This is a genomic window from Nocardioides panacihumi, assembly GCF_039530925.1.
Taxonomy (GTDB): domain Bacteria; phylum Actinomycetota; class Actinomycetes; order Propionibacteriales; family Nocardioidaceae; genus Nocardioides; species Nocardioides panacihumi.
Genome location: NZ_BAAAPB010000002.1, coordinates 600494 through 654309, shown reverse-complemented (window position 1 = coordinate 654309; position 53816 = coordinate 600494). Strand labels below are relative to the sequence as shown.

Annotated in this window: 60 protein-coding genes and 2 tRNA genes (1 of these 62 cut by a window edge); 34 read left to right on the top strand and 28 right to left on the bottom strand. The window is 71.5% G+C overall.

All coding sequences use genetic code 11. From position 1 onward, the window contains the following. The 6 genes in view from ABD205_RS12330 to ABD205_RS12305 are tightly spaced (each overlapping or abutting the next) and all read right to left on the bottom strand, a layout consistent with a single transcriptional unit that may run on beyond the window. On the bottom strand, nucleotides 1-64 hold the 5' end (the start) of the coding sequence (locus ABD205_RS12330; RefSeq protein ID WP_344045132.1) for a nucleoside hydrolase. The gene continues 935 nt to the left of window position 1, outside the view; only the first 64 of its 999 coding nucleotides appear in the window; it begins with the start codon at nucleotides 62-64; its stop codon lies beyond the left edge, outside the window. Beyond that, entirely contained in the window at nucleotides 61-969 is a 909-nt protein-coding gene (locus ABD205_RS12325; RefSeq protein ID WP_344045131.1) for a hypothetical protein, read from the bottom strand. The genes ABD205_RS12330 and ABD205_RS12325 overlap by 4 nt, the downstream gene beginning before the upstream one ends. Continuing rightward, nucleotides 966-1532, bottom strand: coding sequence for a hypothetical protein (locus tag ABD205_RS12320; RefSeq protein ID WP_344045130.1), 567 nt, complete (start codon nucleotides 1530-1532; stop codon nucleotides 966-968). The genes ABD205_RS12325 and ABD205_RS12320 overlap by 4 nt, the downstream gene beginning before the upstream one ends. Then, nucleotides 1529-2392: an ABC transporter ATP-binding protein gene (locus ABD205_RS12315; RefSeq protein WP_344045129.1), complete on the bottom strand. Its 864-nt coding sequence runs from the start codon at nucleotides 2390-2392 to the stop codon at nucleotides 1529-1531. Before ABD205_RS12315 ends, ABD205_RS12320 begins: the two co-directional genes overlap by 4 nt. After that, nucleotides 2389-3204: a cupin domain-containing protein gene (locus ABD205_RS12310; RefSeq protein ID WP_344045128.1), complete on the bottom strand. Its 816-nt coding sequence runs from the start codon at nucleotides 3202-3204 to the stop codon at nucleotides 2389-2391. Before ABD205_RS12310 ends, ABD205_RS12315 begins: the two co-directional genes overlap by 4 nt. After that, nucleotides 3201-3755: an RNA polymerase sigma factor gene (locus tag ABD205_RS12305; RefSeq protein WP_344045127.1), complete on the bottom strand. Its 555-nt coding sequence runs from the start codon at nucleotides 3753-3755 to the stop codon at nucleotides 3201-3203. Before ABD205_RS12305 ends, ABD205_RS12310 begins: the two co-directional genes overlap by 4 nt. A 118-nt stretch (nucleotides 3756-3873) precedes the next feature. Between ABD205_RS12305 and ABD205_RS12300 the strand changes: the two genes are divergently transcribed. Next, nucleotides 3874-5268, top strand: a complete 1395-nt coding sequence (locus tag ABD205_RS12300) for an amidase (protein ID WP_344045126.1) — start codon at nucleotides 3874-3876, stop codon at nucleotides 5266-5268. Between the two features lie 9 nt (nucleotides 5269-5277). Here ABD205_RS12300 and ABD205_RS12295 read toward each other — a convergent pair whose 3' ends face one another. Genes ABD205_RS12295 through ABD205_RS12285 form a run of 3 tightly spaced genes read right to left on the bottom strand, consistent with a single transcriptional unit; the run spans nucleotide 5278 to nucleotide 7182 of the window. Then, on the bottom strand, nucleotides 5278-5889 hold the full coding sequence (locus ABD205_RS12295; protein ID WP_344045125.1) for an energy-coupling factor transporter transmembrane component T family protein: 612 nt from the start codon (nucleotides 5887-5889) through the stop codon (nucleotides 5278-5280). Next, the gene (locus tag ABD205_RS12290; RefSeq protein ID WP_344045124.1) at nucleotides 5886-6584 is read right to left on the bottom strand and encodes an energy-coupling factor ABC transporter ATP-binding protein; all 699 of its coding nucleotides are present in this window, start codon (nucleotides 6582-6584) and stop codon (nucleotides 5886-5888) included. The genes ABD205_RS12295 and ABD205_RS12290 overlap by 4 nt, the downstream gene beginning before the upstream one ends. Further along, complete coding sequence (locus tag ABD205_RS12285; RefSeq protein ID WP_344045123.1) at nucleotides 6577-7182, bottom strand: biotin transporter BioY; 606 nt, start codon at nucleotides 7180-7182, stop codon at nucleotides 6577-6579. The genes ABD205_RS12290 and ABD205_RS12285 overlap by 8 nt, the downstream gene beginning before the upstream one ends. 105 nt (nucleotides 7183-7287) lie before the next feature. Here ABD205_RS12285 and ABD205_RS12280 point away from each other — a divergent pair, with 105 nt between their 5' ends. Then, nucleotides 7288-7845: a TetR/AcrR family transcriptional regulator C-terminal domain-containing protein gene (locus tag ABD205_RS12280; protein WP_344045122.1), complete on the top strand. Its 558-nt coding sequence runs from the start codon at nucleotides 7288-7290 to the stop codon at nucleotides 7843-7845. 35 nt (nucleotides 7846-7880) lie between these two features. Here ABD205_RS12280 and ABD205_RS12275 read toward each other — a convergent pair whose 3' ends face one another. Further along, nucleotides 7881-8798 (bottom strand): 3-methyladenine DNA glycosylase, encoded by a 918-nt coding sequence (locus ABD205_RS12275; RefSeq protein WP_344045121.1) that lies wholly within the window; start codon nucleotides 8796-8798, stop codon nucleotides 7881-7883. 32 nt (nucleotides 8799-8830) lie between these two features. Between ABD205_RS12275 and ABD205_RS12270 the strand changes: the two genes are divergently transcribed. The 5 genes from ABD205_RS12270 (at nucleotide 8831) to ABD205_RS12250 (ending at nucleotide 12393) form a co-directional block, all read left to right on the top strand. Beyond that, a complete protein-coding gene (locus tag ABD205_RS12270; RefSeq protein WP_344045120.1) occupies nucleotides 8831-9655 on the top strand; it encodes a fumarylacetoacetate hydrolase family protein in 825 nt (274 codons plus the stop codon). Nucleotides 9656-9662: 7 nt separating this feature from the next. Next, the gene (gene gltX / locus ABD205_RS12265) at nucleotides 9663-11138 is read left to right on the top strand and encodes a glutamate--tRNA ligase (protein ID WP_344045119.1); all 1476 of its coding nucleotides are present in this window, start codon (nucleotides 9663-9665) and stop codon (nucleotides 11136-11138) included. A gap of 11 nt (nucleotides 11139-11149) precedes the next feature. Further along, the gene (locus ABD205_RS12260; RefSeq protein ID WP_344045118.1) at nucleotides 11150-12112 is read left to right on the top strand and encodes a CPBP family intramembrane glutamic endopeptidase; all 963 of its coding nucleotides are present in this window, start codon (nucleotides 11150-11152) and stop codon (nucleotides 12110-12112) included. Nucleotides 12113-12167: 55 nt separating this feature from the next. Continuing rightward, a tRNA-Gln gene (locus ABD205_RS12255) sits at nucleotides 12168-12239 on the top strand. A gap of 78 nt (nucleotides 12240-12317) precedes the next feature. Next, nucleotides 12318-12393 (top strand) — tRNA-Glu (locus ABD205_RS12250). A gap of 82 nt (nucleotides 12394-12475) precedes the next feature. Here ABD205_RS12250 and ygiD read toward each other — a convergent pair. Together ygiD and ABD205_RS12240 are read right to left on the bottom strand one after the other, a co-directional pair. Continuing rightward, on the bottom strand, nucleotides 12476-13357 hold the full coding sequence (ygiD, locus tag ABD205_RS12245; RefSeq protein WP_344045117.1) for a 4,5-DOPA-extradiol-dioxygenase: 882 nt from the start codon (nucleotides 13355-13357) through the stop codon (nucleotides 12476-12478). 117 nt (nucleotides 13358-13474) lie between these two features. After that, nucleotides 13475-15094: a Na+/H+ antiporter gene (locus ABD205_RS12240; protein ID WP_344045116.1), complete on the bottom strand. Its 1620-nt coding sequence runs from the start codon at nucleotides 15092-15094 to the stop codon at nucleotides 13475-13477. A gap of 115 nt (nucleotides 15095-15209) precedes the next feature. Between ABD205_RS12240 and ABD205_RS12235 the strand changes: the two genes are divergently transcribed. After that, nucleotides 15210-16100, top strand: coding sequence for a dioxygenase family protein (locus ABD205_RS12235; RefSeq protein WP_344045115.1), 891 nt, complete (start codon nucleotides 15210-15212; stop codon nucleotides 16098-16100). A gap of 52 nt (nucleotides 16101-16152) precedes the next feature. On the opposite strand, the gene ABD205_RS12230 is transcribed toward ABD205_RS12235, so the two are convergent. After that, nucleotides 16153-16737 (bottom strand): hypothetical protein, encoded by a 585-nt coding sequence (locus ABD205_RS12230; RefSeq protein WP_344045114.1) that lies wholly within the window; start codon nucleotides 16735-16737, stop codon nucleotides 16153-16155. A gap of 225 nt (nucleotides 16738-16962) precedes the next feature. Between ABD205_RS12230 and ABD205_RS12225 the strand changes: the two genes are divergently transcribed. Both ABD205_RS12225 and ABD205_RS12220 read left to right on the top strand, forming a co-directional pair. Then, nucleotides 16963-17565, top strand: coding sequence for a DUF1326 domain-containing protein (locus tag ABD205_RS12225; protein WP_344045113.1), 603 nt, complete (start codon nucleotides 16963-16965; stop codon nucleotides 17563-17565). A 6-nt stretch (nucleotides 17566-17571) separates the two neighbouring features. Beyond that, entirely contained in the window at nucleotides 17572-18381 is an 810-nt protein-coding gene (locus ABD205_RS12220; RefSeq protein ID WP_344045112.1) for a DUF2182 domain-containing protein, read from the top strand. A gap of 19 nt (nucleotides 18382-18400) precedes the next feature. On the opposite strand, the gene ABD205_RS12215 is transcribed toward ABD205_RS12220, so the two are convergent. After that, nucleotides 18401-19807, bottom strand: coding sequence for a HAMP domain-containing sensor histidine kinase (locus tag ABD205_RS12215; protein WP_344045111.1), 1407 nt, complete (start codon nucleotides 19805-19807; stop codon nucleotides 18401-18403). Beyond that, on the bottom strand, nucleotides 19804-20475 hold the full coding sequence (locus ABD205_RS12210; RefSeq protein ID WP_344045110.1) for a response regulator transcription factor: 672 nt from the start codon (nucleotides 20473-20475) through the stop codon (nucleotides 19804-19806). Before ABD205_RS12210 ends, ABD205_RS12215 begins: the two co-directional genes overlap by 4 nt. A gap of 78 nt (nucleotides 20476-20553) precedes the next feature. Here ABD205_RS12210 and ABD205_RS12205 point away from each other — a divergent pair, with 78 nt between their 5' ends. From ABD205_RS12205 to ABD205_RS12180, 6 genes are all read left to right on the top strand, one after another. Then, nucleotides 20554-21675 carry a LolA family protein gene (locus ABD205_RS12205; RefSeq protein ID WP_344045109.1) on the top strand — a complete coding sequence of 374 codons (1122 nt, stop codon included), beginning with the start codon at nucleotides 20554-20556 and terminating at the stop codon, nucleotides 21673-21675. Between the two features lie 67 nt (nucleotides 21676-21742). After that, nucleotides 21743-22678 carry an ABC transporter ATP-binding protein gene (locus tag ABD205_RS12200; protein ID WP_344045108.1) on the top strand — a complete coding sequence of 312 codons (936 nt, stop codon included), beginning with the start codon at nucleotides 21743-21745 and terminating at the stop codon, nucleotides 22676-22678. Continuing rightward, entirely contained in the window at nucleotides 22665-23528 is an 864-nt protein-coding gene (locus ABD205_RS12195; RefSeq protein WP_344045107.1) for an ABC transporter permease, read from the top strand. The genes ABD205_RS12200 and ABD205_RS12195 overlap by 14 nt, the downstream gene beginning before the upstream one ends. Nucleotides 23529-23568: 40 nt before the next feature. Next, nucleotides 23569-24024 (top strand): LapA family protein, encoded by a 456-nt coding sequence (locus tag ABD205_RS12190; RefSeq protein ID WP_344045106.1) that lies wholly within the window; start codon nucleotides 23569-23571, stop codon nucleotides 24022-24024. Nucleotides 24025-24146: 122 nt separating this feature from the next. Then, a complete protein-coding gene (locus ABD205_RS12185) occupies nucleotides 24147-24755 on the top strand; it encodes a hypothetical protein (protein ID WP_344045105.1) in 609 nt (202 codons plus the stop codon). A gap of 76 nt (nucleotides 24756-24831) precedes the next feature. Continuing rightward, the gene (locus tag ABD205_RS12180) at nucleotides 24832-25305 is read left to right on the top strand and encodes an SRPBCC family protein (protein ID WP_344045104.1); all 474 of its coding nucleotides are present in this window, start codon (nucleotides 24832-24834) and stop codon (nucleotides 25303-25305) included. A gap of 66 nt (nucleotides 25306-25371) precedes the next feature. On the opposite strand, the gene ABD205_RS12175 is transcribed toward ABD205_RS12180, so the two are convergent. Continuing rightward, nucleotides 25372-25590: a hypothetical protein gene (locus ABD205_RS12175; RefSeq protein WP_344045103.1), complete on the bottom strand. Its 219-nt coding sequence runs from the start codon at nucleotides 25588-25590 to the stop codon at nucleotides 25372-25374. A gap of 101 nt (nucleotides 25591-25691) precedes the next feature. Here ABD205_RS12175 and ABD205_RS12170 point away from each other — a divergent pair, with 101 nt between their 5' ends. Further along, nucleotides 25692-26783 carry an acyltransferase family protein gene (locus tag ABD205_RS12170; protein ID WP_344045102.1) on the top strand — a complete coding sequence of 364 codons (1092 nt, stop codon included), beginning with the start codon at nucleotides 25692-25694 and terminating at the stop codon, nucleotides 26781-26783. Between the two features lie 24 nt (nucleotides 26784-26807). On the opposite strand, the gene ABD205_RS12165 is transcribed toward ABD205_RS12170, so the two are convergent. From ABD205_RS12165 to ABD205_RS12155, 3 genes are all read right to left on the bottom strand, one after another. Continuing rightward, nucleotides 26808-28049 (bottom strand): DUF222 domain-containing protein, encoded by a 1242-nt coding sequence (locus ABD205_RS12165; RefSeq protein WP_344045101.1) that lies wholly within the window; start codon nucleotides 28047-28049, stop codon nucleotides 26808-26810. Between the two features lie 345 nt (nucleotides 28050-28394). Beyond that, nucleotides 28395-28835, bottom strand: a complete 441-nt coding sequence (locus tag ABD205_RS12160; RefSeq protein ID WP_344045100.1) for an META domain-containing protein — start codon at nucleotides 28833-28835, stop codon at nucleotides 28395-28397. A gap of 884 nt (nucleotides 28836-29719) precedes the next feature. Beyond that, complete coding sequence (locus ABD205_RS12155) at nucleotides 29720-30355, bottom strand: hypothetical protein (protein ID WP_344045099.1); 636 nt, start codon at nucleotides 30353-30355, stop codon at nucleotides 29720-29722. Nucleotides 30356-30716: 361 nt separating this feature from the next. Here ABD205_RS12155 and ABD205_RS12150 point away from each other — a divergent pair, with 361 nt between their 5' ends. From ABD205_RS12150 to ABD205_RS12125, 6 genes are all read left to right on the top strand, one after another. Further along, entirely contained in the window at nucleotides 30717-31442 is a 726-nt protein-coding gene (locus ABD205_RS12150) for a phosphatase PAP2 family protein (RefSeq protein WP_344045098.1), read from the top strand. A gap of 317 nt (nucleotides 31443-31759) precedes the next feature. Further along, nucleotides 31760-33442 carry an ABC1 kinase family protein gene (locus ABD205_RS12145; RefSeq protein ID WP_344045097.1) on the top strand — a complete coding sequence of 561 codons (1683 nt, stop codon included), beginning with the start codon at nucleotides 31760-31762 and terminating at the stop codon, nucleotides 33440-33442. Nucleotides 33443-33506: 64 nt separating this feature from the next. Continuing rightward, nucleotides 33507-34340, top strand: a complete 834-nt coding sequence (locus ABD205_RS12140; RefSeq protein WP_344045096.1) for an arylamine N-acetyltransferase family protein — start codon at nucleotides 33507-33509, stop codon at nucleotides 34338-34340. A gap of 63 nt (nucleotides 34341-34403) precedes the next feature. Continuing rightward, nucleotides 34404-34970: a dihydrofolate reductase family protein gene (locus tag ABD205_RS12135; protein ID WP_344045095.1), complete on the top strand. Its 567-nt coding sequence runs from the start codon at nucleotides 34404-34406 to the stop codon at nucleotides 34968-34970. Between the two features lie 132 nt (nucleotides 34971-35102). Next, on the top strand, nucleotides 35103-35420 hold the full coding sequence (locus ABD205_RS12130) for an ArsR/SmtB family transcription factor (RefSeq protein WP_344045094.1): 318 nt from the start codon (nucleotides 35103-35105) through the stop codon (nucleotides 35418-35420). Beyond that, nucleotides 35417-35941: an SRPBCC domain-containing protein gene (locus tag ABD205_RS12125; RefSeq protein ID WP_344045093.1), complete on the top strand. Its 525-nt coding sequence runs from the start codon at nucleotides 35417-35419 to the stop codon at nucleotides 35939-35941. The genes ABD205_RS12130 and ABD205_RS12125 overlap by 4 nt, the downstream gene beginning before the upstream one ends. 86 nt (nucleotides 35942-36027) lie before the next feature. On the opposite strand, the gene ABD205_RS12120 is transcribed toward ABD205_RS12125, so the two are convergent. From ABD205_RS12120 to ABD205_RS12110, 3 genes are all read right to left on the bottom strand, one after another. Continuing rightward, nucleotides 36028-36393: a hypothetical protein gene (locus ABD205_RS12120; RefSeq protein WP_344045092.1), complete on the bottom strand. Its 366-nt coding sequence runs from the start codon at nucleotides 36391-36393 to the stop codon at nucleotides 36028-36030. A 46-nt stretch (nucleotides 36394-36439) separates the two neighbouring features. Continuing rightward, entirely contained in the window at nucleotides 36440-36832 is a 393-nt protein-coding gene (locus ABD205_RS12115) for a hypothetical protein (protein WP_344045091.1), read from the bottom strand. Between the two features lie 84 nt (nucleotides 36833-36916). Continuing rightward, nucleotides 36917-38095: an LCP family protein gene (locus ABD205_RS12110; protein ID WP_344045090.1), complete on the bottom strand. Its 1179-nt coding sequence runs from the start codon at nucleotides 38093-38095 to the stop codon at nucleotides 36917-36919. Nucleotides 38096-38209: 114 nt separating this feature from the next. Between ABD205_RS12110 and ABD205_RS12105 the strand changes: the two genes are divergently transcribed. Genes ABD205_RS12105 through ABD205_RS12095 form a run of 3 tightly spaced genes read left to right on the top strand, consistent with a single transcriptional unit; the run spans nucleotide 38210 to nucleotide 40794 of the window. Beyond that, on the top strand, nucleotides 38210-39727 hold the full coding sequence (locus tag ABD205_RS12105; protein ID WP_344045089.1) for an AlkA N-terminal domain-containing protein: 1518 nt from the start codon (nucleotides 38210-38212) through the stop codon (nucleotides 39725-39727). Continuing rightward, complete coding sequence (locus ABD205_RS12100) at nucleotides 39727-40221, top strand: methylated-DNA--[protein]-cysteine S-methyltransferase (protein ID WP_344045088.1); 495 nt, start codon at nucleotides 39727-39729, stop codon at nucleotides 40219-40221. Before ABD205_RS12105 ends, ABD205_RS12100 begins: the two co-directional genes overlap by 1 nt. Before the next feature lie 33 nt (nucleotides 40222-40254). Further along, the gene (locus ABD205_RS12095; protein WP_344045087.1) at nucleotides 40255-40794 is read left to right on the top strand and encodes an NUDIX domain-containing protein; all 540 of its coding nucleotides are present in this window, start codon (nucleotides 40255-40257) and stop codon (nucleotides 40792-40794) included. A 184-nt stretch (nucleotides 40795-40978) separates the two neighbouring features. On the opposite strand, the gene ABD205_RS12090 is transcribed toward ABD205_RS12095, so the two are convergent. After that, a complete protein-coding gene (locus tag ABD205_RS12090) occupies nucleotides 40979-41698 on the bottom strand; it encodes an IclR family transcriptional regulator (RefSeq protein WP_344045086.1) in 720 nt (239 codons plus the stop codon). 98 nt (nucleotides 41699-41796) lie between these two features. Here ABD205_RS12090 and leuC point away from each other — a divergent pair, with 98 nt between their 5' ends. From leuC to ABD205_RS22630, 3 genes are all read left to right on the top strand, one after another. After that, the gene (gene leuC, locus ABD205_RS12085; protein WP_344045085.1) at nucleotides 41797-43215 is read left to right on the top strand and encodes a 3-isopropylmalate dehydratase large subunit; all 1419 of its coding nucleotides are present in this window, start codon (nucleotides 41797-41799) and stop codon (nucleotides 43213-43215) included. A gap of 64 nt (nucleotides 43216-43279) precedes the next feature. Continuing rightward, entirely contained in the window at nucleotides 43280-43885 is a 606-nt protein-coding gene (gene leuD / locus ABD205_RS12080) for a 3-isopropylmalate dehydratase small subunit (RefSeq protein ID WP_344045084.1), read from the top strand. Nucleotides 43886-44075: 190 nt separating this feature from the next. Next, nucleotides 44076-44759, top strand: coding sequence for an HU family DNA-binding protein (locus ABD205_RS22630; RefSeq protein ID WP_425572904.1), 684 nt, complete (start codon nucleotides 44076-44078; stop codon nucleotides 44757-44759). A 16-nt stretch (nucleotides 44760-44775) separates the two neighbouring features. Here ABD205_RS22630 and cofC read toward each other — a convergent pair whose 3' ends face one another. Next, nucleotides 44776-45402 carry a 2-phospho-L-lactate guanylyltransferase gene (gene cofC, locus ABD205_RS12070; RefSeq protein ID WP_344045083.1) on the bottom strand — a complete coding sequence of 209 codons (627 nt, stop codon included), beginning with the start codon at nucleotides 45400-45402 and terminating at the stop codon, nucleotides 44776-44778. Nucleotides 45403-45468: 66 nt separating this feature from the next. Between cofC and ABD205_RS12065 the strand changes: the two genes are divergently transcribed. Both ABD205_RS12065 and ABD205_RS12060 read left to right on the top strand, forming a co-directional pair. Next, nucleotides 45469-46227 carry a lysophospholipid acyltransferase family protein gene (locus ABD205_RS12065; RefSeq protein WP_344045082.1) on the top strand — a complete coding sequence of 253 codons (759 nt, stop codon included), beginning with the start codon at nucleotides 45469-45471 and terminating at the stop codon, nucleotides 46225-46227. Then, the gene (locus tag ABD205_RS12060; protein WP_344045081.1) at nucleotides 46224-47228 is read left to right on the top strand and encodes an NAD(P)H-dependent glycerol-3-phosphate dehydrogenase; all 1005 of its coding nucleotides are present in this window, start codon (nucleotides 46224-46226) and stop codon (nucleotides 47226-47228) included. Before ABD205_RS12065 ends, ABD205_RS12060 begins: the two co-directional genes overlap by 4 nt. Before the next feature lie 110 nt (nucleotides 47229-47338). On the opposite strand, the gene ABD205_RS12055 is transcribed toward ABD205_RS12060, so the two are convergent. Beyond that, complete coding sequence (locus ABD205_RS12055) at nucleotides 47339-48424, bottom strand: trans-sulfuration enzyme family protein (protein WP_344045080.1); 1086 nt, start codon at nucleotides 48422-48424, stop codon at nucleotides 47339-47341. Between the two features lie 63 nt (nucleotides 48425-48487). On the opposite strand from ABD205_RS12055, the gene ABD205_RS12050 reads away from it, so the two are divergent. Together ABD205_RS12050 and ABD205_RS12045 are read left to right on the top strand one after the other, a co-directional pair. Next, a complete protein-coding gene (locus ABD205_RS12050) occupies nucleotides 48488-49858 on the top strand; it encodes a UDP-N-acetylmuramoyl-tripeptide--D-alanyl-D-alanine ligase (protein ID WP_344045079.1) in 1371 nt (456 codons plus the stop codon). A gap of 11 nt (nucleotides 49859-49869) precedes the next feature. Further along, the gene (locus ABD205_RS12045; RefSeq protein ID WP_344045078.1) at nucleotides 49870-50949 is read left to right on the top strand and encodes a D-alanine--D-alanine ligase family protein; all 1080 of its coding nucleotides are present in this window, start codon (nucleotides 49870-49872) and stop codon (nucleotides 50947-50949) included. Nucleotides 50950-50968: 19 nt separating this feature from the next. Here the strand turns inward: ABD205_RS12045 and ABD205_RS12040 are convergent, their stop codons facing one another. Genes ABD205_RS12040 through ABD205_RS12030 form a run of 3 tightly spaced genes read right to left on the bottom strand, consistent with a single transcriptional unit; the run spans nucleotide 50969 to nucleotide 52676 of the window. Next, nucleotides 50969-51919, bottom strand: coding sequence for a D-alanine--D-alanine ligase family protein (locus ABD205_RS12040; RefSeq protein ID WP_344045077.1), 951 nt, complete (start codon nucleotides 51917-51919; stop codon nucleotides 50969-50971). A gap of 26 nt (nucleotides 51920-51945) precedes the next feature. Next, a complete protein-coding gene (locus tag ABD205_RS12035; RefSeq protein WP_344045076.1) occupies nucleotides 51946-52437 on the bottom strand; it encodes a DUF3515 domain-containing protein in 492 nt (163 codons plus the stop codon). A gap of 2 nt (nucleotides 52438-52439) precedes the next feature. Then, nucleotides 52440-52676, bottom strand: a complete 237-nt coding sequence (locus tag ABD205_RS12030; protein WP_344045075.1) for an Lrp/AsnC family transcriptional regulator — start codon at nucleotides 52674-52676, stop codon at nucleotides 52440-52442. Nucleotides 52677-52803: 127 nt separating this feature from the next. On the opposite strand from ABD205_RS12030, the gene ABD205_RS12025 reads away from it, so the two are divergent. Then, on the top strand, nucleotides 52804-53745 hold the full coding sequence (locus tag ABD205_RS12025; RefSeq protein ID WP_425572901.1) for a thiamine-phosphate kinase: 942 nt from the start codon (nucleotides 52804-52806) through the stop codon (nucleotides 53743-53745). The last annotated feature ends 71 nt before the right edge of the window (nucleotides 53746-53816 follow it).

The window sequence follows — 53816 nt, the reverse complement described above, 5'->3', positions numbered from 1 at the left end:
ACGCGGACGCGCACCCGCACGCCAGGAGTGCGACCGCCGTCGCGAACGCCGCCAGCGCCCTCATGAGGGGTACACCACGAACTGCGCGACGATCGCGATGACCGCGACCCCGGCCCCGCCGATGGCGAGCCGCCGGCGGACCGGTGACGGGAAGGCGAGCGCGACGACCATGACGGCGAGCGCGACCAGCCACAGGTCGTGCCACCAGGCCAAGGACGGTGAGACGACCAGTCGCTCCCAGTGCGCCTGGTACTGGCCGGGCACCGACAGCAGCCAGGCGGCCGGCAGACGGTTGGGGTCGACGTCCGGACCGAGGTCGACGTAGACCGGCTGCGACTGGAAGACGGAGAACGGAGCCAGCCACGAGGCCTGGTAGAGCCAGTACGCCGCCGTCACGGCGTACCACCCGAGGAACAGCGTCAGGACCGCGGTGGCGCGGTGCCGGAAGCGACGTCCCGCCGCCGCCCCCGTCGCCACGGCCAGGAGCCCGGTCGCCATCGGCTGCAGGATCTCGGGGGCGGTCGGGTACGCGTGCAGCGTGCGGCCTGGCTCGTCGCCCAGGTCGAGACCCCCGTTCGACCAGACGTAGGCGACGAGCCAGGCGATCGAGAGGGCGGTCAGCCCGAGGAGCGGTACGGCGGCCAGGAGCCGCGACACGCCCCGACTGACCTCGCCGACGGGAGTGCCGGGCGCGAGCCCCGCCCGCTCGCGGTGGAAGGCCAGTGCCACGAGGATCGCGGTGGCGAGGTGGAGACCGCTCGACGGGTAGAACCCGCTGAGGTACTGCTCGCCGTGCCACTCGGTGTCACGGGTGAAGCTCCACGCCAGGAAGCCGGTCACCAGCACACCGAGCACCAGCCAGGGGCTGCGCAGCATCCGCCGGGCCTCCTGCCAGGTGAGCGCGAGCAGCAGCGGGGCGGGACGGCTGCGACCGGCCGCGCGGCCGACGCTCACGACGTCCGTGGTCATCGGCTCCTCCCGGTGGTGACGGCGGTCCCCAGCGCGAGTACGGCGGCGACGGTGACCTGCCACGGATGCGTCCACCACCAGGCCGTGGCGTCACCGAGCGCGCCGAGCCGGTCCTGGAGGGCGAGGCCCACCATCACCCAGCACACGGGCACCGCCGAGGCGACCAGCACGCGACGTTCCGGCAGCCAGCTGGCGACGGCCAGGCCGGTCAGGCCCAGGGCGATGGTGGCGGCCCCGGCACCGGGTCCGGGGGTCAGCCTCGCGACCCCCAGCGTCACCGGCACGACCACCAGGGCGACGAGTGCCGCCCGGAGCAGCCGGCGCGCCGGCACGGAGGTCGGCAGCGGGCGGAGAAGCTCGTCGGCGGGGTCGCGCAGGGTGGCCGTCGCGGCGGCCGCGAGCGTGCCCGCGACGACGATCGGCAGCACGGTCGTGCGCGCTGAGAGCGAGCCGGCCGCCCAGGCGGCCAGCAGGCCGGTCGCCGCGACGGCGACGACCGGCGACCAGGGCATCGCCTGGGCGGTCGGACGCAGCGTCAGGCGCGCGACGAGCAGCCCACTCATCGTCCGGACCTCACGGCGAGGAAGTAGCCGTCGTCGAGCGTGGCGGGGCTGGGGGCGACACCGGCGGGCAGGTCCCCGAGGTTGCGGAAGGCGCCGTCCGCCGTCATCCACGAGCGGGTCGCCCGGGGATCCGCGATCGGGCTCTCCCAGACGCGGCCCTCGGCGAGGCCGCGCAGCTCGGCCGGCGTACCTTCGAAGCGCACCGAGCCCGCGGTCACCACGACGACCCGCTGGCAGAGGGCGGCGACCTCGGCCGTGTTGTGGGTCGAGAGCACGACGGTGCCGCGCGTCGCGGTGTCCGCGAGGAGCGAGCGGAGCTCGAGGCGCTGCTCGGGATCGAGCCCGGTGGCGGGCTCGTCGAGGACGAGCAGGTCGGGGGAGCCGAGGAGGGCCGCGGCCAGGGCGACGCGCTGACGCATGCCGCCCGACAGCGCCCGGATCCTGCTGTTGCGACGGTCGCCGAGCCCGACCAGGTCGAGCACGCGCGTGCACTCCTGGGCACGGCGGTCGCGGTCGGTGTGCTCCTTGAGGACGGCGACGTAGTCGACGAGCTCCAGCGCGGTGAACGAGCCGTAGAGCGCCGGTGCCTGTGGCAGGTAGCCCAGGCGACGGCGGAGCTCGAGCCGCTCGTCCGGCCGGGCCGGGTCGAGACCGAGGAGCCGCAGGCTCCCGGCGTCGGGCGCCAGCACCGTCGCCAGCATCCGCAACAGGGTCGTCTTGCCCGCGCCGTTGGGGCCGAGCAGTCCGACGACGCCGCCGTCGAGGGCCAGGTCGATGCCGTCCACCGCGGTGGTGCGGCCGAAGCGCTTGGTCAGGGCCGACAGCTCCACGGAGCGAGCGGCGATGTGGAGCTGGGTCACAGGAACCTCCGGTAGGACAGGCGCTCGCGGCGCCCGACGAAGAGGGCGATGGCGAGGACCGCGACGAGGAGCGAGAGCAGCTGGGTGGGCGCGCCGGCGACCGCCGACGCGACCAGGGCGGTGCCCTCGCGGAAGGCAGCAACGGAGACACCGAGGGCCCAGGACGAGCCGAGCGCGGCCGTGACGAGCGTGGGGTCGAGCCTCGTCGTGCCGGACACGAGGACGAGCGCGGACAGGGCCAGGCCCGGCAGCAGCCACGCGACCGCACCGGTCGCCGGGATCCCGAGCGCCAGGGCACCGCACACGCCAACGGGGACGGAGACGGCCGCGACGAGCAGCGCGCGGCGGGTGACGAGGCGGATGCCGGCCAGCGGCACGGCGAGCGCGAGCTCGCCGGCGGGGTCGGTCTCGCGGCGGTAGCACAGGGCGACGGCCACCATCGGGGCGAGCGGCGCGCCCGCCAGGAGGGCCGCCTCGACGCTGCGGCCGGAGGCCGACGCCACGACGAGTGGCACGGCGATCAGCAGGACGATGGCGAGCATGAGCGCGGCGAGCAGCGGCCGGCTCGAGACGCCGAGGCGGAGCACGGTGCCCTGGTGCAGGTGGGCGCCGCGTGCGTCGATGCGGTCGTCGATCAGCTGCCAGCGGCGCTGCGAGTCGGCGACCGTGCCCTCGGCGGACATGCTCGCCAGGGCGCGTCGGCACTCGGCGCACTTGAGCAGATGGGTGTCGAGCGAGGCCGCGACGGCAGGGGTCGCGCTTCCGCCGCGATACGTGAGCAGATCCTCGTCGGAGGCGTGCCAGGCGGTCACAGCAGTGCTCCTCTCAGCTCGGCGCGGGCGCGGCTCATCCGGCTCTTCACGGTGCCGTTCGGGATCCCGAGGAGCGCGGCGGCCTCGCGGGTCGAGAGACCGTCGAGGACGGTCGCCTGCACGACGGCGCGCAGCTCGGGGGAGAGGCGCTGGAAGGCGGCGCCGACGTCGCTGTTCTCGATCCTGGTCAACACCAGCTCCTCCGGGGTCGTCGACTCCTCCGGGCGGAGGCGCACCAGTCGCTCCACGACGTTGCGGCGCGGGCGCAGCGCGTGGAGCAGCGCACGGATCGCGATGCCCCACAGCCAGGCCGCGATCTCGCCGTCGCCCCGCCAGGCGCGCGGCCGGCGCCAGACGGCGAGGAACGTCTCCGAGATCGCCTCGTCGACGAGTGACACGTCGGCGCAGCGCCCGGACAGGCGCGCGGCCAGCCAGGGCTCGTGGCGCCGGAACAGCTCCTGGAGCGCTTCGCGGTCGCCGTCGGCGACGGCGCGCAGCAGCTCCACGTCGGTGGGTTCTCCACCGACGTACGAGCGGGCCTCGTCACTCATCACACATCCCTGTGCCGGCGACCGTGCCGATCGGTTCGCCACCCGTCTGGATTGTGTCAGCAGGATGCCGCCCGCGGGGTGGTCGCGCTCGCCGCGGGCGCTCGCTAGCGTGGCGAGCGTGAACGACCTCCACGACCTGTCAGCGCTGGAGCAGGGTGAGCTCGTCCGCCGGTGCGAGGTGTCGCCCGGCGAGCTGGCCGAGCACTACCTGCAGCGGATCGAGAAGCTCGACGACGTCGGTGCGTTCGTGACGATCGCGGAGGAGCGGATCTCGACCTGCGCCCGCTCGCTGGCGGTCAAGCCGGTGGGGGAGTCGCCGCTGTTCGGCGTGCCGACCGCGATCAAGGACCTCAACCTGACCGCCGGGATCCGTACGACGTTCGGGTCCGCGGCGTTCGAGGACTTCATGCCGGACATCTCCGACAACGTGGCGCTGTCGATCGAGGCGGCCGGCATGATCTCCCTCGGGAAGACCAACACACCCGAGTTCGGCTCGCCCTGCTACACCGAGCCCGACGTCGCGCCGCCGGCCGTCACCCCATGGGACCGCACCCGGGGCGCAGGCGGCTCGTCGGGCGGCGCCGCGGCCGCCGTCGCCGCTGGGCTGGTGCCCGTCGCACAGGGCTCGGACGGCGGCGGGTCGATCCGGATCCCGGCCTCGTGCTGCGGCATCGTCGGCATCAAGCCGTCGCGTGGGGTGATCTCCGGCTCCCCGATGTACGGCGACCCGGTCGGCCTCGGGACCTCCGGACCGCTCGCCCGGTCGGTGCGGGACGCGGCCGCGCTCCTCGACGTGCTCGCCGGCCGACGGGTCGGGGACCCGTTCTGGGCCGAGACCGGCTCCTACCTCGAGGCGTGCGACCGGCCGGTCGGACGTCTGCGGATCGCACGGTTCATCGAGCCGGTCATCGTCGAGGTCCCGGTCGACCCGGAGGTGGAGCGGGCCTGGTCGGACGCCTCGGCGCTGCTCGAGTCGCTCGGGCACGAGATCGTCGACGTCCCCGTGCCGCTGCCGCCCGAGGCGGTGCCGACCTTCGAGACCTGCTGGGCGGTCCTCACCGCGCTGTCGGTCGTCCCGCCGGAGCGCGAGCACCTGCTGCGGCCGCTCACCCGGTGGCTGACCGAACGCGGCCGTGCGGTGTCGGGGCCGGAGTTCGGCCTCGCCATCGGTGCGATGCGGCGCTACGCGGCGCAGGCGCTGGCCGCCCTGGCGCCGTACGACGCCGTGCTGACGCCGACGCTCGCCGTGCCGCCGCTGCCCGTGGGCGCGATCCGGGACGACGCCGACCCCGCGCGAGACTTCGACAACCAGAAGCGGTTCACGCCCTGGACGTCCGCGTGGAACGTCACCGGCATGCCGGCCGTCTCGCTGCCTCTGCACTGGACGGACTCCGGGCTGCCCGTCGGGGTCATGCTGGCCGCGCGGCCGGCCGAGGACGAGCTGCTGCTCTCGCTGTCGGCCCAGGTGGAGGACGCCGTCGGCGGGTTCACGCGCCGACCGCCGGGGTGGTGAGCCCGGCGCTCAGTCGTCGCCGATCCCGCGGGCGTGCAGCGCGTCGCCCGTCTCGTGCGCCCGCGCGACGACCCTGATGACGAACGGCGTCAGGTAGGCCCGGGGTGTGCGCAGGCCGCGGGCGCGGGCGGCGTCGCGGGTCTCGAGCGCCAGGGTGAGTGTGGCCGGCAGGGACTGGATCGCGAGCCCCACCGTGAGGGCCACCCGCTCGGGGTCGACCCCGAGCCGGCGCAGCGGTGTGATCCAGCGGACGAACGCGTCGAGCATGTCCGTCACGGCCGTGGTGTGGCTCAGCGTCAGACCGAGCAGGCCGAGTGTGAGCAGGTCGAGCAACGACTCGACGGCACGCGCGAGCCCGGACGACCACCACTGCAGTGCGGCCACCGCGAGCGCGAGCAGCAGGAGGGACCGCAGCGCGCGCAGCACCCGGAGCAGCGGGATCCGCGCGATGGCCGCGAGGGCGAGCCCGCCCAGCAGGAAGGCGACCGCCGACGCCGGTCCGCGTACGACGACCAGTGCGATGCTCGCGACGACGAGACCGAGCAGCTTCGGGCCCACCGGCGCGCGGTGGAGCAGCGAGTCGCCGGGCCGGTAGACGCCCAGCCCGTCCAGGTAGCTCATCGCTCCCGCGAACCCTCCGCGATCGACCCGACGTAGTCGGCGACCGCCTCAGCGGCCGGCCCGTCGTACCGGATCCGGGCGTCCTCGACGACGAGCACCCGGTCGCAGCGCGCGGCGAGGTCGAGGTCGTGGGTGACGAGGACGAGCTGCTGGGGGAGGGACAGGAGCAGGTCGCCCGTGCGGCGGGTGTTGGCCAGGTCGAGCAGCGTGGTCGGCTCGTCGGCGACCAGCACGTCGGGCTCGACGGCGAGCACCCCGGCGAGGGCGAGCAGCTGGCGCTGGCCGCCGGAGAGTGCGTGCACGCTGACGTCGGCGCGGTCCTCGAGCCCGTAGCGGGCGAGCGTGGCGAGGGCGGCCGCTCGCCGTTCGGTGCGGTCGCGGATCCGCTCGCGCAACGAGAGCTCCACGTCCTCCACGCACGTCGGCATGACCAGCTGTGCGGAGGGGTCGGTGAAGCAGAAGCCGACCGTACGGCGCACGAGCGCGCCCTGCCGCACCGTGTCGAGCCCGTCCACGAGGACGTGCCCGACCGACGGCTCGACGAGGCCGTTGATCAGGCGCGCGAGCGTCGACTTGCCGGACCCGTTGCCGCCGATGACCGCGATGCGTCGCTCACGCAGGACGAGGTCGGTGGGCGCCAGGATCGTCCGCTCACCGACGGTGACCCCGGCGCCCTCGAACCTGATCTCAGCCACGGCGTCCCAGCAGCTGGGGGAACGCGCGGTGCACCTCGGCGGCGACGATCGCCGCGACGGCGGCCTTGACGAGGTCGCCGACCCAGAACGGCGCGTCGAACGAGGCGGCCTTCGCCCACGACACGTCGAGCGCGAGGTGGAGCCCGGTGATGCCGGCGGCGTGGTTGACGAGGACGGCAGCCACCGCCGGCACGAACAGGAACAGTGCGCGGGTGCGGTTCGCGCCCACCAGCACGGCCCCGAGGCCGGCCACCGCGGCCAGGAACGGGAAGCTGTAGAGGTAGCCGGCCGTCGGCCCCGTGAACACGGCCGCGCCGGAGGTGTGCTCGGCGAAGACGGGCAGGCCGATCAGGCCGAGCAGGAGGTAGAGCGATGCCGCGAGGAAACCGCGGACCGGCCCGAGGACCAGCCCGGCGAGGATCAGCGCGAAGGTCTGCAGCGTGATCGGCACGCCGGCGCCGCCGACGGGGATGGCCGCGGTGTACGCCGCCGCGGCGATGAGCGCCGCGAAGACGGCGATGAGCGCGAGGTCGGTGGTCGTGAAGCGGCGCCGCGCGACAGGGGCGCTGGTGGTCGTCGGCGTCTGGGTGGCGGTCATGAGGGGCTCCTGGTCGGGACCTGAACGATGGTCAGGTGAACGGCGTTCAGGTTAAGGTGGGCGCGCTCGTCGGGTCAACGTGTCTCACCATGGGAAGTAGGTCACATGCGCTATCGCCGCGACGACGTCGTCGCCCGGGCCGTCGACGTGCTCGACCGCTACGGTCTGGCCGACCTCACCATGCGGCGCCTCGGCGCCGAGCTCGGCGTGCAGCCGAGCGCGCTCTACCACCACTTCCCGAGCAAGCAGGCGCTCCTCGCGGCCGTGGCCGACGAGATGCTGGCGCGCAGCATCTGGCCGGACGGCGGCCCCTGGGAGGAGCGGGCGACGGGCGTCTGCTCGGTGCTGCGTGACTCGTTGCTCGCCTACCGCGACGGCGCGGAGGTGGTCGCCACCGTGTGGTCGTTCGGCCTCGGCGCCGCCCATCCCTACGAGGCCCTCGTCGGCGCGCTGACCGAGGCCGGACTCGGTGAGCTGGCGCCTGTCGCCGCGCGCACGCTCCTGCACTTCGTCTACGGGCACGCGGTCGACGAGCAGACGCACCTGCAGGCGGCGTCCGTCGGCGCGATCGACGACGAGCCGCGCGAGTCGTCGGACTTCGAGACCGGGCTGGGCCTGGTCATGGCCGGGATCCAGCTGGCCGTCGCTGTGCGTCGGGCCTGACGTACACGGGTACACCGAAGTCCTCCTCGGGCGCGTCAGCCGAGCGTCGCGTCTGCGGGTGACGCCGACTTCGGTGTACCCCTGTACGTCAGCAGGCGATCACACTCGGCGATCAGCCGGTGTCGGATCACCTGGCCCCGCTCGGCGAAGCCGCGCTGCAGGTCGGCGTAGACCCGCTTGCCCTCAGGAGTCTCCACCCGGACCGGCGTCCACTCCTCGCCCGTGGGGTCGAGCCGCACCCCCGTCATGTCGTACGGCGCCGCCCGCATGTCCAGGACCCGGATGTCCCAGGCCAGCTCGAAGGCGTCGGCGACGAGGTCGGAGCAGATCATCGGCGTGAGCCGGAAGGCGTGCTTGTAGAGGTCCATCCCGCCGTGGAGGCAGCCCGGCTGCTCGAACTCGGGCCGGTCGTCGGCCGCCGGCGACAGCGCGTTGAGGGGCACGGCATCCGGGGTGAAGAAGCGGAAGGCGTCGAAGTGGGAGCACGCGATCCGATGCGACTCCACGACGGTGTCGGTGGCGGCCGCGCCGAGGCGCAGCGGCTGCGGGTGACGGGTCCCGCCCACGGACCCGGCGCGGTAGACCATCGCCCACTCGTGCATCCCGAAGCAGCCCAGGTGGGCCGGACGGGCGGCGGTCGCGCGCAGCAGTCGCAGCAGCGTCTCGACCAGCACGCGCTGGGAGGCGACGTGGTCGGCCGTCACGGAGGCCGGCGATCCGGCGTACCCCTTGAGCGAGGAGTAGGACGGCGCGTCGCTCAGGCCGACGCCGGCGCCCGGGTGCCACCGCATCAGCTGGGCCGGCCGCTGCGAGTAGTAGCCGAACAGGAAGTCGTGGACCGGGTGCTTCATGCCGGCCTCGCGGCGGGCCAGGTGCGGGTCGACGTACGGCGCGAGGCGGGCGCGGTGTGACGCGGCCCGCGCCTCCCACTGATCCCGCGACAGCACCTCCACGGCCCACAACCTTAGGTCGATAGGCTCCGAGGGTGCGTATCGCGAGATTCACCACCGGCGGCGACCCCCAGTACGGCGTGATCGCCGGTGAGGTCGACCAGTTCGGTCAGCCGCAGGAGGACGCGCAGATCCTCGTGCTCTCCGGCGACCCGCTGTACGCCGGCCTCAACCCGACCCAGCAGACGCTGCCGCTGAGCGAGGTCAAGCTGCTCGCCCCGGTGATCCCGCGCAGCAAGGTCGTCGCGATCGGCAAGAACTACGCCGACCACATCGCGGAGATGAAGGACGTGACCGGCGGCGAGGCCCCGACCGAGCCGATGTTCTTCCTCAAGCCCAACACCAGCGTGATCGGGCCCGGGGACGCGATCGTCTACCCGGCGCAGTCGGAGAACGTGCACTTCGAGGGTGAGCTCGCCGTGGTCATCGGGCGCATCTGCAAGGACGTCCCGGCGGACAAGGCCGCGGACGTCATCTTCGGCTACACCCTCGCCAACGACGTCAGCGCGCGCGACCTGCAGGTCGCGGACAAGCAGTGGAGCCGTGCGAAGGGGTTCGACACGTTCTGCCCCCTCGGGCCGTGGATCGAGACCGAGCTGACCCTCGACGAGATCAAGGCCGGCATCGACCTCAAGACCTACCTCGAGGGCGACCTCAAGCAGGACGGCACGACCGCCGACCTGATCTTCGACATCCCCCGGATCATCGAGCACGTCAGTGCCGCGATGACCCTCCTGCCCGGCGACGTGATCCTCACCGGCACGCCCGCCGGCGTCGGCCCGATGCAGCCCGGCGACGAGGTCGAGGTCACCTCGTCGCGGCTGGGCGCCCTGACCAACACCGTCATCAAGAAGTCCTGATCGAGAAGTGAGTGCACCTGTGACTGTCCGCGTCCGCATGGCCCCCAGCCCCACCGGATCCCCGCACGTCGGCCTGGTCAGGACGGCCCTGTTCAACTGGGCCTTCGCGCGCCACCACGGCGGCACCTTCGTCTTCCGCATCGAGGACACCGACAAGGAGCGCAGCACCCAGGAGTCCTACGACTCCATCATCGACCTGATGCACTGGCTCGGTCTGACGTGGGACGAGGGCCCGGAGGTGGGCGGCCCGCACGCGCCGTACTTCCAGAGCGAGCGCGGCGACCTGTATGCCGACGCGCTGGCCCGGCTCCGTGCGAGCCGCTTCGCCTACGACTGCTACTGCACCACCGACGAGGTGGCGGCGCGCCGGCTCGAGTCCGGCTCCAAGGTGATGGGGTACGACGGCCACTGCCGCGAGCTCAGCGAGGAGCAGGTCGACCGCTTCGTGTCCGAGGGCCGGCAGCCGATCGCCCGCTTCCGGATGCCCGACGGCTCGATCACGTGGAAGGACCTCGTCCGCGGCGACGTGACGTTCGAGACGCAGTTCGTCCCCGACTTCGCGCTCTGCCGCGCCAACGGCGACCCGCTCTACACGCTGGTCAACCCGGTCGACGACGCGCTGATGGAGATCACCCACGTGCTGCGCGGCGAGGACCTGCTCTCGAGCACCCCGCGCCAGCTCGCGCTCTACGAGGCGCTCAAGGAGCTCGGCATCGCGAAGGTGACGCCCGAGTTCGGCCACCTGCCCTACGTCATGGGGGAGGGCAACAAGAAGCTGTCCAAGCGCGACCCCGAGGCGCACGCGCTGGCCTACCGCGAGGACGGCTTCCTGCCCGAGGGCCTGCTCAACTACCTGGCGCTGCTCGGCTGGTCGATCTCGGGGGACCGCGACATCTTCTCGCTCGAGGAGATGGTGGAGGCGTTCGACATCAAGGACGTCAACCCGAACCCCGCGCGCTTCGACATCAAGAAGGCCGAGGCGATCAACGCCTCGCACATGCGGCTGCTCTCCGTCGACGAGATCACCCACCGAGCGCTGCCCTTCCTCAAGCGCGACGGCGTCCTCACCGACCCCGTGAGCCCGGCTGACCAGCAGCTGCTCGAGCTGGCGATGCCGTTCGTCGCGGAGCGGATCAACAAGCTCACCGAGACGTCCTCGATGCTGGGCTTCCTCTTCGTCCCCGAGGAGGAGTTCACCGTCGACGAGGCGGACAAGGCCAAGCTGGTCGACACCGACGACGGCCAGGCCGTCGTCCAGGCGGCGTACGACGCCCTCGCCCGGGTCGAGCCCTGGTCGGCCGCCAAGATCAGCGATGCGCTGACGCTCGCGCTCGTCGAGGAGATGGGCCTCAAGCCCCGGGTGGCGTTCGGCGCGGTCCGGGTCGCCGTGACAGGTCGTCGGATCAGCCCGCCGCTGTTCGAGTCGCTCGAGCTGCTCGGTCGCGTCCGCAGCCTCGGCCGGCTCCAGACGGCACTGTCCTGAGGACCGGGCCGATGCAGGCGGGGCTGGAGTACCAGCAGCTGCACAAGGGGGGTGTGACGAGCTGGTGGCGCGCGCTCATCGGCGTGTTCGTGCTCGCCCTCAACTTCGTGGGCTTCATGTTCTTCCCGCTCCTGCTGATCGCGCTCTTCGCGGCCTGGTTCGTCGGGCACGGTGACAGCCTCGACCAGGCCATGCAGCACCTCACCGGCGACACGGTCACGCCGGCGTTCCTGGCGTTCCTCAACCTGAGCCTCGCCTCGGCCATCCCGACCGTCATGCTGCTGACCTACGTGCTGCACGGCTGGCTCAGGCCGGGCTGGGTGGCGTCGGTCGCCGGCCGGATGCGCTGGCGCTGGCTGCTCGTCTGCCTCGGCATCGCGGTGCTGGCGCTGTGCGCCACGCTCGTCGTGTCGGCGCTGCTGCCGTCGGCGGGCACCGACGACGATCTCGGCGGCAAGGTCAACCACTTCACGTCGACGAGCCGCGACTACCTCCTCATCATCCTTCTCCTGACCCCGCTGCAGGCGGCGGGGGAGGAGTACGCGTTCCGCGGCTACCTCACGCAGGTCTTCGGCGGGCTCTTCCGCCCCCGGTGGGTGGCGGTCGTGGTGCCTGCGCTGCTCTTCGCCCTGGCACACGGGGCCCAGAGCCTCCCGGTCTTCCTCGACCGCTTCGCCTTCGGGCTGGTCGCGGGGGTGCTCGTCATCGCCACGGGCGGGCTCGAGGCGGGCATCGCGATGCACGTCCTCAACAACTTCCTGGCGTTCGGGCTGGCACTCGCGTTCGGCGACATGACCGAGGCGCTGCACGCCACCGGGGGCAGCTGGTGGATGATCCCGAGCACGCTGACGCAGTCGCTCGTCTACCTCGCCCTGGTGATGTTCGCCGCTCGAAGGCTCGGCATCGCGACGAGAACGGCGGGCGAGGCGTCGGAGAGTGCCACCGAATTGGTCGGCCAAACCCCGTCCGTGTAAGGTTTCGTCTCGGTTCGGACGCCCTGGCGGACGGACCGATCGACTGTTAAGTCGATGGTCTATGGTGTAATTGGCAGCACGACTGGTTCTGGTCCAGTTAGTCTAGGTTCGAGTCCTAGTAGACCAGCGAGTCCTCGCGGAAACGTGAGGATTTGGTGCGGAAACGATGCTCCGGCTAGTGTTCTGCGAGTTGTCCGAAGGGCAAGCCCCCGTTGTGTAGCGGCCTAGCACGCCTGCCTCTCACGTAGGTAGCGCCGGTTCGAATCCGGTCGGGGGTACCAGCGAAGAAGGTCCTGACCAGCAGAGATGCCGGTCAGGACCTTCTTCCGTCTCGGCGCGAGTTTCGTGCAGCGCCGGCCCGCGCTAGATGTTGGAGCCGTCCGGTGGCACGTCGGACGGCGGACGGGACGACCCGCCGGCGTCCGAGACGGGCGGGCACTCCATGCCGAGGGTGTAGGCCGTCATCGACAGGGAGCCGTAGGCGTACCCGTCGACGAGGACACGGACGTCGGCGCTCTCCGCCGACCCGGCGAGCCCTGCGAGGTAGAGGGTCGGGATGAAGTGGTCGGGCGTGGGCACGGCGTGCGCGTAGTCGCCGTGGGCGTCGAGCGCGGCCATCTCCGTCGGGTCGGTGAGCATCCGCGCCTTCGCGTCCTCGTCGAAGCGCTGGGCCCAGTCGAATCCGTCGTCCGTCAGCTTCCAGTCCATCCCGCGCAGGTTGTGGACGACGTTGCCGCTGGCGACGATGAGCACCCCTCGTTCCCGGAGAGGGGCGAGCTGCGCGCCGAGCCGCAGGTGGTAGTCGAGGGGCTTGTCCGCATTGATGCTCAGCTGGACGACCGGGATCGAGGCGTCGGGGAAGGCGTGCATCAGGACGCTCCAGGTGCCGTGGTCGATCCCCCAGCTGTCGACGTCCGCACCCACCCAGGTGGGGTGGACGACGTCGCTGATCTCCGCCGCGAGCTCGGGCATCCCGGGCGCCGGATACTGGACGTCGAACAGCGGCTGGGGGAACCCGTAGAAGTCGTGGATGGTGCGCGGTCGTGGCATCGCGGTGACAGCGGTCGCGTTGATGTACCAGTGCGCGCTGACGACCAGGATCGCCCGCGGGCGGGGGACGGCCTGGCCGAACGCCTTCCAGGCGGTCGTGTAGCGGTTCACCTCGAGCGCGTTCATCGGGTTGCCGTGCCCGAGGAAGGCGGCCGGCATGGTCCCGCCCTCGCGCTGCGTCTGCCGATCGGTCATGCGGATCTCCTCCGGGTCGATGGTGCTCCGCCGTGCGCGTCCGGGTCGCCGTACGCCGGCCCCGGCTCCCACGATGGCAGAATTGCTCGATCCCGTCCCCGGTGCGCGGGGCGCCCGTCAACGACCGCGGGGCGGCAGCAGCACCTCCCGATGGTCGAGCTCGCGCTCGAGCACCCGCAGCCCCGAGTCCGGCAGCTGGCCGGCGTCGCGCAGCCGTAGCAGCTCCTCACGTTCGGCCTCGATGACCGACAGGTGGAGGCGGAGGGCGGCCTCGTACGGCGGGTTGGCCGGGATGATCTCGTCGGCGTCCTCCAGCAGGTCGAGCCGCTGCTGGTAGCGGTCGAGCCGGTGCTCGAGCTGGGCCCGCACCGTCACGATCGCCTGCTGCTCGTCGGCGGCCTCCTCGTCCGACTCCAGCTCGGCCAGCCGGTCGAGCGCGGCCCTGACGGCCGCGGAGCGGGCCTCGTTGCGCAGCCGTGCCTGATCGACCGCGTTCGCGCGGAGCCCGACCAGGCGGACCAGCGGGGCGAAGGTCATGCCCTGACCGACGAGGGTCACCAGGACGACGAGGAAGGCGCAGAACAGCAGCAGGTCCCGGTCGGGGAACGGCTCGCCGGTGTCGGTGACCAGCGGGATCGTGTAGATCGCAGCCAGCGTGATCACGCCGCGGGTGCCCGCCCAGCTGAGGACCAGCACCTCCCTGGCCGTGAGCCGGTCCGTCGCGTCGCCGCCGAGGCCGGTGCGCAGCGGGCGGGGGAGGAGCTGGGTGACGACGAGCCACAGCGGGCGCAGCACCAGCACGACCCCGACGCTGAGCACCGCGGCGACGACCACCGTCGAGACGTCGTACCCGCCGAGACCGCGGACCACGGTGGGCAGCTGCTGGCCGATCAGCAGGAACACCATGCCCTCGAGGAGGAAGTCGACCAGCCGCCACACCGCGTTGACCTGGAGCCGGCTCGCTCCCGAGACCGTGCGGGGGCCGTCGTGCCCGATCGCGAGTCCGGCGACGACCACGGCGAGCACACCCGACACGTGCGCCTCCTCGCCGATCAGGTAGGCCACGAACGGCGTCGCCAGCGACACGGCGTTGAGGCTCAGGGGGTCCTGGCACCACCGGCGCGCCCACCGGACGCCGTACGCGACGAGCAGGCCGACCGCCACGCCCCCGGCGGCGGCGACCACGAACTCGCCGAGTGCCGTCCGGGTCGAGAACCCCTCTCCGGTGGCGGCGGCGACGGCGACCGACAGGAGCGTCAGTGCGGTCGCGTCGTTGAGCAGGCCCTCGCCCTGGATCAGCGTCAGCAGTCGTGGCGGCAGCCCGACCTTGCGGCCGACGGCGAGGGCCGCGACCGGGTCGGGCGGTGCGATCGCGGCGCCCAGCGCCACGCCGGCGGCGAGGGTCGCGCCGGTGACGAAGAGGGCGAAGCCGGCTCCGACGAGCAGTGCGGTCGCCACCACGAGCAGGACCGACAGGCTGATGACCGTGCGCACGTTGCGCCGGATCGCGAGCAGGCTGGAGTCCAGGGCAGCGCTGTAGAGCAGTGGCGGGATCACGAACGTCATGACGAGGTCCGGGTCCAGCTCGACGTTCGGGCCGGGCAGCACGGCGTACGCGATGCCGATCAGCGTCAGCAGTGCCGGCGCCGGCAGGCCGGTGTGCTCGGCCATGCGCTGGGTGGCCACGATCGCCGCGACAGCGGCCAGGACCAGGAGGAGCATCGTCGAGACAGGCACCCCCTCATCATCACGACGGCGCCAAGCAGGGGTGCGGGCGGCTCGGATAGTTGAAGATACAATTGTTTCGCGCTACCTTCGTGGTTGTATCTACAACCAATTTCGAGGAGTCGACATGACGCAGGTCGCGAGTCGGACCGCGCTGGCGGACCGCGGTATCCCGGCGACGCACCCCTTCGCCGCCCACCTGCGTCGCGCCGCCGCGACCGGGCGACACCGTGGGTGGACCCCGGAGGACGGCGCGCTCCCGGCGATCTACCTCAGCCACGGGGCGCCGATGCTCTTCGAGATGAGCGACTGGATGACCCAGCTGCACACGTGGGCCCGGGCGCTGCCCCGGCCGCGCGGCATCGTCATCGTCTCGGCCCACTGGGAGGCGGCTCCGCTCAGCATCAGCAGCAGCATGCCGACCGAGCTCGTCTACGACTTCGGCGGCTTCGACCCGATGTACTACCGGATGCGGTACGACACCCCCGCGGCCATCGAGCTCGCACAGGCGGTCTCGCGGCTGATGCCGGACACCGAGCAGGTGCACGAGCACCGCAGCCGGGGTCTGGACCACGGCGCCTGGGTGCCGCTCAAGATCATGTATCCCGAGGCGGACATCCCGGTGCTCCAGGTCAGCATGCCGACCCACGACCCGGCTCGGCTCATGGAGCTGGGGCGCCGGCTCTCGGCGCTGCGGCACGAGGGCGTGCTCGTCATCGGCTCGGGCTACATGACCCACGGTCTGCCGTTCATCGACTGGTCCGACCTGAGCCACGTCCCCGGCTGGTCGGCCGACTTCGACCACTGGGCGGCGGAGGCGCTGCAGCGAGGCGACGTCGACGAGCTCGCCGCGTTCCGCGAGCACGCTCCGGGCATGCCGTACGCGCACCCCACGGTCGAGCACTTCACGCCGCTCTTCGTCACGCTCGGCGCCGCCGACGATCCCACTGCGGCTCCGCGGACGCGGATCGACGGCTACGCCCTCGGCCTCGCGAAGCGGTCGGTCGAGGTCGACTGAGGAGTGGCTCACGCGCCGCGCGCGAGCCGCTCCCCGACGATCCAGCCCGTGCTCAGGTGACCGAGTGCAGCTCCTGCGATCGTGTCCGGCGGTAGTGCCGGAAGCCCAGCAGGGCGAGCACGAGCAGGATGATGGCGCCGATGAACGCGGCGATCGCGGCGTACCCCGCGATCGTGCCGATGGTCGCGAAGGCGTAGCCGTACAGCAGCAGCCCGCGCAGGGTCTCGCCCTGGAACAGCGTCTGCTTCTGTCCGGCCATCGCCTGGCAGTCGGGGGTCTGAGCGGCTGCCGGGTCGGAGCACTGGGCGATGTAGGCGTTGCTGACCTCGGAGTAGGTCTTGCCGTCGGCGACCTTGCTGAGGTGGACCGCGATGTAGTGGTCGGCGTACGCCTGGGCCTGGGCGCCGGTCGTCATCTGCTGCCCGGCGTACGGCTCGAGCGCTGCCTTGTCGTCGGCCGGCAGGTCTGCGAGCCCGGTCTTGTCGGTGGGCATCGTGATCTTCTGGGCGGCGAGCTGGTCGTGCACCTCGTTCGTGACGAAGAAGTGCGCCCAGGTGAGGAGCCCTCCGGCGACGAGCAGGAGGATCGCGAGGATGAGACCACCGATGGAGATCAGGCGGTCGAGAGTTGCGCGCATGTGTCACCAACCTCTGCTGTGAGACGCAGGCGCCACGCCACGCGCGTGACCGCCCCGGTGCCGCGATCGTCGCTTCGACGCCGAGGGCACGGCACCCCCGCTTCGGGTGAGGCCGACCCCGGCGGCCGGACCGTCATCGGAGTAGGGGAGGAGCGATTGACGCTCACCGGCGCCGGTGGCGACACTGAGAGGTCCGAGTGTGGCGCCCAGGGGAAGGGGCAGGTCATGTCGTGGAATCTGACGGGCAGCTACGTCGAGACGTGCTCGTGCGAGCTGATGTGTCCGTGCAACATGTCGTTCGACCACGGGGCGACGTACGACTTCTGCCGGGTGACGCTCGTGTTCAACATCCGCGCGGGTGACATCGAGGGCACCGACATCGCGGGCCGCCGGGTCGCGCTGATCGCCGATACGCCCAAGGTCATGACGGACGGCAACTGGCGGCTCGGCGTCTACATCGACGACGGCGCCGACGACGAGCAGTTCGACAAGCTCGTGAAGGTCTTCGGCGGCCAGCTGGGTGGCCCGATGGGCGCCTTGGCGCCCCTCGTCGGCGAGGTCGTCGGGGTCGAGCGGGCCGTGATCGACGTGACCGACGACGGGTTGCGGCACAGCGTCCGCGTGGCGGACACGATCGACTTCGAGATCGAGGACATCGTGCCGTTCGGCGTCGAGACCGGCGAGCCGGTGCGCTTCCAGGGCATGTTCCACCCGGTCGGCTCGGACCTGACCATGGCCGAGGCGAAGCGCAGTCGCATCGACGCCTTCGGCATCTCCTACGAGGGCAGGACGGGGCTGTCCAAGTCCGACTTCTCCTGGGCGGCCTGAGCCGCCATGGCGTCGACCGTCGGGCACGACGGCGACGCGGGCCTGGCCCCGGCGTACGCGGCCGTCCGAGCCCGGATCGGCCTGGTCGCCGCCCTGTTCGCGCTCGCGGCCCTCGGCTGGGTCTGGAGCGTCAGCGCGATGCGCGGGATGGACGCCGGGCCCTGGTCCGGGCTGGGCAGCCTCTCGTGGTTCCTCGGCCTGTGGGTCGTGATGATGGCGGCGATGATGTTCCCGTCGGTGGCGCCGACGATCGCCCTCTACACCCGCGCCACCAGGTCGACCTCGCCGCTGTCCCCGTGGCTGTTCGCCGGCGGCTACCTGGTGACGTGGGCGGCGGCGGGCGTGGTCGCCTACGTGATCGGGGCCGGGGCCGTCGCGGTCGCGGGTGATCGGCTGGCTTGGGACCGGGCCGGTCAGGAGGTCGCCGGAGCCACGCTCCTGGTGGCGGCCGCCTACGAGCTCACCCCGCTCAAGAACGTGTGCCTGCGCAAGTGCCGCAGCCCGTTGGGCTCGATCCTGAGCTCGTGGCGGGGTGGCTACCGCGGCGCTCTGAGCATGGGCATGCGCAACGGCGCGTGGTGCGTCGGATGCTGCTGGGCCCTGATGGCATCGCTGTTCGCGCTGGGAGTGATGAGCGTGACCTGGATGGCGTTCGTGGCGGGCATCATCGCGGTCGAGAAGACGCTGCCGTGGCGGCGCGGCCTGACCTACGCCACGGCCACGCTGCTGGTCGGCCTCGGCATCCTGCTGCTCGTCGCTCCGGGCGCCGTGCCCGGCCTCACGATCCCGTCGGGCGAGACGATGCCGATGAGCTGAGTGGCGTTCGGCGGTCGACTCAGCCTGCGTCCGCGGCGGGCAGCTCGACCTCGACCCGGAGCCCGCCGAGCGGCGAGTCGGCGAGTCGGACGTCCCCGCCGCGGTGACGGACCGTGGCTCGGACGAGCGCGAGCCCCAGGCCGGCACCGCCGCTCTCTCGGTCGCGGGCCTCGTCGAACCGGGTGAACCGCTCGAAGGCGCGCTCGCGGTCGGCCGCGGGGATCCCCGGCCCGGCGTCGTCGACCCACACGATGACGACGTCGTTCCGGCGACGCGCCGAGATCCGTACGACGGGGGAGTAGCGGGCCGCGTTGGCGACGAGGTTGGCGAACACGCGGGCGACCTCCTCGGGACGCGCGGCGACGAGCTGGGTGGGCCCGGGCTCGATCTCGACGCGCGCGGTCGCCGACGACTGGGCCGACGACTGGGTCGACGACTGGGCGGACCACTGGGCCGCCAGCCGCTCGAGCTCGTCGCGCACGTCGGCCGACACGGGCGCGTCGGCGACTGCGCCCGCCTCGATGCGCGCGAGGGCCAGCAGGTCCTCGACCATGGCCGACATCCTGCTGATGTCGAGGTCGAGCTCGTCGAGCACCTCCCCGCCCTGGCCGAGGCGGCGTGCGACGTCCACCTGCATCCGCAGCGACGCGAGCGGGCTGCGCAGCTCGTGCGCGACATCGGCGACGAACTCGACCTCCCGCTCCCGGGCGCGGTCGAGGCGGTCCAGCATCGAGTTCAGAGTCACGGCGAGGGCGTGGATCTCGTCCTCGGACGGCGGCACCGGGAGCCGGTCGCCACGTCCCGAGCCGGAGATCCGGTCGGCGGCGGCTCGGAGCCCCTCGACCGGGCGCAGGGCGGCGCCGATGACGCGCCAGGCGATCACGCCGAGCGCCAGCAGCAGGAGCGGGTAGCCGATGAGGAGGACCAGCCGCAGGACGTCGCTGTTCTCCACGAGGTCGTCGACGGGCTCGGCGACCACGATCGTGCGGGGGGTGGCATCGTCCGGACCCGCTCCGACGTCGGTGGCGCGGACCCGCAGCCGCGACGTGATCCCCAGGCGGGACCCGGACAAGGTCACCGGGCCGTGGCGGGCCTTCTCGAGCTCGTCGGGACGCAGCATGGAGGTCAGCCGGTCGGCATTCGCCGACGCGCTGACGACGCGTCCACGACCGTCGAGGACCTGGATGATCTCGACCCCGGTGGCGGGGAGTGTCTGCGGCAGCCGTCCGGCGCGGATCAGGCCTGCCACCTCCGCGGAGCTCGCCTGAGCGGCGCGGTCGACGCGGCGCAGCCCCTCGACGGAGAGGGCGGCGTAGAGGCCGATGCTGCCGATCGCGAGCGCGACGGCGAGTCCGATCAGGCCGATCGTCATCAGCCGGGCGCGCAGCGTCAGGCGCCACCAGAGTCCCGTCGGCCGCCGGGTCATGTGCCGACGATCGCCGACCCGCCGAGGCGGTACCCGGCTCCGCGGACGGTCTCGATCACGTCGGGGCCCAGCTTGCGCCGCAGGTAGCCGACGTACACCTCGACGGTGTTGGTGTCCCGGTCGCCGAGGTCCCAGACCCGGTCCAGGAGCTCGACCTTGGTGACGACCCGGTCGGGGTGACGCAGGAAGAACTCCAGCAGCGCGTACTCCCGTGGCGTCATCGCCACCGGCGCGCCGGCCAGGGTCACCTCGTGGACGGCGGGGTCGAGGCGTACGTCGCCCCAGCTGAGCGCCGGTGGCCGCGTGTCGTGGTGCCGACGCAGCACCGCCCGCAGGTGGGCGAGCAGCACGACGTACGACACCGGCTTGACAAGGTAGTCGTCGGCGCCGCAGTCCAGACCGTCCGCCTGGTCGTGCACGCCGTCCTTCGCGGACAGCATGAGGACGGGGACCGGGTTGTCCTCCGCCCGCAGCGTGCGTACGACGTCGTAGCCGGACAGGCCGGGCAGCATCACGTCCAGCAGCACGGCCTCGTAGGCGCCGTCGCGCGCCGCCTGGAGGCCCGACGGACCGGTGAGGGCGATGTCGACGGAGAACCCGTCCGCCATGAGGCCGCGGCGCAGGGCGTGCGCGAGCCGCACCTCGTCCTCGACCACCAGCAGCCGCACGCCGACATCCTGACAGGGTTTCGGAGAGCACCCACAGGTTCTCAGCCAGTTCACAGCGCCCGGCGCGACGATGAGCGCGTGACCCTGTTCGCTCGTCGACCCCAGCTGCGGTGGCTCGTGCCGCTGCTCACCACCGTCGTGCTCGTCTCGGCCGGATCCCTCGCGGCCGCCATCAGTGCGAACGCCGGCGATCCGCTGCCGGAGAGGAGTGCCGCGCAGCTCCTCGTCGATGTTCAGAACGCCCGGGTCGACGGGCTGTCCGGCACCGTCGTGCAGTCGGCCGCCCTGGGGCTCCCGTCGCTGCCCGGCGCCGGTGGTGACCAGAGCTCGAGCCTCAGCTCCCTGGTCTCCGGCTCCCACACGCTGCGGGTCTGGTCCGCGGGGCCGGACCGGACCCGCGTCGCGCTCCTCGGCCAGCTCGGTGAGTCCGACGTCGTCCGGAACGGGTCGGACGTGTGGATCTGGTCGAGCCGCGACAACTCGGCCCGCCACCTCACGATCCCGGCCGACGCCGGGCACGGTCCGGCGACCCCGGGAGAGACGCAGTCGATGACTCCGCAGCAGGCCGCCGACGCCGCCCTGGCGGCGATCACGCCGACCACGCGCGTCAGCACCGACCGCACCGCGCAGGTGGCCGGCCGGTCGGCGTACCAGCTGGTCCTCGAGCCGCGCGACCCGGCGACGCTCGTCGGCACCGTGAGGATCGCGATCGACGGTGCGACCCACATCCCGACCCGGGTCCAGGTCTTCGCGCGGGGCGCCACGAAGCCCGCCTTCGAGATCGGCTTCACCTCGTTCAACCCGTCGCGGCCCTCGTCGTCGGTCTTCGAGTTCAACCCGCCCGCGGGTGCGCACGTGACCAACGGGTCCGCCGGCGGTGCCGGCGACGCCGCGGGATCGGCCACCACTCCGCGCGAGTCGGGCAAGGCCAAGCCGCAGGTCGTCGGCGAAGGCTGGACCGCCGTTGTGGTGGCGAAGCTCCCCGCGTCGGCGAGCGGTGGCACGAACGGGGGCTCCGAGGGACGCGGCCTGGGCAACCTCGACGGTGTCGTGAGGGCGCTCCCGACGGTCTCCGGGGCATGGGGATCCGGGCACCTGCTCCGTGGCACGCTCTTCTCCGTGCTGCTCACCGACGACGGCCGGGTCGTCGCCGGGGCGGTGGCGCCCGCGGGCCTGTACGCCGCGCTGGCGGCCCAGTGACAGGCCCAGTGACAGGCCCAGTCACAGGCCCGTCGACCCGGCTGGGGACACGGCTGGGGACACGGCGGTGACAGGGCCTGACGCCGTCCGGACGCTCGGGCTCACGAAGCGGTTCGGCTCGCACGCTGCGGTCGACGGGATCGATCTCGTCGTGCCGGCCGGGGCCGTGTACGGGTTCCTGGGGCCCAACGGCTCGGGGAAGACCACGACGATCCGGATGCTGCTCGGGCTGGTCGTCCCCACCCACGGCCGCATCGAGCTCCTCGGACTGCCGGTGCCGGCTCGGGTCGTCGACGCGCTGCCGCGCGTGGGGGCGCTCGTCGAGGGGCCGGCGTTCCACCCGTACCTCTCGGGCATCGACAACCTGCGCCGGCTCGACGCCGCGGACCGCACGTCGGACCCGGCGACGTCGAGACGGCGGCTCGGCGAGGCCCTGGACCGGGTGGGGCTCGGGGCGGCGGCGAGCAAGCGCTACCGCGCCTACTCGCTCGGCATGCGGCAGCGGCTCGCCATCGCGGCGGCGCTCCTGACGCCCAAGGACTTGATGGTCCTCGACGAGCCGACCAACGGGCTCGACCCGCAAGGCACCCGCGAGGTCCGCTCGCTGATCGCCTCCCTCGCCGACGACGGCACCACGGTGCTCGTCTCCAGCCACCTGCTCTCCGAGGTCGAGCAGGTCTGCACCCACATCGGCGTCATGCACGCCGGCCACCTGGTCGCGCAGGGCCCGGCGGCCGAGATACGCCGGCAGCAGGAGGCCGAGGCCCGGGTCGACACTGATCAGCCCGAGCAGGCCGCCGAGGTCATGCGAGAGCTCGGGCTGCGCGACGTACGCGTCACCCCCCACGGTGCGCTCGGCCGGCTCGGTGACGTCGCCCCCGAGAAGGTAGTGACCGCGTGCGTCCATGCCGGCCTCTCGGTCACGCGCTTCGTCGTGGACGCGCCGACGCTCGAGGACATCTTCGTGGGTCTGACGGGGGAGGGCTTCGATGTCAGCGGCTGAGCTCGCGCCGCCGGCCGCGCGGGTCGCGGTCCGTCGGCCATCGTTGCGGTTCCTCGCCTCCGAGCTGCGCCTGGTGCTGCGGCGCCGCCGGAACATCGCCGGTCTCGCTGTCCTGGCGGCGGTGCCGATCCTGATCGCCGTCGCCGTGAAGTCGACCGCGTCGCAGCCCGGCTCCGACGCCCCGGACTTCTTCCAGTCGATCACCGAGAACGGACTGTTCGTCTCGCTGTCGGCGCTCACCATCGAGCTGGGTCTCTTCCTCCCGCTCGCCGTGGCAGCCATCTCCGGCGACGCGATCGCGGGGGAGGCCAACCTGGGGACGCTGCGCTACCTGCTCACCGTGCCGGTGGCGCGGCTGAGGCTGCTGGGCGTCAAGTACGCCGCGATCGTGATCTTCGCGTTCCTCGCGACGTTCCTCATCACGGTCGTGGGGATGGCGATCGGTCTCGCACTGTTCGGCGGCGGCAGCGTCACGACGTTGTCAGGCAGCCAGATCTCCTTCACGGCGGGCCTGGCCAGGGTGGTCCTCGCCTCCGCGTACCTGTCCTGCGCCCTCGCCTCGCTCGGGGCCGTGGGCCTGTTCATCTCGACGCTGACCGAGCAGCCGATCGCCGCCACGATCGCGACGGTCGTCTTCTCGACGGCCAGCTTCATCCTGGACTCGATCCCGCAGGTCGCCTGGCTGCACCCGTACCTGCTGACCCACCACTGGCTGGCCTTCGGCGACTTCTTCCGCACGCCGATCGCGTGGGACGGCGCACTGCACGGGCTCTACGTCGCCGCGGCGTACGGGTGTGTCTTCTTCGCCGCGGCCTGGGCGCGCTTCGCCGGCAAGGACGTCACGAGCTAGCGATGTGTCGGCTCGCCGCACATAGGGGTACCGCATCGACATGAGTGACCCCGATGCCTCGACCCGGCCTGACGCGACCCGGCCTGACGCGACCCGGCCTGACGCGACCCGGCCTGACGCGACGCGGCCTGACGCGACGCGGCCTGACGCGACCCGGCCCGACGCGTCCCAGGCGCAAGGCGTCGACCCCGACCTCTCGACCCCTCAGGCTCCGGGCCGTGACCCGTTGCGGCCGTCGCGCGCTGGCCGGGCCTGGGTCGGGGTCGTCGGCCTCGGCCTCGTGCTGGTCCTCCTGATCATCTTCATCGCGCAGAACACCCGCTCTGTCACCGTGTCCTTCCTCGGTTGGGAGGGTCACACGCCGCTGGCGGTCGCACTGCTGATCGGGGCGGTCGCCGGGCTCTTCCTGGCGGCGGTGGCGGGCAGCCTCCGCATCTTCCAGATCCGGGCCCGGGTACGCCGCGACCAGAGGCACCGCCCGACGCAGCCCCGGTGACCCGGCCTCCGGTCGCCGCCGGCGCACGTCACACAGATTGGGGACTGTGTCCGTCGGACCGTCTCGACCGTGGGTGAGCGTCCTTATCGTCCGAGGGTGCCCGGCCACGGGAGGAGGCAACGGTGGCGGTCCAGGACGAACCGAGATTCCGCGAGCTCGCTGCCGCCTTCGTCGAGGAGTGCCGTCGACGCGGCGTACGGCTCGACCAGGCCGCGGCGGAGGGCGTCCTCACCAGCCAGCTGTCCCTGTACTCGTCACGCGCACACGTCAGCGAGGTCGAGGTCCTCGCCCGCTACTTCGACGACGGATGGCCACGCAGGTTCGCGGCCCTCTTCGTGAGGTGTGACGGTGGCTCCGGACGCAGGACCGTCGAGCCGGACCGGGCGTTCGGCCTGGACAACGCCTGCAGCCTGCTGACCGCCCTCGCGCTGGCCGTCGAGCTCGCCGTCGCCAGTGGCGGTCACGCCGACCGCGACGAGTGCGACCTCGCGATCGCCAGCGCGGCGGTCTGCGTCGCCGAGTTCGGCGTCGCCGTACGCTCCCGGTGCTCGCCGGACGTCGTCCTGCCCGGCGCCGCCGTGAGGTTCGCGCGAGAGGTGCTCGACGTCGCCGCCGAGCGTGCTGCTGCCGGGACCTGGCAGCGCTGCTGGTGCAGTGAGCCGCTCCACGAGCACGACGACCTGCGGGCCGTCGTGGAGCAGCTGCAGGTGGATCTGCTGCTCCTGCACTGATCGACATCGGCGTGTCCGCCGTCGATGACAGCCCGAAGCCTGGCCGCGGTGGGCTGTGACCACTAGCCTCTCGGGCATGACGGCTTATCGGGTCGAGGCGTCACGGCTCGTTGCCGTCGAGCCGACGCAAGCGTTCGATCGGCTGATCGCCGCCCAACTGCCTGAGATCTTCAGTCGTCGGTACGCCGCCTTCCCGCCAGTGCGGGAGGTCGTCGACGAGCCGGACGACTGGGGAACTGTCGGGCAGGACCGCACGATCCTGCTCGCCGACGGTGGTCGACTGCGGGAGACGCTGACGGCTGTCGACCGGCCGCACGGATACGCGTACCTGCTCGACGACGTCCACGGACCGCTGCGGCCCTTCGTGCGCACCGTCGACGGCAACTGGTCGATCACACCGGAGGGAACGGGTGCCCGGGTCGGGTGGTCATGGACGATCGACCCGACCGCTCCACTCGCCCGGCTCACCCCGCTCGTCATCGGGCGGATGTGGCAGGGCTACGCCGCCCGCGCCCTGGCCGAGCTCGAGACGATCCTGATGCGATCCTGACGCCGTCGAGCGCCGCAGATCGACGCGCGGCGCAGTCGCGTCGGCGTCGGATAGGACGGAGGCGGGCTAGAGCCTCGACATCTTGGCGTAGGGGCTGGTGATCCGCACCTTCTGGGAGCGGAAGTCGACCAGCACCGCGCCGGCCTCCAGCTGGATGACCCGACCAACCCCGTAGGAGTCGTGCGAGACGAGGTCATCGAGCGCGTACTCCTCGATGATCGGCTCAGGCTTGGGTCGGAACGGGCTACTTGCCATGTGTCGCCGTGGCCCGGCTGAAGTTGTCATCTCTTCGAGTATCGCAGCATGAGGGCCCCACCGGAAGTCGGCGGGTGGCGGGCGCACCTCGTCACTCGGTCCGCGGCTGGCGGCGGGGATAAAATCGTCTCGTGCGCGACCGTGGTTGCCATCCGGGTCTGGATGGGGTCCGTGGCGTGGCCATCCTCCTGGTTCTCGGCCAGCACGCCATGACGAGGCCGTTCATCGACGGCTTCGTCGGTGTCACGGTGTTCTTCTGCCTGTCCGGGTTCCTCATCACCACACTCCTGGTGCGCGAGCTCCAGACCGGCACCATCGACGTACGTGGCTTCTACCGGCGGCGGGCGGCGCGTCTCTGTCCGGCGTTGGTGACGGTCGTGGCGGCGACGACCGTGGTGCTGCTCGTCAGTCGGGGGGGCCTGCGCACCGGTCAGATCCTCGCGCCTGCGGGCGCAGCCCTCACGTACACCACGAGTCTGTTCGACTGGACCGGCCACGTCTTCGCCACGAAGGACTACTTCAACTACACGTGGTCCCTGTCGGTCGAGGAGCAGTTCTACCTGCTCTGGCCGTTCGCCCTGCTGTGGGGCTATCGCCGCAGTCCCCGCCTGTTCGCCGCGCTCACGGTGTCGCTCATCGCGGTCACCTTGGCGCTCGATCTCTATCTCGGTCTGAGCCGGGACGTGCGCTTCGACCAGCACGAGTACTTCGGGACCGACACCAACGCGCTTCCGATCCTGGTCGGATCGTTGCTGGCGATCGTCGTCCACAACCACTGGCTGTCTCGAACCATGCGTTATCTCGCGTCGGGTGCGACGCTGGCGATCGTCCTCCTGCCTGTCGTGGCTTATCGGAACGACACCGGTCGTCCGTCCCTGGTGATCGTCGCTGGGACGGGACTGACGCTCGTGCTGTTGATCGGAGTCGTGATGCGGCCGCGTTCTGCGGTGGGGTCGCTCCTGGCAAGCGCTCCGCTGCGGTGGCTGGGCGAGCGGTCGTACTCGATCTACCTCTGGAACGTCCTGGTGCGGATCGCGATCCTTGCGCTGCTCGGGCACACCGTCCTGGGAGACATCGCCTGGATCGCGATCTTCATCGTCCTCGCCGAGGCGAGCTTCAGGTACGTCGAACGTCCACTGCGCGCACGACTGGCACGGCGGCGGGGGGAGTCGGGGCCGGCGGTGCTCGGGCTGGTGGAGGCTGGAGCCCCGCGCGTGACGTGAGGGTTGGGGGCTCCGGTCGCCGTCCTATTGGCGTCGGTGGATGTGGATGCGTCCGGGGCGTAGGTGTTCGATCTGGTAGTCGGGGTGGTCGGCGAGGGTGTGGTGGCGGCTGCAGAGGAGTGCGCCGTGGGTCAGGTCGGTGGGGCCGCCGTGTTGCCAGGCGATGAGGTGGGCTGCTTGGGCGGTGGCGGCGGGTCGGTCGCAGGTTTGGACGGCGCAGGTGCCGTGTTGGGTGATGAGCATGGCGAGGCGTTGTTTGGCGTTGTGGAGTCGTGCTTTACGGCCGAGGTCGAGGACCTCGCTGTGGGTGCCGAGGACGGCGGGGATGAGTCCGTGGCGGGCGGCGAGGCGGCGGGCCTGGCCGGGGCTGATGGCCTGACCGGTGTCGAGGTGGGCGGCACGGAGGTCGCCGAGCAGGGTCTGCAGTTCCATGGTGACCACGACGGTGGGTTGGCAGCCGCCGGTCTGGGGCAGTCGGCCGGTGGGGATCCTGTTGAGGAGCTCGATGAGGGCGTGCCCACGGCGTTCCTCGGCGCTGAGTTGTGCTCCGGTGGCGGGGTCGTCGGTCGGGATGGGGTCGGGTCGGCCGGGGTTGAGGAGTGCTTCGAGCATGCGTTGGAGTCGGACCCCGTCGAGCAGGGGGATGCGGAAGCTGCCGGTGGTGGTGGCGGTGACCTCGTCGTGGGTGAGGTTCACGAGGGTGGTGCGGGCGGCGCGTGCTTCGGCGCGGGCCAGCTGGTCGGCGAGGCGGGCGTCGGCGCCGTCGGGGTCGATGACCTCCTCGAGGTGGTCGGCCAGCCGGCGCAGGGTGTGGGTGTCGTGGGTGTGGGCCTGCCCGGCCAGGTACTCCTCCGCCTGAGCCCGAACGCCACCGTCGACCTCCTCGGGCAGGGCGTCCAGGGCGGCCAGGATGACCGTGGCGGAGGCGGCCGGGAACGCCCCGTTCGCGAGCGCCGTCCGGGTCAGCGGGTGCTCCTCCAACCCGCGGGCCAGGCCGATCTGCCGCTTCGCGACACCAGGTGCTATCCGGGTCCGGTCGCAGAGCCAGGCGACCAGGCTGGTCTCACCGTCATAGGCCGCCAGGTCGGAGGAGTCGGCCTGGGCCACCAGGGCCAGGGTGAGCTGCTCCAGCCGCGCCACCGCGGCATAGGCCTCCCGCAGGCACTCACCCAGCTGCTCCGGCGAGAGCGCCCACAACCGATCGACCTCGCCCCCGTCCAGCACCCCGTCCAGCACCTCGTGCAACCGACCCAGGAACCGATGCACCCCATGGGTCCGCGACGCCACAGGCCGACCAGGCGGCTCGGGGTTCACAACACTCATCGGGACTCCACGGATGCACGACACGGACAGAGGAGAACGGTCTGCTGATCGACGTGGAGGTGGAGCCACCGGAGTGACTGACGATCACCATCAACCGTACACGTGTTCGAACAATCTCGCAAGGGCTGTGTGCGATGCCAGTGGAGTTCACCTGATCCTCTCGCCGACTCTGTTGACCCAGGACGGCGATCCGGCGGGCAGGCGCAGTGGCCCGTGAGGCACGCCTCCTGGCTGAACGACCTGATCTGCCGCGATGACCGGGCGAGGTTGAGCACGCCGCCGTCCGGCTCAGCTCTCCTTGGAGAGCTCGATGGTGACGTCGGCCTTGACCATGGTCATCTTCGTGCCGTCGATCGTCGTCGCAACTCCGCTGATGAAGAGGGCGCGCAGCCAGTCATCCTGTGCGGACAGGTCTTCGGCGCACGCCATCATGGTCGACGCCGGTTGCGTCTTCCAGTTCAAGTTCTCCCCGGCGAGCGTGTAGGGCCCCGTCTGGGTGTTGCATCCTGCGGAGACGGCCATGTTGCCACTGTCGAAGACCAACTTGATGCTCGTCCCCTTCACGAGCGTGTGGCCCGTCACGCTTGTCGACACATACGTCGCCCCGGCCAAGTCACTCTCGGTCACCGCGGTGCCCGATGATGCGTCGGATCCGCACGCTGCCGTCCCGGCAAGCATCAGGAGCACGACCACGAACGGCGCGAAGGTGCGCTTCGTCATGGCGGCCATGGTCCCACTGAGACTGCGCACCGCGATCACCGAAATCGGGTGGTGGGAAAGGACCGGCGTATGGAGGCCTGCCCGGAGCCCGGAGGTGATGTCAACGGCACCTGAGACGCGGCTGACCGCGGCAGATGCGGACGTCCGCACATCCGCACCAGCACCCCAAATCGGCCGTGTAGCGACGGCCCCGCTGCCAGAATGCGGTGGGCCTATACAGCAGCGTCCCGGAAGGACGGACACGCAGGTGAACGTCGGCACGTGGCTTCATGGCGGGTCAGCGAGACCGCCGGCGTGGATGCGCATCTGGTTGATTCCGGCATCTGCGCTTGCAGTCTTCGCGGTGACGTCGCATCGTGGCTGGGGCGTCGGGCTGATCGCGGGTGTGGTCTACGGCGCGATGGGTCTTGGGATGGCGATCGCTCCCGGTCGGGTCGGTCCGTGGTGGCGACGCCACCCAATCCTGGACGGCTCACTGCTAGGCCCGCTGACGTTTCTGGCAGGGGCAGGTTGCACGTCATGGCCGCTGCGGACCTGCCTGGTGCTGGGCGTTCTCGGAGCACTCATCGGGGCTGGTACAAGTATCCGACGTGGTCGGCGTGCCACTGGCATGACGCTCGGGTAGCGGCAGATGAGTGCCCCGATTCGGGCTGATGCCTCTATGTTCCAGGGGAACGTGAGCATCTCGCTGACCGGAGACGTAGCACTCGTCTTGTTCGACCTGCTGCATCGCTGGGAAGACGAGGAGCGGGTGAACGCGCCGCAACACGTGGCTGAGCAGATTGCGCTGTGGAACCTGTCGGCCCTCTTGGAGCGAGAACTGAGCGAGCCCTTCCAGCAACTCGACCCGGAGCAGCGTCAGGCGCGCTGCCGGCATCTTCTCCGGCAGGTGGCTACTCGGCGGCGAGCTCGCCGATGGGGAGCGCGGCAGTCTCGACTTCTCCGTCTGAGTCGGTGACCGTGATCGTCTTCGTGCCGAGGTCGATCGACATGTCCTGGACGCTGCCGGCCGGTTTGCCGTACATGGTTCGCCACACGTGGGTGTCGCCGACGACAGCAAGGGTCGAGCTCCACCGCGCCATCTGGTTGTCGTCGAAGACGAGGAGATCGTAGTTCGCGTAGTCGCCCTCGGGGTTGTCGGTGAGGTAGCCGGCCGGCAGAGCGTTGTCGTCGACGTTGATGGCGTAGTGGCCGTCAGCGTCAGTGGCGACCGGCGGAGACTGCCAGGTGGGGACCGTCTCACCCACGGCAACGTGGGAGTCGTCGGCGATGGGGATGTTGACCGAGACCCGGATGCCGGCGGCCGGTGCCTTGTCCCGCGTGATGGTCCCGTGGACGAACAGGTCACCGGTTCCGGGCCCAGCTGCACGCGCGACAGGCGATGCAACCGCCACGGAGGCGGCGGTTGGCTCTCCCTCCGCGACAGGGGCCGGGTTGCTGGCCTCCTCAGTGTCTCCACACCCGGTCGCGAGAAGGCCGACCGCGCTGGCGATGGCGATCGCCGCGAGGCGGCGCGCGTGTGGATGCATGGGCTAGAAGGTAAGGCCCGTCGGTGAGCCAGGACATGACCCATATTGACCCTTGCGCCTGACGCGGTCGCGACTTCCCAACTACTCCCGCGCATGAGTGCCCGCTCAGAAACAGCGAATCCCGACCTGGCCACCCATACCTCCACGCGAACACTCGTCGCACGTCGAGCGGAGCGGAAGAGACCGGTTCGGCCAAGACAACGCCATGGCCGAGAGCGTCTTCGCGACCCTGCGGCACCCCCGGCTCGGCCACGTCAGACCGTCGGCGCGGCTGCGCCGATGCCCTCGCAGCCCGGCGTTGTGGCTGCGCGCTGATGTCCGCGGCCGCGGCCCGCGACGACCGAGGTGCCAGAATCGGAGCATGCAATGGTCACGGGGCCGACGCAGGCCGCCGCTCATCGGTGAGCTCCTCATCGTCGCGGCGCTCGTGGTCATCTACGACCGGCTGCGCTCCTTGGCCCCCGTCGACGTCTCGCTGGCCGTCGCGCACGGCCAGGAGATCCTGCGGCTCGAGACGACGTTGCACCTGCGCGTCGAAGAGGGTGTCAACACCTGGCTCGCCGGGCAGCCCGTGCTCCGGGACCTCGCGGCCGACTACTACCAGTTCATGCACGAGACGATCGCCCTGAGCATCCTCGCGATCTGCTACCTCCGCCGTCCGGCGGTGTACCGACCCGCACGCAACGCCCTGGTCCTGACGAACGTCGTCGGGCTCGTGATCTACGCGTTCTACCCGGTCGCTCCGCCGCGGCTGCTGCCCGACTCCGGGTTCGTCGACCTCGTCGCACAGGCCGGCTTCGGGAGCAACCACGGCGCGATCACGGCGGACCAGTACGGCGCCGTGCCGTCACTCCACCTGGCCTGGGCGACCTGGGCCGCACTCACCGTCGTCGCCATGACCCGCCGCTGGTGGCTGCGCACACTCATGGGTGTCCACGTCGCCCTGACCGCGACCATCGTCGTCGCCACCGGGAACCACTACGTGTTCGACGTGGCGGTCGGGACGACGCTCGGAGCGGCAGCGGCGTTGGCGGTCGGGCTGGTGGCCCGGCGTACGGCGGCCAGCGCACTCGCCGAGCCCGCCTGAGGGCGCCGTACGCCCGGCGGTACCAGGATCGGGCCATGGAACCCCGGGTCTTCTCCCTCGACGAGATCGAGATCGAGATCGATCCTGTGATCGGCGGTCTCCCCATCGACTTGCCGGACCCTCGCTAGCACGTGCTGGTGGGCCGCGTCGGGACAGACCAGACCTCGCATGCCGACTGACGTACGACGCGGGCCGATGCTGCCCTCCATCCACGTCGTGTCGGAGAGTCGTCCGCCGCGGTCTGACCTGGCGGCGTGTGAGGTGATCGTCTCCGCCGGAGGACATGGGTCGACGGTGTTTCGGGCACGGTCTCGGACATGGCCCTTCACGATTCCAGTGCCCGGCGCTACGCGGCGATCGCACGGCTGTTGCTCCGTCACGGTCGCTCGGACCTGGTCTCCGGTGCGGACCTGGACGGGTACGCGCCGCCCGAGGACGTATCCGAGCCGGCCACCGACGCGGCGGAGCAGTTCGCCGCGGACCTGGAGGCGATGGGTCCGACCTACATCAAGCTGGGTCAGCTCCTGTCGACCCGCTTCGACTTCCTCCCGACGTCGTACACGACCGCTCTGAGCCGGCTCCAGGACGAGGTGAAGCCGTTCGATGTCGAGGTCGTCCGTCAGACCGTCGCCGACGAGCTCGGGGCCGACGTACGCCACGTGTTCCGGGACTTCGACCCCGAGCCGCTGGCTGCGGCCTCACTCGGACAGGTGCACCGGGCGACGCTGCGCAACGGGCGTGAGGTCGTGGTGAAGGTCCAGCGGCCGGGGGTGCGGGAGGACGTCCAGGCTGATCTCGCCGTCCTGGCCCGGATCGCGGCCGTGGCGGACAAGGGCAGCGACCTCGGACGGACCTACGGCTTCGCCCGCCTGCTGCACGAGTTCGAACGGTCGTTGCGGCTGGAGCTGGACTACCGGCGCGAGGCCCGCAACCTGATGCGCTTCGCCGAGCTGACCGACCCCTACGACCTGTTGGTGGTGCCGCAGCCCGTCCTCGACCTGACCACCGGCCGCGTCCTCACCATGGACTACATCGACGGGCGCAAGGTCACCGACGTCGGACCGCTGGGACTGCTCGACCTCGACGCCGGGGCCATCGTCGACCAGCTCTTCTCGGCCTACCTGAGCTCGATCCTCGACCACGGCTTCCTCCATGCCGATCCGCACCCCGGCAACCTGCTGATCACCCCGGACGGTCGGCTCGCGATCATCGACCTGGGCATGGTGAGCATCGTTCCGCGCCGCATCCAGGACAAGCTCGTGCGTCTGCTGGTGGCGATCGGCGACGACAACGGCGAGCAGGCGGCGCGAGTGCTGGCCGACCTGGGCCAGCCGCTCGAGCAGTACGACGCCCATGCGTTCCGGGACGACGTCACGCACCTGGTCTCCGACGCGGTCTCGGAGGGCGCCGACCTGCAGGCCGGGCGTGTGCTGGTCGAGCTCAGCCGGACCTCGGGCGCCCACGGGCTGCGCCCGCCGCCTGAGATGGCGATGGTCGGCAAGGCGCTGCTGAACCTCGACCAGAGCACCCTCCACCTCGACCCCGACTTCGTTGCCGCGGAGGCGATCCGCGACCGGCTCAGTCACATCCTGCGAGGCGGCTTGCGCACGTCGCCCGGCGACCTGGTCACCGCTGCGCTGGACGCCAAGGAGTTCACCTCGCAGCTCCCGAGTCGGGCCAACCGGATCCTCGACACCCTGGCCGACGGGCAGCTGCGGCTGCGTGTCGACGCTGTGGACGAGGAGCGGCTGCACACCGTCCTCCAGCGACTGGCCAACCGGCTCACGCTCGGCGTGGTCATCGCGGCGGCCATCCTGGGGGCGTCCCTGCTGATGCAGGTGCCGACCGACAACCGGCTCCTGGGCTACCCCGCCATGGCCATCGTCCTGTTCACCCTCGCCATCGTCGGGGGCGGAGCCCTCGCCGCCTGGATCGTCGTCACCGACCGCAAGGTCGCCCGCACCGAGAGACGTGCGCAGAAGGACGTCCCCCGCATCTGAGCGCGAGGATCGTGGTGGCGCCGACCGTGGCGAGCAGGTCGTCGGTGATGCTTGACTGACGCCCATGTCGACCAGCGCCTGGCAGATCGACCGGCTCGACCTCGATGCCTATCTGGCGCGGCTCGGCGTACCGGCGAAGGAGCCGGGCCGCTCAGCGCTCGCCGAGCTGCACGAGGCGCACGTGCGCACGTTCACGTTCGACAACATCGACGTCCTGCTCGGTCAGCATCCCGGCGTAGCGCTCGATGCCGTCCAGGAGAAGTTCGTGGGCCGTGGCCGGGGCGGCTACTGCTTCGAGCACAGCACGATCTTCGCGGCCTCGCTGGAGCGTCTGGGCTACCAGGTCCGCAGGCACCTGGGTCGGGTCGGCGACCCCGACGCCGGCGCCCAGCAGGGACGCACGCACATGGTGGTCGAGGTCGTGCTCGACGGTCAGCGGCTGCTCTGCGACCCCGGCTTCGGGATGAGCTTGCTGCGACCCGTTCCGATGACCGACGGGGCCGAGGACGACTACCTGCCGGGGTGGCGCTACCGGCTGCGCCGGACCGACGCCGGTCACTGGGCCCTGGATCGACGGCGCGATCAAGGCTGGGAGGTCGCCCACACGACCGACGAGCTCGAGGTGACGCCGGTCGACGTCGTGATCGGACACCACTTCACCAGCACCTATCCCGCGTCACACTTCACGACCGGGTTGATCCTGGCCAAGCACCTGCCCGGTCGCCATGTCACCGTGACCCACGAGTCGCTCACCGTCCGCACGCCCGGCGCTCCGACGGAGCACCGGCCCTTGCACGCGGGCGAGCTGGGGGAGTGGCTGTCGGTGCTCGACGCCGGGCTGCTCCCCGACGAGCGCGCCCGGCTCCTCGAGAAGGTTCGCACCCTCACCTCACCGTAACGTGCTGTTGACTGTGCCCACGTGACGTCGCACGCTGTTGCCGGCGTCTGAGCGGAGGGCTCCATGGGTAAGTTGATCTACGCGGCCAACGTCTCCCTCGACGGCTTCCTCGAGGACGAGACGGGTTCGTTCGACTGGTCCGTGCCGGACGAGGACGTGCACGCGTTCTGGAACGAGCACGAGCGGCACATCGGCACGTCGCTCTACGGGCGACGCATGTACGAGACGATGCGCGTCTGGGAGGACGACGACTGGTTGACGGACGAGCCCCCGGTGGTCCGCGAGTACGCCGGGATCTGGCGAGAAGCGGACAAGGTCGTCTACTCCACCTCACTCGCCGACGTGTCGACCGCACGCACGAGGATCGAGCGGCAGTTCGAGCCCGAGGCGGTGCGACGGCTCAAGGAGACCTCCGGATCGGACCTCAGCATCGGAGGCGCGGGTATCGCGGCCGAGGCCTTCCGGCACGGCCTGGTCGACGAGTGCGTGCTGCTGCTGTGCCCGGTCGTCGTCGGTGGCGGAAAGCCGGCGCTGCCTCGAGGCGTACGGCTCGACCTCGAGCTGCTGGACCACGGACGATTCGACAACGGCGTGATCCACACCCGTCACGCGGTCCGACACTCCGCTTGACGGTCGCCCCGGAACGCGGGAGATCCGGTAGCTCGGCGCCTGTTGGTCGCCGTGACCGTCCGCCAGGGAGCGTGGCTCCATGACGTGAAATGTAACCTTGTGGTTACGTACCCGCATAGTTACATTAGGGCGATGGACGCCGTGTTGCATGCGTTGGCAGACGAGAGCCGACGGACAGTTCTCGAGATTCTCCGCGACCACCCGGCGACGGCAGGAGAGCTGGCCGAGGCTCTTCCGATCGCTCGCCCGGGCGTCTCCCGGCATCTGCGCGTGCTGCGGGAAGCCGGGCTGGTCGACGTACGCCCGGACGCGCAGCGCCGGATCTACACACTCCGCCCGCAGGCGCTCGTCGAGGTCGACGAGTGGCTGGGGGAGTACCGCCGGCTCTGGGAGGGCCGGCTCGACGCGCTCCACACCGAGATCGCACGAGGAAAGAAGGCACGACGATGACCACGATCGCGACGATGCGCGCACTCGACGAGACCCGCGGAGCAGTCCGGGTCGAAGACCTCTACGACACGGACATCGGCGACCTCTGGCAGGCGTGCACGACGCCCGAGCGCCTGGCCCGCTGGATCGCCCGGGTCGACGGCGACATGCGGGTCGGCGGCACGATCCGGGTCGTCTTCACGAGCAGCTGGACCGGTCCGGTGCGCGTCGACGTGTGCGATGCGCCCCACCACCTGCTGCTGACGACGGAGCCGGGCACGGACGACGAGGGGGAGATCGAGGCATGGCTGACCGAGGAGGGCGCCAAGACCCGGCTGGTGGTGGAGGAGCGCGGCCTGCCGATGATGCGTCTCCCGTTCCACGCCTCCGGTTGGCGGGTCCACCTCGAGGATCTCGGTCGGTCGCTGGAGGTCGACGGCCCGGTCCATCCGGAGGGCTGGAGCTCCGATGCCGGGGCGCCCGGTTGGAAGCAACGCTGGGACGAGCTCGCGCCCACGTACCAGCAGATGGAGATCGGTTGATGGTGGATCGGTCGTCGCGACGATCAGCAACCACTCGATCTGCAGTCTGAACTGCGGCACGCGGCACGCCGCAGGAACACGCCCAGTCAGATCCCGTCCGACGTCGGTCCGGGCCGAGCGCTCACCGCGCGACGCCGCACCGAACGGATCGGCACGAGGACGACTTCGAGTGCGCACACGACGAGCCAGAGCATGGCGAGCTCGAGGACGAGGAACACCAGGCTGAGGCGGAGGTCGCCGTGATCCCCACGCGGCAGCGGGTCGTGCTGGCTCAGTGGATCGGGGTGGACGGTGGCGAAGGCGACGAACGCAATGACGGCGGCCATCGGGAGCCCGGCGAGCAGCAGCACCCCGAACGGGTCCCGCCGGCCGGGCCGCGCCCACGACCACCCCGCGTGAGCGGGCCAGAGCGCGAGCACCACGGCAATGGCCCCGACGTAGAGGGCTGTCATGAGTGTCCGCCCAGGGAGGGGCGGACGAGGCCGTGGAACCTCACGGTCACGCCCCCGGGGGACGCGTCGCCGCACCCGGGAACAGCGCGACGACGACCCGCGGATACGTCCACCACAGGACGGCCCCGATGCCGAGCAGGACAGCAGCGACCGCGACGATCGGCCACGGACTCCACTCCTCGGTGCAGACGTTCGCGTCGCACACGTCGCCCGGGCCTCCGCGGTTGAGCCACGCGAGGTAGAGCACCGGGACTGCCACCCCGGCGGGGACCGCTGTGACAGACCGGTTCAGCAGCCGGAGGACGACGCAGAGCACCGTGACGGCCCCCGCGGCCAGGAGAAGGATCGGGCCGATCGTGAGCAGCGAGAGGACTCCGAGGCCCCCGAGCGCGCCGACGAGCAGCCACAGGGCGTAGTGCCACGGAGCCGGCGGTCGCATGCTCAGACGGTAGACCGTGCCGCGCCGCCGTGCACGGTGCGATGCGCTGTCGCGATCGCGGCCAGCCGATGAGGTCGTCGTCGGCTACGCGCAGAGCCCGTTGGCCGCTGCGTCAGCCGCGGATCGGGTCGGTGTCGAGGTGGGTGAGCTGCTCGGTGAGTCGCTCGGTGAGCTGCTCGGTGAGCTGCTCGGCGTGCCGGTCCCGCCCGGCGCACGGCTCGCGTTGGGCGGCGCGGCTGCGGAGATCGCGTCGCCGCTGAAGCCCCGGCCGAGCGGGCGGTCGGCGGCGACCTGCTTCCACAGGCGCTTCGCGCTCGGCAGGATGCGCACCCGGCCCCAGTGCGGGCTGTCCCTGGCGTAGGCGACGTTCGGCACCGTGACGAACTGGACGTGCTGGAGGTCGGCGTGTCGCAGCTGCCGGGCGAGCTTGACGAGCTCGCCCAGGCTCGCGATGTCCGGGTCGGTCGTGATCGAGCCCGTGAGCGCGTCCGCGAACCCGTAGAGCCGGGTCGGCTTCGTCAGCGTGCCGGCGGAGAACACCTTGTTGATGAGCGAGGCCAGGAACGCCTGCTGCCGCTTCATCCGGCCGATGTCGGAGTTGGCCGTGGAGTAGCGCTCGCGCACGTAGTCGAGCGCCTTGCGCCCGGTGAGCTCCTGCTGCCCGGCGTCGAAGTGGATGTGGTGGGCGTCGTCGTTGATCGCCTCGGGGATGCAGACGTCGACGCCGTGGACGGCGTCCACCATCTTCATGAACCCGGCGAAGTTGATCGTCAGGTAGTGGTCGACGTAGATCCCGGTGAGCTTCTCGAGCTGCTGCGCCGTGCACGCCGCCCCGCCGACGGTGAACGCCGCGTTCCAGATCGACTCGGTCGCGGCGGCCGTCCGCTTGCCGCTCGTGGAGGTGCAGGCCGGGCGGTCGACGAGGGCGTCGCGCGGGATCGAGATGCCGTACGCCGACCGGCGGTCGGCCGCGACATGGAGCAGGATCGTCGTGTCAGAGCCGTCGGCGCCCTTCTCGGTGTCGATGCCGCAGCCCTGGCAGGCCCGCGTGTCGACGCCGAGGAGCAGCAGGTTGAGCGCGGCCCTGGGCTGGTGCGACTTCTTGATCGAGTGCTTGATCGCGGCGCCCGCCGCCAGTCGGCCGTCGAGGTGGCGGTAGAGGAGCATGACCGAGCCCGCCGTGACGACCGCCAGGACCAGCAGCGTGCTCAGGATGACGATCAGCACGGTGCGTCGGTCGCGCGCTTCCGTGGTCGGGGGCATGTGCGGATCCTGACAGCAACGCGCGACTCTCGGTGGAAGTTCGCCCGACGAGTCACCGGCCACCGTGTCCGAATCCCGCTAGATGATGTCGGTGGCGTGGGAGAGGATGAGGACATGTCCCTCGATCCGAACGTGTGCTACCGGGCCGTCCAGAGCCGCGACAGGCGCTTCGACGGCACGTTCTACACGGCCGTCCGCACGACCGGCATCTACTGCCGGCCGTCGTGCCCGGCGCGGACGCCGGCGTTCGGCAACGTCACGTTCCACCCGAGCGCGGCGAGCGCCCAGGCCGCCGGCTTCCGGGCCTGCAAGCGCTGCCTGCCCGACGCCACGCCCGGCAGCCCCGAGTGGGACGTGGCCGGCACGGTGGCCGGCCGGGCGATGCGCCTGATCGCCGACGGTGTCGTCGACCGGGAGGGCGTCGACGGTCTGGCCCGCCGGGTCGGCTACACGACACGCCACCTGAGCCGCCTGCTGACCGCCGAGCTCGGTGCCGGACCGCTCGCGCTCGCCCGGGCTCGCCGAGCGCAGACGGCGCGCGTGCTGATCGAGACCACGACGCTCGGGCTCGCCGACGTCGCGTTCGCGGCCGGGTTCGCCAGCGTGCGGCAGTTCAACGACACGGTGCGTGAGGTGTACGCCGCGGCGCCGAGCGACCTGCGCGGCCGGCGTGGCGCCGACCGCCGCCCCGGCAGCGGCGCCGGCGTCGGCACAGGCACCGTCGCGATGCGGCTGGCGGTGCGCACCCCGTTCGCCGGGCGGGCGCTGCACGCATTCCTGGCGGCGCACGCAGTGGCGGGCGTGGAGACCGCCGGCGAGGGCTGGTACGCCCGCACGCTCGACCTCCCGCACGGCCCCGGCTCGGTCAGGCTCGACCTCACCGATGCGCTCGACGCGGGGGAGACCGCGTTCGTGCACGCCACGTTCCGCCTCGCCGATCTGCGCGACACCGGCGCGGCGGTCGAGCGGGCCCGTCGCCTGCTCGACGCCGACTGCGACCCGGTGGCGGTGGGTGAGCAGCTGGGCGCCGACCCCGTCCTCGGACGGCTCGTCCGTCGCACCCCCGGCCTGCGGGTCGCCGGCCATGTCGACGGCGACGAGCTCGCGGTCCGGACGGTCGTCGGCCAACAGGTCAGCGTCGCGGGCGCCTGCACGGTCCTCGGGCGCCTGGTCCTCGCGCACGGGACACCCGTCGAGACCGGCGTCGATGGCCTGACCCACCTCTTCCCGCGGGCCGCGACGCTGGCCGGCGTCGACCCCGAGACCCTCCCGATGCCGCGCTCCCGCGGCCGGGCGATCGCCGGACTGGCCGCGGCGCTGGCCGACGGTGAGATCGCCCTCGACCGCGGCACCGACCGTGGCGACGTACGTGCCCGCCTGCTGGCGCTGCCCGGCATCGGCTCGTGGACGGCCGACTACATCGCCATGCGGGCGCTCGGCGACCCCGACGTGTTCCTGCCGACCGACATCGGCGTACGCCGTGCGCTCGCAGCGCTGGGTCACCCGCCCGGTCACCCGCCCGGTCGCCTGCCGGCCGACACCCCCGATCCCGACGCGTGGCGCCCGTGGCGCTCCTACGCCCTCATGCACCTGTGGCACAGCCTCGACCTCGACCTGGAGGAGACCCCCTGATGTGGACAGTGATCGACTCGCCCGTCGGCGACCTACGGCTCGTCGAGCACGACGGCGCCATCACGGCCATCGAGTTCTCGCCGTTCCGGGACGGCACGAACCGTGCCGCGCCGGGCCGGCCGCTCGGCGACCGCGACGACGACGATCCGCTGCTCGTCGAGTGCGCCCGCCAGCTCCGCGCCTACTTCGACGGCACGCTGACCGAGTTCGACCTCCCGCTCTCGCCGGACGGGACACCGTTCCAGCGCCGGGTGTGGGCGGAGCTCCTGGTCGTCGGCTTCGGCAAGACGGCGTCGTACGGCGAGATCGCGCACCGGCTCGGCATGACCAACGCGGCCTCGCGCGCCGTCGGCCTGGCCAACGGCCGCAACCCGATCCCGATCGTCATCCCGTGCCACCGGGTCATCGGCGCGAACGGCAACCTCACCGGCTACGCCGGCGGTCTGGAGCGCAAGCAGCTGCTCCTCGACCTCGAGACGGACTCGCTCTTCTGAGGCTCGTGCGGCCCGGGCTCTAGCCTGGGCCGCATGCCCTGGCAGACCCGAGCCTCCCGCACCGTCTACGAGAACCGCTGGATCCGCGTCCGCGAGGACGACGTCACGCGGCCCGACGGCGTCGACGGGATCTACGGAGTGGTCGAGGTCCGCCACCCGGCCGTCTTCGTCGTGCCCGTCACCGGCGCCGGCGAGGTCGTCCTGGTGCGGATCGACCGCTACGCCCTGGGGCGCGAGCTCCTGGAGGTGCCGGCGGGCGGCACCGACGGCGAGGACCCGCTCGTCGCCGCGCAGCGGGAGCTGCGGGAGGAGACCGGTTACGTCGCCGACGACTGGCAGCCGCTCGGTGACGTCTTCTCGCTCAACGGGGTGAGCAACGCGCCGGGCCACGTCTTCCTCGCGCGCGGCCTCACCCGCGCCGGTGGCGAGGAGATGGTTGAGGAGGGCATCGCCGGCATCGAGGTGATCGCCTGGCCGGAGCTGATGGCGATGATCGGCCGCGGCGAGATCAACGACGGTGAGACGCTGGCTGCACTGATGTGTGCGGCCGTCGCGCTCGGGCGCCTGGTCTGACCGCCGAGACGTCAATCCCTACGGCCCGAGTCGTCAATCCCTCCGGCCCGAGACGTCAATCCCAACGGCCCGAGACGTCAATCCCTACGGCCCGAGACGTCAATCGACTCATACGGTGCACGACCGATTGACGGCTCGGACCGTAGGGATTGACGTCTCGCGCCGGACGGATTGACCTCTCGGGCTATTCGGCCGCGCGGCGCAGTGACTCCGAGAGCCGTTCGGCCGCGGCGAGGACGGCCGGGGCGTGCATCCGGCCGGGCTGGCGCGAGAGCCGCTCCAGCGGGCCGGACACGGAAACCGCGGCGATGACCTTGCCGCCGGGGGAGCGGACCGGGGCCGAGACCGAGGCGACGCCGGCCTCGCGCTCGCCGACCGACTGGGACCAGCCGCGTCGCCGGATGCCGGACAGGGCGGCGGCGGAGAAGGCCGCGTTCTGCAGGCCGCGGTGCATCCGCTCGGGGTCCTCCCAGGCGAGCAGCACCTGCGCGGCGGATCCGGCCCGCATGGTGAGCTGCGATCCGACCGGGATCGTGTCGCGCAGGCCGGAGGGGCGTTCGGCGGCCGCGACGCAGACGCGGGACTCGCCCTGGCGCCGCCACAGCTGTGCGGACTCGCCCGTGATGTCGCGGAGCCGCGCCAGGACGGGGCCGGCGGTGGCGAGCAGGCGGTCCTCGCCCGCTGCGGCGGAGAGCTCGGCGAGCCGCGGGCCGAGCACGAACCGGCCCTGCATGTCGCGAGCGACGAGCCGGTGGTGCTCGAGGGCGACCGCGAGGCGGTGCGCGGTCGGCCTGGCCAGGCCCGTTGCGGAGACGAGGCCGGCGAGCGTCGCCGGTCCGGATTCGAGCGCGGTCAGCACCAGAGCCGCCTTGTCGAGAACTCCCACACCACTGCCGTTGTCCATATGGCAAGACTAATATCTCACTCAGTGGGATGCAAGCGTAGGCTCCGAGGAGCACGCTAGAGGACGGTCACGACGACCGTGGAGTGGAGGAGATCGTCATGGGCAGGACCCTGTCGGAGAAGGTGTGGGACGAGCACGTCGTCCGGTCGACCCCGGGCGAGCCGGACCTTCTCTACATCGACCTCCACCTCATCCACGAGGTCACCAGTCCGCAGGCGTTCGACGGCCTGCGCCTCGCCGGACGAGCGGTACGCCGGCCCGACCTGACGCTGGCCACCGAGGACCACAACGTCCCGACCATCGACTGGGACAAGCCGATCGCCGACCCGGTCAGCCGCACGCAGGTCGAGACGCTGCGGAAGAACGCCGCCGAGTTCGGCGTACGTCTTCACCCGCTCGGTGACGAGAACCAGGGCATCGTCCACGTCGTCGGCCCGCAGCTCGGCCTGACCCAGCCCGGCATGACCATCGTGTGCGGTGACTCCCACACCAGCACGCACGGAGCGTTCGGTGCGATCGCCTTCGGCATCGGCACCTCCGAGGTCGAGCACGTGCTCGCCACCCAGACGCTGCCGCAGGCGAAGCCGAAGACCATGGCCGTCACCGTGAACGGCTCGCTGGAGGACGGCGTCACCGCCAAGGACCTGATCCTCGCGCTGATTGCGAAGACGGGGACCGGCGGCGGCCAGGGCTACATCGTGGAGTACCGCGGCCAGGCGATCCGCGACCTCTCCATGGAGGCCCGCATGACGATCTGCAACATGTCGATCGAGTGGGGAGCCAAGGCCGGCCTCATCGCGCCCGACCAGACCACGTTCGACTACATCGAGGGCCGTCCTGAGGCGCCGCGCGGCGCCGACTGGGACGCCGCCGTCGCTCACTGGAAGACGCTGGTCACCGACGAGGACGCGGTCTTCGACGAGGAGATCGTCCTCGACGCGAGCGAGGTCACGCCGTTCGTCACCTGGGGCACCAACCCGGGCCAGGGCGCACCGCTGGGCGCCGCGGTGCCGAACCCCGAGGACTTCGCGGACCCGCAGGACCGCGTCGCGGCCGAGAAGGCGCTGACCTACATGGGTCTCGAGGCCGGCACGCCGCTGCGCGACATCAAGGTCGACACGGTCTTCATCGGCTCCTGCACCAACGGCCGCATCGAGGACCTGCGCGCGGCCGCCGCCGTGATCCAGGGCCGCCAGGTCGCCGCCGACACGCGACTGCTCGTCGTGCCCGGTTCGGTCAAGGTGCGCCTGCAGGCACAGGACGAGGGCCTCGACGTGATCTTCAAGGAGGCTGGGGCCGAGTGGCGCGGGGCAGGCTGCTCCATGTGTCTCGGCATGAACCCGGACACCCTCGAGCCGGGCGAGCGCTCGGCCTCGACCTCGAACCGCAACTTCGAGGGCAGGCAGGGCAAGGGCGGCCGGACGCACCTCGTGTCGCCGCTCGTGGCCGCTGCGACAGCCGTGCGCGGCACCCTCTCCTCGCCCGCCGACCTCGAGCCCGTCGGCGCCGACGCCTGATCCCGGTCCCGATACGCAGCCTCGCTGGCGCTCGGCAGCTACTCGACCAACGAAAGAGCACACGATGGACAAGTTCACCTCGCACACCGGCGTCGGCGTCCCGCTGAAGCGCAGCAACGTCGACACCGACCAGATCATCCCGGCCGTCTACCTCAAGCGGGTGACCCGCTCGGGCTTCGAGGACGGGCTCTTCGCCGCCTGGCGCAACGACCCGGGCTTCGTGCTCAACAACCCGATCTACAGCGCCGGCAGCGTCCTCGTCGCAGGTCCCGACTTCGGCACCGGGTCGTCGCGCGAGCACGCCGTCTGGGCGCTCCAGAACTACGGCTTCAAGGCGGTCATCTCGAGCCGCTTCGGCGACATCTTCCGCGGCAACTCCGGCAAGGCCGGCCTGGTCACGGCACTCGTCGACGAGAAGGTCGTGCAGCGGCTGTGGGACTACCTCGACGACAACCCGGGGGGCGAGATCACGGTCGACCTCGAGTCGAAGACCGTCAGCACGCCGGGCGCCGGCGGCGAGCAGGGGGTCCACGACTCGTTCGACATCGACGACTACACCCGCTGGCGCCTGCTCGAGGGCTTCGACGACATCGGCATCACGCTGTCGCACGAGGATGACATCGCGTCGTACGAGTCTTCGCGTCCGTCGTGGAAGCCCGCCACGCTCTGACCTCGTCACGCCGGTGCGAGTGCCGGTCCCCGTCCGCGGGGGCCGGCACTTCCGCGTCCCATCCGATATTTCCCCGACGAACACGCGCCGCATGGTGACGGGCCGGGGGTCGACGTCGTTAGCGTGCGACGTAGTACGCCGGGCACGGGCCCGGCATCCGGGTCGTACGGAGTCGTAAGGAAGGTCGATCGTGAACAAGTCTCAGCTCATCGACGCGCTGGCGGCGCGGTTCGACGGCAACAAGAAGGCCGCTGCCCACGCGCTCGAGTCCGTGCTCGACACCATCACCCGCGAGATCGCGCGGGGTGAGAAGGTCGCCATCACCGGCTTCGGCTCCTTCGAGAAGAGGCTGCGGCCGGAGCGCACGGTCCGCAACCCCCAGACCGGCGAGGAGATCAGGACGAGGAAGACCTTCGTCCCGAAGTTCAACGCCGGAGCCGACCTCAAGAACGTGGTCTCCGGCGTCAAGAAGCTGCCCAAGCTCGCGCTGACGACCCTGCCAGGCAAGAAGGTCGAGGCCGACACGTCGGACTCCTCTGCCCCGGTCAAGGTCGCCGCCGCCAAGGGAGCGACGGCCAAGAAGACGTCAGCGGCCACGAAGACCACAGCCGCCAAGAAGGCGCCCGTGAAGAAGGCGCCCGTCAAGAAGGCCACGGCGAAGAAGGCCACGGCGAAGAAGGCGACCGCCGCGAAGGCGACCACCACGAAGGCAGCGCCGGCAAAGGTGACGGCCTCCTCGGGCGCGGCTGCGCAGACCTCCAAGAAGAGCACGGCAAAGAAGAGCACGGCCAAGAAGAGCTCTGCCAAGACGACCGCCACGAAGACGACGGCCACGACGTCGGCGGCGAAGAAGAGCGCTACCCCGGACGCCTGACGACGGCCGGCGGCCGTCAGGAGAGGTCGAGCTCCGCGACGACCGCCGCCGTACGTGCGCCGAGCCCGAGCATCGCCGCGGCCCGCAGGTCGTCGAGCGCGTCGACGTCGCGGCGCAGCGTCGCCAGCGGGCCGGGCACGGGCCAGGCACCGGCCAGGTCGTGCGCCTCCCGGGAGCCGTCGCCGAAGCGCGGCGCGAAGTCCTCGACGGCGGCGGTGTAGAGGGTCGTGCCGACGCCGTCGGCATCCGAGACGTACGCCGGCCGGCCGGCCGGCACCGACCTGAGCGCCGTGTCGAGGTCGTCCGGGCGCAGTGCCGGGAGGTCGCCCGTGAGCGCGACCGGCACGAGGCCAGGCCAGCGCCGGCTCGCCTCGGCAGCCGCCTGGACGAGCGTGCCGTTGAGGTCGTCGACGACCCCGTCCGGGATCGCGACACACCCGATCGAGGTCAGCTCGGTCGAGAAGCCCGCGTCGTCGGTCACGGCCAGCACCGCGCCGACCGTCTCGGCGGCCAGGCAGGCGGCGGCCGTGTCGAGGGCGAAGGCCTCGGCGAGCCGGCGGCGTACCGCGTCGGGGAGGCTGGAGAGCCGCGACTTGCCGCGGGCGGGCGGCTTCACGGGGAGGAGGACGACGTACGTGGGCATCGCCGTCGATCTTCCCAGGTGCCGCATCACCTCGAACGCGGTGGGGGACCGGTAGCCTCCATCCTCGTGGGCAAGTTCCGTAACCTGAAGCAGAAGCGTGGTTGGGCCTGGTGGATCGCGGTCCCGATCGTCAAGCCTGTCCTCCTCGCCACCACCAAGCAGCAGTGGGACGGGGGCGAGAAGATCCCTGAGACGGGCGGCTGCATCCTCGCGCTCAACCATGTCTCGCACATCGATCCGATGACGGCGGCCCACATCACCTGGGACTACGGGCGGCAGTCGCGCTACCTCGCCAAGTCAGGGCTGTTCAAGAACAAGTGGCTCGCGGGGTTCCTGCGCGCGGCCGGCCAGATCCCGGTGGAGCGCGCGACGGCCGGTGCGCGCGCCTTCGACGAGGCGGTCAAGGCCGTCAACGCCGGTGAGCTCGTGGTCGTGTACGTCGAGGGCTCGATCACCAAGGACCCCGCCGGCTGGCCGATGGTCGGCAAGTCCGGTGCCGCCCGGATCGCCCTCGAGACCGGTGCACCGGTCATCCCGGTCGGGCAGTGGGGCGCGCAGGAGCTGCTCCCGGCGTACTCGACCAAGCCGCACCCGTTCCCGCGCAAGACGGTCCGGATGAAGGTTGGCGACCCCGTCGACCTCTCCGACCTGATCCCGCAGGAGCACACGGTCCAGGTCGTCGCCGAGGCGACGCACCGCATCATGGACGCGATCGTCGACCTCGTGGCCGAGGTCCGCGGCGAGCAGCGCCCGGCCGAGCTCTTCGACCCGCGCAAGGCCGGCGTCAGCGCGACCGGCAACCCGAACAAGAAGCCCAAGAAGTGACGGGCCGCGTCGCCGTCTTCGGCGCGGGATCCTGGGGCACCGCGTTCTCGATCGTGCTCGCCGACGCCGGCAACGACGTGACCATCTGGGCGCGTCGCGAGGAGGTCGCCCAGGCGATCAACGAGCAGCACGAGAACCCGGAGTATCACCCCGGCATCCAGCTGCCGCCGGCCATCGAGGCCACGCACGACGTGGAGAAGGCCGTGCACGAGGCGGACGTCGTCGTGCTCGCGGCTCCGTCGCAGACGCTGCGGGACAACCTCGTCGAGTGGGCGCCGTTCCTGCCCGACCGTGCCGTCCTCGTCTCGCTCATGAAGGGCGTCGAGCTCGGCACGCTCGAGCGGATGAGCCAGGTCATCGCGGAGGTGACCGGCGCCGGCCCGGAGCGGATCGCCGTGGTCAGCGGCCCGAACCTGTCGCCCGAGATCGCGCGCCGCGAGCCGGCGGCCGGGGTCGTCGCGTGCACCGATGAGGGCGTCGCGCAGATGCTGCAGGCGCGGGTGCACAGCCCGGCGTTCCGGCCCTACACCTCACCCGACGTGATCGGGTGCGAGATCGGCGGCGCCTACAAGAACGTCGTCGCGCTCGCCTCCGGCATGGCCGTCGGGCTCGGCTTCGGCGACAACACGGCAGCGTCCGTGATCACCCGCGGGCTGGCCGAGACCGCGCGGCTGGCCGTCAAGCTCGGCGCCAACCCGCTGACGCTGATGGGCCTCGCCGGCCTCGGCGACCTGGTCGCCACCTGCTCCTCGCCGCTCTCGCGCAACCGGACGTTCGGGGAGAAGCTCGGCCGGGGCATGACGGTCAGCGACATCGTCGCCCACACCCGGCAGGTCGCCGAGGGTGCGAAGTCGTGCCACTCGCTGCGTGAGCTCGCGGCTCGGCACGACGTGGACGCCCCGGTGGCGCAGTACGTCGACGACGTGGTCGCCGGCAGGATGACCGCGGCCGAGATGATGGACGAGGTGCTCGGCCGGCCGACGAAGGCCGAGACCGAGTAGGGGGCGGAGTCCCCGGTTAACCGGGGACTCCGGAACTTCCGGGCCGTCATGACACCCCGGAAGTTCCGCTCTTCCCCGGGTGACGACGACTCTTCCCTGGGTCGGTCCGCTCAGCCGGCCGCCGCGGCGCGGTCCAGGCCGGCCTCGAGGTCCGCCCAGAGGTCCTCGACGTCCTCGATCCCCACGGAGAGCCGCACCAGACCCTCGGGCACCTCGCGCCCCTCGCCCTTCCAGCGGCGGCGTCGCTCGAACGTCGACTCGACCCCGCCCAGCGAGGTGGCGTGCACCCACAGAAGCGTGCCGTGGGTGAGCAGGTCGGCCTGCTCGGGTGTCGGGAGCACGATCGAGACGACCGCACCGAGCCCCGGGTAGCGCACGTCGGTGACGACGGGGTGTGTCTCGAGCCGGCGAGCCAGCTCGGCAGCGTTGGCCGAGGCCCGCTCGATCCGCAGCGCGAGGGTGCGCAGCCCTCGCAGGGCCAGCCACGCCTCGAACGGACCCGGGATGGCGCCGTACAGGTCGCGGCGCGACTTGAGGACGTCCCACAGCGACGGGTCGCCGACGACGACCGCGCCCATGATGACGTCGGAGTGGCCGGCGAGGTACTTGGTCGCCGAGTGGAGCACGATGTCCGCGCCCAGCTCGAGCGGCCGCTGCAGGATCGGGGTGGCGAAGGTGTTGTCGACGACCACGCGCGCGCCGACCTCGTGCGCCGCCGCGATGAGGGCCGGCAGGTCCGCGACCTCCATGCCGGGGTTGGTGGGCGACTCCAGCCAGAGCAGCGCAGTGTCCTCGTCGAGCGCCTTGACCACGGCGTCGGTGTCCGTGACGTCGACGAGGCGCGTCTTCACGCGGCCGCGCGACTCCCGGTCGGCGAGCTGGCCGATGGTGCCCAGGTAGGACTGACCGGCCACGACGACGCTGTCATGCCCGACGAGGTCGAGCAGCGCGCCGGTCGCCGCCTGGCCACTGGCGAACGCGAGTGCCTTGCCCCCCTCGAGGGCCCCGAGGGTGTCCTCGAACGCCACCCAGGCGTCGTTGGTGTAGCGGCCGTACTCCTTGTCGCCGCCACCGACGTACGTCGATGCCATCGTGATCGGCACGTTGAGCGGCTGGTCCGGCTCGTGCGGCGGCCGTCCGGCGTGGACCGTCACGGTGGACGGGCGGAGCGTGGCGGGCTTCGGGTGGTCGGCCATGGGACACACACTAGGGTCAGGAGCCATGAGTCAGATGCCCGGGATCGTCCGTGGAGGGACCGCATGATCGCCATGACGCTGGCGCAGATCGCCGACGTCGTCGGTGGTGAGGTCGTCGGGCAGGCCGGTCCCGTCACCGTGACCGGGCCCGTGGTGCTGGACGGCCGCGAGGCGGGCCCGGGGAGCCTGTTCGTCGCGTTCGTGGGAGAGCGCGTCGACGGTCACGACCATGCCGCGCAGGCGGGCGAGTCGGGCGCGGTCGCCGTGCTCGGCAGTCGCCCGACGGAGCTGCCGACGGTGGTGGTCGACGACACCAGGCACGCGCTGCAGCAGCTGGCGGCGTACGTCGTCGCCGAGGTGCGCCGCACCGGCGGGCTCACCGTCGTCGGGCTGACGGGCTCCCAGGGCAAGACGTCCACGAAGGACCTGCTCGGCGCCGTGCTCGGACACGCCGCGCCGACCGTCGCGACGAGGGGATCGTTCAACAACGAGCTCGGGATGCCGCTCACGGCGCTGCGCGTCGAGCCGGACACCCGCTTCCTGGTGCTCGAGCTCGGTGCGCGCGGCAAGGGCCACATCGCCGAGCTGACCAGGCTGGTCCCGCCGGACATCGCCGTCGTCCTCAACGTCGGGCAGGCGCACCTGGGGGAGTTCGGCTCGCAGGAGGCGATCGCCGAGGCCAAGGGTGAGCTCGTCGAGGCGCTCGCGCCCACCGGAGCCGCGGTCCTGAACGCCGGCGACGAGCGGGTCGCGGGCATGGCACGTCTCACGGCGGCACCGGTGGTGACGTTCGGCACGGGGGAGGAGGCCGACGTACGCGTCGAGGGGCTGCGCCTCGACCGCCTCGGCCGCCCGTCGTTCACGCTGGCGACGCCGCAGGGGTCGGTGCCGGTCACGCTGCAGGTCGTCGGCGCGCACCAGGCGCTCAACGCCGCCGCGGCGGCCGCCGCCGCGCTCGCTGCCGGACTCGCGCCCGCAGAGATCGGCGAGGCGCTCTCCAGCGTCACGACCCTGTCGCAGTGGCGCATGGAGCTGCGTGAGCTGGCCGACGGCGTCATCGTGCTCAACGACTCCTACAACGCCAACCCCGAGTCGATGCGCGCCGCGCTGGACGCACTCGCCTCGATCGGCGTCGCCCCGGACGTACGCCGGACGGTCGCCGTGCTCGGAGAGATGCTCGAGCTCGGGGACTCCGGCGCTGCCGCGCACGAGGCTGTCGGCGCCTACGCGGCCCAGCGCGGGATCGACCAGGTGCTGGTGGTCGGTGACGGCGCCCGCGGGATCGCCGTCGGCGCCGGCGCGCGCAGCACGCTGGTCCCCGACAACGCGGCCGCGGTGGCGTGGGTGCGCGAGCACGTCTCGGAGGGTGACGCGGTTCTCTTCAAGGCGTCCCGCGGGGCGCGCCTCGACGAGGTCGCCTCGACCCTTCAGTAAGGTCGAACGCTATGACCGACACCCCTGCCCGCAAGGTCCGCGTGGCCCTCGTCTTCGGTGGCCGCTCGGGCGAGCACGCGATCTCCGCCGCGACCGCGGCCGGCGTGATGAAGGCGATCGACGCCGACAAGTACGACGTCGTCCCGATCGGCGTCACCCGCGAGGGCCAGTGGGTGCTCGCCTCGGGCGACGCGTCCCACTGGGAGCTCACCTCCGGCCACCTGCCCGAGGTCACCCGCGAGTCCGGCCGCGAGGTCGCCAGTCTCGGCGAGGCCGGCGAGATCGACGTCGTCTTCCCGCTGCTGCACGGGCCGTACGGCGAGGACGGCACCATCCAGGGTCTGCTCGAGCTGGCGGGCGTCCGATACGTCGGCGCCGGCGTGCTCGCGTCGGCCGTCGGGATGGACAAGCACTACATGAAGCTCGTCTTCGCCGGCCACGGTCTGCCGGTCGGGCCGTACGTCGTCGTCAAGCCGCGTGACTGGGAGCAGAGCCAGTCCGAGGTGATCGAGCGGGTGCAGTCCGCGCTGAAGTTCCCGGTCTTCGTGAAGCCCGCCCGCGCCGGCTCGTCGCTCGGCGTCACCCGGGTCGACGACCTGACCGGGCTCGCCGACGCGATCGAGGAGGCCCGCTTCCACGACCCCAAGGTGCTCGTGGAGCAGGGGGTCGACGGCCGCGAGATCGAGTGCGCCGTGCTCGGCGGCCGCAACGGGGGCCCGCCGCGCGCCTCGGTCCCCGGGGAGATCGTCGTCGACCACGACTCGGCCGACTTCTACGACTTCGAGGCGAAGTACCTCTCCGACTCCCAGGCCCGCACGAACGCTCCGGCGGACCTGCCCGACGACGTCGCCGAGAGGATCCGCGACATCGCCGTCCGTGCGTTCGAGGCGATCGGCGCCGAGGGCCTGTCGAGGGTCGACTCGTTCGTGACGCCCGACGGCGAGATCGTGATCAACGAGATCAACACGATGCCCGGGTTCACGCCGATCTCGATGTACGCCAAGATGTGGGAGGCCAGCGGGCTCACCTACACCGACCTCGTCGACGAGCTCATCCAGCTCGCGCTGGAGCGTCCGACCGGGCTGCGCTGAACGCCGACTCGGCGAGGGATCAGCGGGCGAGCGCCCGGGTGAGCAGATCCCGGGTGACCTCACCGAGGGTCGTGCCGGATGCGGTGCAGGCGAAGGGGAAGACCGACGTCTCCGTCGTGCCCGGGGTGATCGCGGTCTCGAGGACCACGAACGAGCCGTCGGGGGAGACGATGAAGTCCGAGCGCGAGACGTCGCGCAGGCCGAGCACCTCGTGGGCACGTACGGCGGTCCGGCCCAGCTCCTCCACGACCGCCGGGTCGAAGTCCGGCGTGCGGAGGCCGACGAACTCGGCGGTGTAGCGGGCCGAGAAGTCGAACTCGTGACCCTTGACGAAGTCGATCTCGATCGGCGCCAGGGGTGTCACGCCGGCGTCGGTGTCGCGCACGACGACGGACACGTTGGCGCCCGGGTAGAAGAGCTCGATGAGCGCCTCGTCGTAGTAGGCGTAGGTGCCGACGAGTGCCGAGGGCAGCTCGGCGAGCCCGTCGACGCCCGTCACGCCGAGAGCGGAGCCGCCCCGGGTCGGCTTCACGACCACGCGCTCGCCGAGGCGCTCCATCACGTGCTCCATCAGCGCGGTCGCCCCGATGTCGCGGAATGTCTGGGCCGAGAGGCCGACGCTCTCGGGGACGGGGATCTCGGCACGCCGCAGGAGCTCGCGCGCGGTGCCCTTGTCGAAGGCCACGCGACAGGCCCGCGATGAGGAGCCGACGAAGGGCAGGCCGATCAGCTCGAGGAGGGTCTGGATCTCGCCGTCCTCGCCGAACTGTCCGTGCAGGACGGGCACGGCGGCGACCACCTTGTCGCGCTCGAGGTGGTGCAGCAGGTTGCGGTCGAAGTCGTACGACGACACCTCGACGCCGACCGCTCGCAGCTCGCGGACCATGTGGCGACCGCTGGCCAACGAGACGTCACGCTCGTGGCTCAGCCCGCCGGCGATGACGGCGATCGGCCCGTCGAAGTCACTCATGTCGCCTAGCGTTCCACACCTGGCGGTCACTGACAGCGCGTGCCCACGGTGAGGGTGCCCTTGAGTGGCGCGGCCAGGTCGGCCAGCGCTGCGGAGAGCGTCCCGCCGCGGTACTGCGCCGGGACGTGGAGGGCCACACGCGGCTTCAGCGTCACGGTGGTCAGCGTGATGTCGGCGCTGTTGTCGTTGGTCTCCTTGTCGGAGGCGAACCAGTCGACGCCGTTCGCGGTGATGCAGCTGGACGCCGGACCGAAGCCGGGAGGTACGCCGACCCCGCAGGTCAGCGTCATCGGCGGATCGCCCCAGGCGCCGCCGTACGCGTCCTTGGGCGTGAAGGCCGCCGGTGGCAGGTCGGCGAGCCGGTGGGGCAGCTTCGCGGCGAGCGCGGCGCAGTCGTCCCGGTCCGTCGCGGGCGGGGAGGCCAGCTCGACCGGACCGCCGCACGCGGCCAGCAGCAGGAGCCCGGAAAGTGCAGCGCCCCGTGCCGCGGGCGGCACGGGGCGCAGCAGGTCGCGCACGCTCAGATGTGGACGACCGGGCAGGTCAAGGTGCGGGTGATGCCGTCGAGGGTCTGAACCTTCGCGACGACGAGCTTGCCGAGCTCGTCGACGTTGCGTGCCTCGGCGCGCACGATCACGTCGTAGGGACCCGTGACGTCCTCGGCCAGCGTGACTCCCTTGATCTGCGCGATCTGGGTGGCGACGTCAGCGGCCTTGCCGACGTCGGTCTGGATCAGGATGTAGGCCTGGACGACCATGTTGCTCTCCCTACTGCTGGGGCTACTGGGCTGTTAAGTCCGCCGATCAACCTATCGTGACGGCCAGTCCTGTCGATACCCGTGTCCCACACGGCCTCGACGACGGTGACGTGTTGGGATGGTGGACGTGGCTGAGCAGACCCTGGCGGACATCGGTGAGTTCGGACTGATCGCGGAGCTGACGAAGCGCTTCCCCCAGGGCGAGCAGGTGCTCGTCGGTCCGGGTGACGACGCGGCGCTGCTCCGGATCCGCAACGGCCACGTCGTGGTCTCCACCGACCTGCTGGTCGAGGGACGGCACTTCCGGCGCAACTGGGCCTCCGCCGCCGACGTCGGACACCGTGCCGCCGCACAGAACCTCTCCGACATCAACGCGATGGGTGGGCGTGCCCACTCGCTGACGGTCGGCCTCGCCGCTCCGGCCGATCTCCCCGTGCGGTGGGCGCTCGAGTTCGCCGAGGGGTTCGCCGAGGAGTGCTCGCTGCTGGGCGCCAGCGTGGTCGGCGGCGACGTGACCCGGTCGAGCGAGATCGTCGTGTCGGTGACGGTCCTCGGGTCGCTCACCCAGGCGCCGGTGCTGCGGTCTGGCGCCCGACCGGGCGACGTACTCGCTCTTGCGGGCCGTCAGGGCTGGGCTGCGGCCGGGCTCGCCGTGCTCGGCCGCGGCTTCCGCTCGCCGCGTGCGGTGGTGACGGCCTACCAGCGCCCGGAGCCGCCGTACGACGCCGGTCCGGCCGCGGCCGCCGCCGGAGCGACCGCCATGGTGGACGTCTCCGACGGCCTGCTCGCCGAGGCCGGGCACCTGGCCGCCGCTTCCGGGGTCGCCGTCGACGTCACCTCGTCGTCGTTGGAGATCCCCGAGCCGTTCCTGGCCGTCGCCGCCGCGATCAACGCCGACCCGGCCTCGTTCGTGCTCACCGGGGGCGACGACCACGCGCTCCTCGCGACGTTCCCGGGAGACGCGTCGCTGCCCGACGGCTGGCGGGTGATCGGTCGCGTGTCCGAGGGGGAGGGCGTCACCGTCGACGGTGAGGCCTACGACGGCCCGACCGGCTGGACCCACTTCTGACGCCGAGTCGGCGCAACCTCGCAGCGCACAGGGGCCGAGTCGGCGCAACCTCGCAGCTCACAGGGGCCGAG

What these genes read in the sequence shown, in the direction of transcription:
- ABD205_RS12325 (WP_344045131.1), bottom strand. Translation starts at nt 969, where the DNA reads ATGACCACGGACGTCGTGAGCGTCGGCCGCGCGGCCGGTCGCAGCCGT.
- ABD205_RS12320 (WP_344045130.1), bottom strand. Translation starts at nt 1,532, where the DNA reads ATGAGTGGGCTGCTCGTCGCGCGCCTGACGCTGCGTCCGACCGCCCAG.
- ABD205_RS12305 (WP_344045127.1), bottom strand. Translation starts at nt 3,755, where the DNA reads ATGAGTGACGAGGCCCGCTCGTACGTCGGTGGAGAACCCACCGACGTG.
- ABD205_RS12295 (WP_344045125.1), bottom strand. Translation starts at nt 5,889, where the DNA reads ATGAGCTACCTGGACGGGCTGGGCGTCTACCGGCCCGGCGACTCGCTG.
- ABD205_RS12285 (WP_344045123.1), bottom strand. Translation starts at nt 7,182, where the DNA reads ATGACCGCCACCCAGACGCCGACGACCACCAGCGCCCCTGTCGCGCGG.
- ABD205_RS12280 (WP_344045122.1), top strand. Translation starts at nt 7,288, where the DNA reads ATGCGCTATCGCCGCGACGACGTCGTCGCCCGGGCCGTCGACGTGCTC.
- ABD205_RS12260 (WP_344045118.1), top strand. Translation starts at nt 11,150, where the DNA reads ATGCAGGCGGGGCTGGAGTACCAGCAGCTGCACAAGGGGGGTGTGACG.
- ygiD (WP_344045117.1), bottom strand. Translation starts at nt 13,357, where the DNA reads ATGACCGATCGGCAGACGCAGCGCGAGGGCGGGACCATGCCGGCCGCC.
- ABD205_RS12235 (WP_344045115.1), top strand. Translation starts at nt 15,210, where the DNA reads ATGACGCAGGTCGCGAGTCGGACCGCGCTGGCGGACCGCGGTATCCCG.
- ABD205_RS12230 (WP_344045114.1), bottom strand. Translation starts at nt 16,737, where the DNA reads ATGCGCGCAACTCTCGACCGCCTGATCTCCATCGGTGGTCTCATCCTC.
- ABD205_RS12225 (WP_344045113.1), top strand. Translation starts at nt 16,963, where the DNA reads ATGTCGTGGAATCTGACGGGCAGCTACGTCGAGACGTGCTCGTGCGAG.
- ABD205_RS12220 (WP_344045112.1), top strand. Translation starts at nt 17,572, where the DNA reads ATGGCGTCGACCGTCGGGCACGACGGCGACGCGGGCCTGGCCCCGGCG.
- ABD205_RS12215 (WP_344045111.1), bottom strand. Translation starts at nt 19,807, where the DNA reads ATGACCCGGCGGCCGACGGGACTCTGGTGGCGCCTGACGCTGCGCGCC.
- ABD205_RS12195 (WP_344045107.1), top strand. Translation starts at nt 22,665, where the DNA reads ATGTCAGCGGCTGAGCTCGCGCCGCCGGCCGCGCGGGTCGCGGTCCGT.
- ABD205_RS12190 (WP_344045106.1), top strand. Translation starts at nt 23,569, where the DNA reads ATGAGTGACCCCGATGCCTCGACCCGGCCTGACGCGACCCGGCCTGAC.
- ABD205_RS12180 (WP_344045104.1), top strand. Translation starts at nt 24,832, where the DNA reads ATGACGGCTTATCGGGTCGAGGCGTCACGGCTCGTTGCCGTCGAGCCG.
- ABD205_RS12175 (WP_344045103.1), bottom strand. Translation starts at nt 25,590, where the DNA reads ATGACAACTTCAGCCGGGCCACGGCGACACATGGCAAGTAGCCCGTTC.
- ABD205_RS12160 (WP_344045100.1), bottom strand. Translation starts at nt 28,835, where the DNA reads ATGGCCGCCATGACGAAGCGCACCTTCGCGCCGTTCGTGGTCGTGCTC.
- ABD205_RS12155 (WP_344045099.1), bottom strand. Translation starts at nt 30,355, where the DNA reads ATGCATCCACACGCGCGCCGCCTCGCGGCGATCGCCATCGCCAGCGCG.
- ABD205_RS12150 (WP_344045098.1), top strand. Translation starts at nt 30,717, where the DNA reads ATGCAATGGTCACGGGGCCGACGCAGGCCGCCGCTCATCGGTGAGCTC.
- ABD205_RS12145 (WP_344045097.1), top strand. Translation starts at nt 31,760, where the DNA reads ATGGCCCTTCACGATTCCAGTGCCCGGCGCTACGCGGCGATCGCACGG.
- ABD205_RS12140 (WP_344045096.1), top strand. Translation starts at nt 33,507, where the DNA reads ATGTCGACCAGCGCCTGGCAGATCGACCGGCTCGACCTCGATGCCTAT.
- ABD205_RS12135 (WP_344045095.1), top strand. Translation starts at nt 34,404, where the DNA reads ATGGGTAAGTTGATCTACGCGGCCAACGTCTCCCTCGACGGCTTCCTC.
- ABD205_RS12130 (WP_344045094.1), top strand. Translation starts at nt 35,103, where the DNA reads ATGGACGCCGTGTTGCATGCGTTGGCAGACGAGAGCCGACGGACAGTT.
- ABD205_RS12125 (WP_344045093.1), top strand. Translation starts at nt 35,417, where the DNA reads ATGACCACGATCGCGACGATGCGCGCACTCGACGAGACCCGCGGAGCA.
- ABD205_RS12120 (WP_344045092.1), bottom strand. Translation starts at nt 36,393, where the DNA reads ATGACAGCCCTCTACGTCGGGGCCATTGCCGTGGTGCTCGCGCTCTGG.
- ABD205_RS12115 (WP_344045091.1), bottom strand. Translation starts at nt 36,832, where the DNA reads ATGCGACCGCCGGCTCCGTGGCACTACGCCCTGTGGCTGCTCGTCGGC.
- ABD205_RS12110 (WP_344045090.1), bottom strand. Translation starts at nt 38,095, where the DNA reads ATGCCCCCGACCACGGAAGCGCGCGACCGACGCACCGTGCTGATCGTC.
- ABD205_RS12105 (WP_344045089.1), top strand. Translation starts at nt 38,210, where the DNA reads ATGTCCCTCGATCCGAACGTGTGCTACCGGGCCGTCCAGAGCCGCGAC.
- ABD205_RS12100 (WP_344045088.1), top strand. Translation starts at nt 39,727, where the DNA reads ATGTGGACAGTGATCGACTCGCCCGTCGGCGACCTACGGCTCGTCGAG.
- ABD205_RS12095 (WP_344045087.1), top strand. Translation starts at nt 40,255, where the DNA reads ATGCCCTGGCAGACCCGAGCCTCCCGCACCGTCTACGAGAACCGCTGG.
- ABD205_RS12090 (WP_344045086.1), bottom strand. Translation starts at nt 41,698, where the DNA reads ATGGACAACGGCAGTGGTGTGGGAGTTCTCGACAAGGCGGCTCTGGTG.
- leuC (WP_344045085.1), top strand. Translation starts at nt 41,797, where the DNA reads ATGGGCAGGACCCTGTCGGAGAAGGTGTGGGACGAGCACGTCGTCCGG.
- leuD (WP_344045084.1), top strand. Translation starts at nt 43,280, where the DNA reads ATGGACAAGTTCACCTCGCACACCGGCGTCGGCGTCCCGCTGAAGCGC.
- cofC (WP_344045083.1), bottom strand. Translation starts at nt 45,402, where the DNA reads ATGCCCACGTACGTCGTCCTCCTCCCCGTGAAGCCGCCCGCCCGCGGC.
- ABD205_RS12055 (WP_344045080.1), bottom strand. Translation starts at nt 48,424, where the DNA reads ATGGCCGACCACCCGAAGCCCGCCACGCTCCGCCCGTCCACCGTGACG.
- ABD205_RS12050 (WP_344045079.1), top strand. Translation starts at nt 48,488, where the DNA reads ATGATCGCCATGACGCTGGCGCAGATCGCCGACGTCGTCGGTGGTGAG.
- ABD205_RS12045 (WP_344045078.1), top strand. Translation starts at nt 49,870, where the DNA reads ATGACCGACACCCCTGCCCGCAAGGTCCGCGTGGCCCTCGTCTTCGGT.
- ABD205_RS12040 (WP_344045077.1), bottom strand. Translation starts at nt 51,919, where the DNA reads ATGAGTGACTTCGACGGGCCGATCGCCGTCATCGCCGGCGGGCTGAGC.
- ABD205_RS12030 (WP_344045075.1), bottom strand. Translation starts at nt 52,676, where the DNA reads ATGGTCGTCCAGGCCTACATCCTGATCCAGACCGACGTCGGCAAGGCC.